This is a genomic window from Pseudomonas sp. GW822-FHT03F08, from assembly GCF_058801265.1.
The window spans coordinates 115,344-162,281 of record NZ_JBXANC010000014.1 but is presented as its reverse complement, the minus strand read 5'-3'; the positions used below and the strand labels follow the sequence as shown (position 1 = coordinate 162,281).

Below are 46,938 nucleotides of genomic sequence, written 5' to 3'. Positions count from 1 at the left end.
GGGAGCGCAGCGACCGTTTGGCGAAGCCAAACACATCGAGAGGAGGTGCAGCGAAGCAAACCGTAGGCGATGCCCCCCGGATGAATCCCGGAGCGAAGGAACCCCGAGCCTTAGCGAGCGGGCCGAACGTAGGAGCAAGCGTTTTTGGTTACTTTTTAGGCGTTTGTAAAAAGTGACCCGCCGTAAGGGCGGAACCCTAAGTGGCCGTTACCGCAACAACGGATATGTACCCAACCACCCCAGATATACCGAACTAGACACCTCACCTAGAAAAACGATATTTCCGCGCCTCCCACCACCCAGCTAACCTCCCCCGCCACAATCACCTCCAACCCCCGGGGCAGACATGCAAAGACTCACCCTAAAACCACTACTGATAACCCTCGCCCTGGCAACTACCGCCCCCTTCGCCAACGCAGCAACGACCTTGGTCTACTGCTCCGAAGCCAGCCCCGCCGGCTTCGACCCCAGCCAGTACACTAGCGGCACCGACTTCGACGCCTCCGCCGAAACCGTCTTCAACCGCCTCACCCAGTTCAAACGCGGCGGCACCGAAGTCGAACCAGGTCTGGCGACCAACTGGGACGTAAGCCCGGACGGCCTCCAATACACCTTCCACCTGCGCCAAAACGTAAAATTCCACACCACCGACTACTTCACCCCGACCCGCACCTTCAACGCCGACGACGTCCTGTTCACCTTCCAACGCCTGCTCGACCCGGACAACGCCTTTCGCAAGGCCTACCCCGCCGAGTCCCCGTATTTCACAGACATGGATCTGAACACCACGATCAAATCCGTGGAAAAAATCGACGAAAACACCGTGCGGTTCAACCTGAACAACGTCGACGCCGCGTTCGTGCAAAACCTCGCCATGAGCTTCGCCTCGGTGCAATCGGCCGAATACGCCGCCCAACTGCTGAAGGAAGGCCACGCCGCCGACCTCAACCAGAAACCGGTCGGCACCGGCCCGTTTGTGTTCAAGCGTTATCAGAAGGACTCGCAGATCCGCTACGCGGCGAACAAGGACTACTGGAAACCCGAGGACGTGAAAATCGACAACCTGGTGTTCTCGATCACCCCGGACGCCGCCGTGCGCCTGCAAAAGCTCAAGACCGGCGAATGCCAGGTCAGCGGCTACCCGCGCCCGGCCGATATCGAAGTGATGGAAAAAGACCCGAACCTGCGCGTGTTGAAGCAGGCCGGTTTCAACCTCGGTTTCCTTGCCTACAACACCACTCACCCGCCGTTGGACCAATTAAAGGTGCGTCAGGCCCTGGACATGGCCATCGACAAACCGGCGATCATCAAGGCGGTTTACCAGAGTGCCGGGCAGCTCGCACAAAACGCCTTGCCGCCCGCGCAATGGTCCTATGACCCGAATATCAAGGACGCGCCGTACGATCCCGTGAAAGCAAAGGCGCTACTCAAGGAAGCCGGGGTTGCGCCGGGTACAACCATCAACCTCTGGGCGATGACAGTGCAGCGCGCGTCCAACCCGAATGCGCGGATGTCGGCACAGATGATCCAGCAGGATTGGGAGAAGATCGGCATCAAGGCCAACATCGTCAGCTATGAATGGGGCGAGTACATCAAGCGCGCCAAGAATGGCGAACACGACGCGATGATCTATGGTTGGACAGGTGACAACGGCGACCCGGACAACTGGCTGGGCGTGCTTTACAGCTGCGCGGCAGTGAAAGGCAGCAACTACGCCAAGTGGTGCGATCCGGCCTACGACAAACTGGTGCAGCAGGCCAAGGTGTCCACCGATAAATCGCAACGGGTAAAACTGTATCAACAGGCGCAACTGATCCTTAAACAGCAGGTGCCGATCACGCCGATCGCCAACTCCACGGTGTTCCAGCCGCTGCGCAAGGAAGTCACCGACTTCAAGATCAGCCCGTTCGGTCTAACCCCCTTCTATGGCGTGGGTATAAATAAGTAACACCGAGCCCCAAGGCGGCGCGCAAATCGTGACCAATGCACCGTTTTGGGGCTTCGTTTGCACCGTAAAAACCGACCGCAAACGGTCAAATGCGTCAGAAGTTATACAGATGCGACATTAAGGTACGTTCGTGCCACCGTTTGATGCCGCCGGGCGCTCTGGATCTTGCATTGGGTATGGGCCCTGCATAAGTATCCGCAGGCACGACTCACGAGGTCGTACCTCAATATTAAAAAATGACAACAAATCATGAGGCCAACATGCTTAAACACGCGGTCATTCCGTTTTTAGTCGGCGCAGGCTTGTTAGCCTCCGCACCTTTCGCTTCCGCTGCGACTAACCTGGTGTTCTGCTCCGAAGGCAGCCCGGCCGGTTTCGACCCAGGCCAATACACCACCGGAACCGACTTCGACGCCTCAGCCGAAACCATGTTCAACCGTCTGACCCAGTTCGAGCGTGGCGGCACCGCCGTGATTCCTGGGCTGGCGACCAGCTGGGACATTTCGACCGATGGCCTGACTTACACCTTCCACCTGCGTGAAGGCGTCAAGTTCCACACCACCTCGTATTTCAAGCCGACTCGTGAGTTCAACGCCGACGACGTACTGTTCACCTTCAATCGCATGATTAACAAGGATGACCCGTTCCGTAAGGCGTACCCGACCGAATTCCCGTACTTCACCGACATGGGGATGGATACCAACATCACCAAGATCGATAAAGTCGACGACCACACCGTCAAGTTCACTCTGAAAGAAGTCGACGCCGCGTTCATCCAGAACATGGCCATGAGCTTCGCGTCGGTTCAGTCCGCCGAGTACGCAGCCCAGCTGCTGAAAGAAGGCAAGGCTGCCGACATCAACCAGAAGCCGATCGGCACTGGTCCGTTCGTGTTCAAGAGCTACCAGAAAGATTCCAACATCCGTTACACCGGCAACAAGGACTACTGGAAGCCTGATGACGTGAAGATCGACAACCTGATCTTCGCCATCACCACCGACCCGTCGGTACGTATCCAGAAGCTGAAGAAGAACGAGTGCCAGGTCACCCTGTTCCCTCGTCCGGCTGACCTCAAGGCACTGAAAGAAGACCCGGCGCTGAAGATGCCTGACCAGGCTGGTTTCAACCTGGGCTACATCGCCTACAACGTGATGGACAAGGTCAAGGGCAGCAACGAAGCCAACCCGCTGGCCGACCTGCGCGTTCGCCAGGCGCTGGACATGGCCGTCAACAAGCCACAGATCATCGACTCGGTTTACCAGGGCGCGGGCCAACTGGCCGTCAACGCCATGCCACCGACCCAGTGGTCCTACGACACCACCATCAAGGACGCCAAGTACGATCCTGAGAAAGCCAAGCAGCTGCTCAAGGAAGCCGGCGTCAAGGAAGGTACCGAGATCGTCCTGTGGGCGATGCCGGTTCAGCGTCCGTACAACCCGAACGCCAAACTGATGGCCGAAATGCTCCAGTCCGACTGGAAGAAGATCGGTCTGAACGTGAAGATCACCAGCTACGAGTGGGGCGAGTACATCAAGCGCTCCAAAGGTGGCGAGAACCAGGCCATGATCATTGGCTGGAGCGGTGACAATGGTGATCCGGACAACTGGCTCAACGTGTTGTTTGGTTGCGACTCCCTGAGTGGCAACAACTTCTCCAAATGGTGCGACAAGAAATTCGACGGCCTCGTGAAAGAAGCCAAGCGCACCACTGACCAGGCCAAGCGCACCGAACTCTACAAAGAGGCGCAACACGTCCTCAAAGATGCAGTCCCTATGACACCTATCGCTCACTCGACGGTGTATCAACCCATGCGCGCCAACGTGCAGGACTTCAAGATCAGCCCATTCGGCTTGAACTCCTTCTACGGCGTCAGCGTCAAGTAAAAAACCGGCGGCGACGTTTTCAGCGTCGCCGCTGTTTTTTTCTGCCGAATAGTCAGGAATTTGCCTACATCCATTTCCACCTGGTCTTACCAGGTTGGTCTAGGACGTGTCGCCTTTTCCTACGAGTCTTTAGGACTCAGCGCATTTACTGCCAGACCTGCGGCCCCTACCGTCAGGTTCTGACCAGTGACTGCGTGGGCTATCGGTTTGCTGTGGGTTTGAGCTCAATGCCGCCACAACTTCCCTGGAAGGGATCGCGGCGCATTGAAAAACACTGAGAAAAGAGGGAGCGTCATGCGCCACACCTTGGTTTTTTCCGCATTGCTGGGCGCCGGTCTGCTGGCCGCCACGTCCGCGAGTTTTGCCGCCAGCGACAGTCTGGTGTTCTGCTCCGAAGGCAGCCCGGCCGGTTTCGATACCGCGCAGTACACGACCGCGACCGATAACGACGCCGCCGAACCGCTGTACAACCGCCTGGCCGAGTTCGAAAAGGGCGCGACCAATGTCGTACCGGGCCTGGCAACGAGCTGGGATATTTCCGAGGATGGCCTCAAGTACACCTTTCACCTGCGTGAAGGGGTGAAATTTCATACAACGGCGTACTTCAAACCTACCCGTGATTTCAACGCCGACGACGTGCTGTTCACGTTTAACCGCATGCTCGATCCGCAACAGCCATTCCGTAAGGCTTATCCGACCGAGTTCCCGTATTTCAACGGGATGAGCCTGAACAAGAACATCGCCAAGGTCGAGAAGACCGGGCCGCTGACCGTGCAGTTCACGCTCAACAGCGTCGACGCCGCGTTCATCCAGAACATCGCCATGAGCTTCGCCGCCATTCTGTCTGCCGAATACGCCGACAAACTGTTGGCCGAAGGCAAGCCGAGCGACATCAACCAGAAGCCGATCGGCACTGGCCCGTTCGTGTTCAAGAGCTATCAGAAAGACTCGAACATCCGCTACACCGGCAACCCGCATTACTGGGATCAGAGCCGGGTGAAGCTGAAGAACCTGATTTTCGCGATCAACACCGACGCTTCGGTCCGCGTGCAGAAGCTCAAGGCTGGCGAGTGCCAGGTCACTCTGCATCCGCGCCCGGCCGATGTGCCGGCACTGAAGAACGACCCGAAACTGCAACTGATCGAAAAGCCGGGCTTCAACCTTGGCTACATCGCCTACAACGTGCGCCACAAACCGTTCGACCAGCTCGAAGTGCGTCAGGCGCTGGACATGGCGGTGAATAAACAAGGGATTCTCAACGCTGTTTACCAGGGTGCCGGTCAACTGGCGGTCAACGCCATGCCGCCGACCCAATGGTCCTACGACACCACGATCAAGGACGCCGCCTATAACCCGGAAAAAGCCAAGGAGTTGCTCAAGGCTGCCGGCGTCAAGGAAGGCACCGAGATCACCCTGTGGGCCATGCCGGTGCAACGTCCATACAACCCGAACGCCAAACTGATGGCCGAAATGCTCCAGGCTGACTGGGCCAAAATCGGTCTGAAAGTGAAGATCGTCAGCTACGAATGGGGCGAGTACATCAAGCGCACCAAGAATGGCGAACACGACATCAGCCTGATCGGCTGGACCGGTGACAACGGGGACCCGGACAACTGGCTCGGCACGCTGTACAGCTGCGACGCCATTGGCGGCAACAACTATTCCATGTGGTGCGATCCGGCTTACGACAAGCTGATCAAAGAAGCCAAGGTCGTCACCGACCGCGACCAGCGCACCGTGCTTTACAAACAGGCCCAGCAGTTGCTCAAGCAGCAAGTGCCGATCACGCCTGTCGCCCACTCGACGGTCAACCAGCCGTTAAGCGCCAGGATCGAAGGATTCAAGGTCAGCCCCTTCGGTCGCAACGTGTTTTCGGGTGTCAGCATCGATTAAACAAAAAACCGACTAGCCGCAACGCTGAGGAGGCCGTCTACCTCCTCACGCAAGCGCTTTGCCGAAATTCGCCAATCAGGCCTTTTGCAAACGTTTGCGATGTGTGAATGAGTTCTAAAACCAAAAACCGGCCAACCCAAAAAAGCCGGCATAAAAAGAAAGTAAAGGAGCTTCACCCATGAAACTGAGCAGCACCGCGATACTGGCCCTGGCCATCAGCAGCATCACCGCCACGGCTTATGCCGAGGAACAGAGCCAGGCGTACACCCCGGTTACCGTCAACGAGCAGAGCGCCCAGGCTGAAGCCACCGGTTTCCTCGAAGGCTCCAAGATCAGCGGCACGACCCGTAACTGGTACGCCAACGAGCAACTGAAACGTGGCGGCAAGTTCACCTACCGCAAAGACGGTGTCGCGACCCCGACCGATCGTCGTATCAACTGGGTGCAGGGCACCATCGTCAACTACACCTCCGGCTTCACTCAGGGCACCGTCGGTGTCAGCACTGAAGTGGCCGCGTACAACGCCGTTGCCCTGGAGCGCGATCGCAAGGATCTGGCCTCCAACAATGGTGGCGCACCGGGTTCGCGTCCAGGCGCAGGCAACAACCGTACGCTGACCAAAGAAGGCGGCGACGCTGAAGGTCAGTGGAGCAAACTGGGCCTGGCCAACGTCAAGTTCCGCGTTTCCAACACCACGCTGACCGCCGGTCGCCAGAACTTCAGCACGCCAATCGTCGACACCATCGGCAACCGTGCGCTGCCTTCGAGCTTTGAAGGTGTCAGCCTGCACAGCGAAGAGCTGAACAACCTGTCGTTCGACGCCGGCAGCTTCGACCGCGTATCGCCGCGTACCGAAGAGAGCCTGTCGAAATTCCGTTCCGAGTACACCAACAACAGCGCCGAGACCGATCGCGTGAGCATCGTCGGCCTGAACTACCAGCCGCTGAAAAGCCTGAAGACCAGCCTGTACGCTTCCAAGGTTGAAGACTTCTGGAACCAGTACTACTTCGGCGCCACCCACGAACTGGGTGACAGCAACGTCGTAAGCCTGACCACCGGCCTGAACTACTACAAAACTGTCGATACCGGCAAAAAAGAGATGGGCAACATCGACAACGACACCTACTCCCTGTCGTTCGGTCTGACCCACCAGGCCCACAGCCTGACCTTCTCGTACCAGGAAATTAACGGTAACGAGTACTTCGACTACCTGCACGAAACCAACGGCATCTACCTGGCCAACTCCCTGCTGTCCGACTTCAACGGCCCGAACGAGAAATCCTTCCAGGTCGCCTACGGTCTGAACATGGCCGAATACGGCGTGCCAGGCCTGAAGTTCAACATCTACCAGGCTCGCGGCTGGGGCATCGACGGTACTCACTACACCGGCACTGCATATGACGTGAAAAACATGGACGGCGAGCACCACTACGAATACGGCATCGGTGCAACCTACGCCGTACAGAGCGGCCCACTCAAGGCCACCACCATCCGTGGCACCTACACCGCTCACCGCGCCAGCGAAAACCAGGCTGACGGCAGCATCAACGAGTTCCGTCTCGTGACCACCGTACCATTCAACATCCTGTAAAAACGCACGCCGACGGCTGACTCAGTGACGAGTCGGCCGTTCGGCTTTTTGTCTTCAACCGATTGCAGAGGGTTCTTGATGAAAATGCTTCCCCTACGTGCGGCCATCGCTGCCGCGTTGCTGAGTGTCGCTGTCGGCGTCTCGGCCAAACCCTTGGTGGTCTGCACCGAAGCCAGCCCGGAAGGCTTCGATATGGTCCAGTACACGACTGCAGTCACTGCCGACGCGGTGGCCGAAACCATCTTCAACCGTCTGGCCGACTTCAAGCCAGGCACCACTGAAGTGATCCCGGCGCTTGCCGAGTCCTGGGACATCAGCGACGACGGCCTGACCTACACGTTCCACCTGCGCAAAGGCGTCAAGTTCCACACCACCGAATACTTCAAGCCGACTCGCGACATGAACGCCGACGACGTGGTCTGGAGCTTCCAGCGTCAGCTGGACCCGAATCACCCGTGGCACAAGCTGTCGAGCGTGGGCTTCCCGTACTTTGAAAGCATGGGCTTCAAGGAACTGCTGAAGAGCGTCGAGAAAGTCGACGACAACACGGTCAAGTTCACCCTGACCCGCCGCGAAGCGCCGTTCCTGGCCGACATCGCCATGGCGTTCTCCTCGATCTACCCGGCCGAATACGCCGACCAGTTGCTCAAGGCCAACAAGACCGGCGACCTGAACAACAAGCCGGTCGGCACTGGCCCGTTCGTCTTCCAGCGCTACAACAAGGACGCCCAGGTTCGCTTCAAGGCCAACCCGGACTATTTCCGTGGCAAGCCGCCGGCTGATGCCCTGATTCTGGCCATCGCCACCGACAACAACGTTCGCCTGCAGAAACTCAAGGCCAACGAGTGCCAGGTCGCGCTGTATCCGAAGCCGGACGACATCCCGAGCATCAAGAAAGACGACAAGCTGAAAGTCGATGAAATGGACGCGATGACCGTCTCCTACATCGCCATGAACACCCAGCACAAATACATCAGCGACGTGCGGGTGCGTAAAGCGATCGACATCGCCTTCGACAAGGCCGCCTACGTCAACGCACTGTTCGGCAAGGGCAACGCGTCGGTCGCGGTCAACCCGTACCCGCCGACCCTGCTGGGCTACAACCACGACCTGAAGAACCCGCCACGTGACCTCGACAAGGCCCGCGCCCTGCTCAAGGAAGCCGGTGTACCGGAAGGCACCACGTTCACCCTGTTCACCCGCAACGGCGGCGGCCCGACCAACCCGAACCCGATGCTGGGCGCGCAAATGATGCAGGCTGACCTGGCGAAAGTCGGGATCAAGATCGACATCCGCGTGATGGAATGGGGCGAAATGCTCAAACGCGCCAAGGCCGGCGAACACGATATGGTTTCGGCCGGATGGGCGGGCGACAACGGCGACCCGGATAACTTCCTGACGCCTATGCTCAGTTGCGAAGCCGCCAAGAACGGCGAAAACTACGCTCGCTGGTGCAACGAGAAATTCCAGACCCTGCTCGACGAAGCACGGGCTAAAGTAGATCCGGCCGAACGCGCCAAACTGTACGAAGAAGCCCAGGCCATCTTCAATCAGGACCAGCCGTGGATCAGCATGGCCCACACCCGGATGTTCACTGCAATGCGCAACAACGTTGAGGGTTATCACATCAGCCCTCTGACAACCAATAACTTCGCCACCACCCAGGTGAAGTAGATAAGAAACTCCCGGCCTCCCTGACCCCAGGGTCGCCGGGCACGCCTAACCGGCCGATGAGGTACCACACAAGATGTTAAGTTTTATTGCCCGCCGACTGGGGTTGTTGATCCCCACGTTTTTCGGCATCACCTTGCTGACTTTCGCGTTGATTCGCATGATCCCCGGCGATCCCGTGGAAGTGATGATGGGCGAACGTCGGGTCGATCCCGAAATGCACGCTCAGGCAATGGAACGCCTCGGTCTGAACAAGCCGCTGTATGCCCAATACCTGGATTACATCGGCAAGCTTGCCCACGGCGACCTCGGCGAATCCCTGCGTACCCGTGAAAGCGTCTGGACCGAGTTCACGCAACTGTTCCCGGCCACCTTTGAACTGTCGATGGCTGCCCTGCTGTTCGCCGGTGTCTTCGGGCTGCTGGCCGGCGTCATTGCCGCCCTCAAGCGAGGGTCCCTGTTCGATCATGGAGTAATGGGCATATCCCTCACGGGATACTCGATGCCCATCTTCTGGTGGGGCCTGATTCTCATCATGTTTTTCTCGGTCAGCCTGGGCTGGACGCCGGTTTCCGGGCAGAACGACCTGTTGATCGACGTTGAGCGCAAAACGCACTTCATGCTGATCGATACCTGGCTCAGCGATGAACCGGGCGCCCTGCTCGACTACCTGCATCACCTGATCCTGCCCGCCATTGTGCTGGGCACCATTCCGCTGGCGGTGATCGCCCGGATGACCCGTTCCTCGATGCTCGAAGTGCTGCGCGAAGACTACATCCGTACCGCCCGTGCCAAAGGCCTGTCGCCAGCACGCGTGGTGTTCGTCCACGGCCTGCGCAACGCGTTGATCCCGGTGCTGACCGTGGTCGGCCTGCAAGTCGGCACCCTGCTGGCCGGCGCCGTCCTGACCGAAACCATCTTCTCCTGGCCCGGCATCGGCAAATGGCTGATCGAAGCCATTGGCGCCCGGGACTATCCGGTCGTGCAAAACGGCATCTTGCTGATTGCCTGCATTGTGATTCTGGTCAACTTCGTGGTGGACATCCTCTACGGCTTTGCCAACCCACGCATTCGTCACCAGCGCTGAGGTCAATACCCATGAGCACTCCAACATCCTCAGTAGCCACCGCCACCTCGAACGTGGATCAAAGCCTGCTGTATCCGTCGCCGTACAAGGAGTTCTGGCAAGCATTCGCCAAGAACAAGGGCGCCGTCGCCGGTCTGGCGTTCTTCACCCTGATCGTGTTCTGCGCGATCTTTGCCCCCTGGGTCGCGCCGCACAATCCGAGCGAGCAATACCGTGACTTCCTGCTCACCCCGCCGGTGTGGCTGGAAGGCGGGCAATGGCAGTTCATCCTCGGCACCGACGAACTGGGACGCGACTTGCTGTCCCGCCTGATCCAGGGTTCGCGCCTGTCGTTGCTGATCGGTCTGTCCTCGGTGGTGATGTCGCTGATCCCGGGTATCTTCATGGGCCTGCTGGCCGGTTTCTTCCCGAAGATCCTCGGTCCGACCATCATGCGTCTGATGGACATCATGCTGGCCCTGCCGTCGCTGCTGCTGGCCGTGGCGATCGTCGCCATCCTCGGCCCTGGCCTGATCAACACCGTGATCGCCATCGCCGTGGTTTCGCTGCCGTCCTACGTGCGCCTGACCCGTGCTGCGGTGATGGGCGAACTGAACCGCGACTACGTGACCGCCGCACGCCTGGCCGGTGCCAGCCTGCCACGCCTGATGTTCATCACCGTGCTGCCGAACTGCATGGCACCGCTGATCGTTCAGGCAACCCTGAGCTTCTCCTCGGCGATCCTCGACGCCGCCGCCCTGGGCTTCCTCGGCCTCGGCGTACAGCCGCCAACCCCTGAGTGGGGCACCATGCTGGCTTCGGCCCGCGACTACATCGAACGCGCCTGGTGGGTCGTGAGTCTGCCTGGTTTGACCATTTTGCTCAGCGTGCTGGCAATCAACTTGATGGGCGACGGCCTGCGCGATGCGCTGGACCCGAAACTCAAGAACGCCGCCTGAGGAGATTCCCATGTCACTGTTAGAAATCAAGAATCTCAACGTACGCTTCGGCGACAAGAACGCCACACCGGTGGTCGACGGCCTCGACCTCAAAGTGGACAAGGGCGAAGTCCTGGCCATCGTGGGCGAATCGGGTTCCGGCAAGTCCGTGACCATGATGGCGCTGATGGGCCTGATCGAGCACCCGGGGATCGTGACTGCCGACTCCCTGAGTTTCGACGGCAAAGACATGCTCAAGCTGAGCAATCGCCAGCGTCGGCAGATCGTCGGCAAAGACCTGTCCATGGTGTTCCAGGACCCGATGACCGCGCTCAACCCGAGCTACACCGTCGGTTTCCAGATCGAAGAAGTGCTGCGCCTGCACCTGAAAATGTCCGGCAAGCAAGCGCGTAAACGTGCGATCGAACTGCTGGAAAAAGTGGAAATCCCGGGCGCCGCGAGCCGCATGGACGCCTATCCGCACCAACTGTCCGGCGGCATGAGCCAGCGTGTGGCAATTGCCATGGCGATTGCCGGCGAGCCGAAACTGCTGATCGCGGACGAACCGACCACCGCACTCGACGTGACGATTCAGGCGCAGATCATGGACCTGCTGCTGGCGTTGCAGAAAGAGCAGAACATGGGCCTGGTGCTGATCACCCACGACCTCGCCGTCGTGGCTGAAACCGCCCAGCGCGTGTGCGTGATGTACGCCGGTCAAGCCGTTGAAGTCGGTCAGGTGCCGCAACTGTTCGACATCCCGGCCCACCCGTACAGCGAAGCGCTGCTCAAGGCGATTCCGGAACACAGCCAGGGTGCCGAGCGTCTGGCCACCCTGCCGGGCATCGTTCCCGGCCGTTACGACCGTCCGCAAGGCTGCCTGCTGTCGCCGCGCTGCCCGTACGTGCAGGACAGCTGCCGCGCGCAGCGTCCGACCCTTGACCCGAAAAGCCACAGCCTCGCCCGCTGCTTCTACCCGTTGAACCAGGAGGTGGCGTAATGGCCGTCGTACTTACCGCCCGCGACCTGACCCGTCACTACGAAGTCTCCCGTGGCCTGTTCAAGGGCCACGCGACCGTACGCGCCCTCAACGGTGTGTCGTTCGAACTGGAAGCCGGCAAGACCCTCGCCGTTGTGGGCGAATCGGGCTGCGGCAAATCCACCCTGGCCCGTGCCCTGACCCTGATCGAGGAGCCGTCGTCCGGTTCCCTGAAAATCGCCGGCCAGGAAGTGGCCGGGGCCGACAAGGCCCAGCGCAAGCAACTGCGCAAAGACGTGCAGATGGTGTTCCAGAGCCCGTACGCCTCGTTGAACCCACGGCAGAAGATCGGTGATCAACTGGCCGAGCCGCTGCTGATCAACACCAACCTGTCGGCCGCCGAACGTCGCGAGAAAGTCCAGGCGATGATGAAGCAGGTCGGCTTGCGTCCCGAGCACTATCAGCGCTATCCGCACATGTTCTCCGGCGGTCAGCGTCAGCGTATCGCGCTGGCCCGAGCGATGATGCTGCAACCGAAAGTGCTGGTGGCGGACGAACCGACTTCGGCGCTGGACGTATCGATCCAGGCGCAGGTGCTGAACCTGTTCATGGACATGCAGCAGGAGTTCAACACCGGTTACGTGTTCATTTCGCACAACCTGGCGGTGGTGCAGCACGTGGCCGATGACGTGATGGTGATGTACCTCGGCCGCCCGGTGGAAATCGGTCCGAAGGATGACATCTACGCCCGTCCTCTGCATCCGTACACCCAGGCGCTGCTATCGGCGACTCCGACCATCCATCCGGATCCGGACAAGCCGAAAATCAAAATCGTCGGCGAGTTGCCAAACCCGCTGAACCCGCCACCGGGTTGCGCGTTCCACAAGCGCTGCCCGTACGCGACCGAACGTTGCAGCGCAGAAGAGCCGGCCCTGCGCCAGCTCGACACCCGTCAGGTAGCGTGCCACTACGCCGAGCAGTTCCTCGACGGCGCGGCATAAAAACCCGCCCTGTTGCCGGGGCGGGTCGTTCAAGCGTTGACCAAACCTCTTCTTCTTCGATTGCGCATCAGTCGGGGAAGAAGGGGTTTTCTTTTGTCTGCAATCTACGTCTGGCTGTCGCCATCATCCGGATCATCGGTATCCGGCTCGTCGGTGGTCGAGTCGTCATCGTCCTTGCTGCCGCCCTGATCCTGATCACCCGGTTCGGACTCGGACTTGGCGAGCATGATCACCGCTGCGTGGCCATGGGTAGCGTTAAAACCTTGCGGTGGGCCGCCAGTACTCGCCCATGCCGCCGTGGTGCCGAGCGTCAGCATCACCAAAACCTTAAGCAACAACACTATGCGTTGAAAAATGCTCATGAGCGTTTCCATCCTTTCGTGATTGAAGCCAGAGTGCCGATCCGGCGCTGAATAAAATCTAGTTCCGATCAGCCGGGTTCACCAGATAGGACGCTAACCAATGCCCATAATTGCCGCGGGTGGACAGACCGCTTTCGAATAACCTCCATAACCGGATCAGCTAAGCGAGGCGGCCTTGCGGGTTTGCAAGGGCTGCTTGCCCGTCACCCGCAAACGGGTCGCCAGATACACCAACGGGACGGACATCAGCGCCAGCGCCGCACTGGCCACCCAGACGCTGTGACCACCGAACTGCCCGTAAAGCTGACCGCTCAGCACCGGTGACAGCAGCGCGCTCGCACTCCAGGCCATGAAAAACAGACCAAAGTACTGACCGCTTTTTCCGCGTTGCGCATGCTGCATGACCAGCACATTCAGCGGCGGCATGAACAGCGCTTCACCGAGGGTCCAGACCACCGTCGACAGGCAGGCATAAAACAAACCGGAACCCAGCGGCAACATGCCGAGCCCGACCGCCATCAGTATGCAGCCGGCAATCAATGGCCGACACGAGCCCCAGCGTTCGCCCCAATGCGAGATTGGAACCTGCAACGCCACGACAAGGACTGCGTTGATCGCGAACTGCCAGCCGATGGCTTCGGTGCTCAAGCGATAGTAATCGCGCAGGTAGTTGCCGAGCGTGCTGTAGACCGTGTCGAACGCCATGCCGAGCAGGACGGTCGCCGCCAGCAGCCAGAGGAATGGCTTGTCGCGATACGGCAGGCCGGAGCCGGTCTGCGCCTCAGGTGTTTCTTGCGGGACAAGAATCGGTCGTCGCCAGGTCGTGCGGACAAACCAGAGCAACGCCACCAGCGTCAGCGCCGCACTGATGAAGAACACCCAGCGAAAATCCGTCTGCGCCAGCACACCGCCCGCGATACCGGCGGCGGCCATCCCGAGGTTTCGCGCGATACGGCTCAAGGCCTGCGCCCGTGGGCGCTGCGCAACCTCGCAATACTCCATGATCAATCGTTGATGCAGCGTACGGATCGCGCCGTCGATCGTACCGCTGAGCAACAGCAGCCCGGCCAGCAACGGCACCTGCGTGACCAGCCCGAGCCCGAGCAGCACCCACGCTGAAACGAAGAACAGCGCCGCCGTCAGCCGAGCGGTGCGGACATGGTCACTGAGCAAGCCGCCCAACATCGAACCGATCAACAGCCCGCCGCCGTACGCCGCCAACAGCCAGCCAACGGTCTCGATGGCGAAGCCCAGTTCCTGACGCAGATACAGCGCCATGAACAGCTTGACCATGCTGCTCAGGCGATTGATGAACAACAGCGCTGCCAGCACCCAGGCCATGGTGCTGAAGTAACCGTCGAGTCGCAGCAGATGAATCAACCGACCGGTCATTACCTTGATCCCTCCTTGATCATTCTTCGCCGCAGGTTCGCACCCGGATCAAATGGACCCGCCCATACTCAATCAACAGGCAAAAAAAAGCCCACTGTTTTATCAGTGGGCTTTCGGGTGTCGCCAATCAGCGCTTAGTGATGCTCACGCGTCGCACGGAATTTCACGTCCGGCCAGCGCTCTTCCATCAGGGCCAGGTTGACGCGGGTCGGAGCGAGGTAGGTCAGGTGACCGCCGCCGTCCAGTGCCAGGTTTTCCACAGCCTTGTTGGAGAATTCCTCCAGCTTCTTCTTGTCGCCGCATTCGATCCAGCGCGCGGAGTACACGGTGATCGGCTCGTAGGAGCACTCGACCTTGTATTCCTCTTTCAGGCGGCTGGCGACCACATCGAACTGCAGCACACCGACGGCGCCGAGGATGATGTCGTTGCTGCGTTCCGGGAAGAACACCTGGGTCGCGCCTTCTTCGGCCAGCTGTTGCAGGCCCTGGCGCAGTTGCTTGGATTTCAGCGGATCGCGCAGGCGTACGCGGCGGAACAGTTCCGGGGCGAAGTGCGGGATACCGGTGAAGCCCAGGCTTTCGCCTTCGCTGAAGGTGTCGCCAATCTGGATCGTGCCGTGGTTGTGCAGACCGATGATGTCGCCGGCGTACGCCTCTTCCAGTTGCTCACGCTCGGAGGAGAAGAACGTCAGGGCGTCGCCGATGCGCACGTCCTTGCCGGTGCGCACGTGGCGCATCTTCATGCCTTTCTCGTACTTGCCGGAGCAGATACGCATGAAGGCGATGCGGTCGCGGTGTTTCGGGTCCATGTTCGCCTGGATCTTGAAGATGAAGCCCGAGAACTTCTCTTCCACCGGCTCCACGGTGCGCTCGTTGGCCACACGGGCCAGCGGACGCGGTGCCCAGTCGACCACGGCGTCGAGAACATGGTCGACACCGAAGTTGCCCAGCGCCGTACCGAAGAACACCGGGGTCAGCTGACCGTCGAGGAACTCCTGCTGGTTGAACTCGTGGCAGGCGCCCTGCACCAGTTCCAGCTGTTCGAGGAAACGATCGTACTCGTCGCCCAGGTGTGCGCGGGCTTCGTCGGAGTCAAGCTTCTCGATGATCTTGGTTTCGGTGCGTTCGTGACCGTGACCGGCGGTGTAGACAATGATGTAGTCGTCGGCGAGGTGGTACACGCCCTTGAAGTCGCGGTAGCAACCGATCGGCCAGGTGATCGGCGCAGCCTTGATCTTCAGGACGGCTTCGATCTCGTCGAGCAGTTCGATCGGGTCGCGGATATCACGGTCGAGTTTGTTGATGAAGCTGACGATCGGCGTATCACGCAGACGGCAGACGTCCATCAGCGCGATGGTACGTGGCTCTACACCTTTACCGCCGTCGAGGACCATCAAGGCCGAGTCCACTGCCGTCAGGGTGCGGTAGGTATCTTCGGAGAAGTCTTCGTGGCCCGGGGTGTCGAGCAGGTTGATCATGTGTTCGCGATACGGGAACTGCATGACCGACGTGGTAATCGAGATACCCCGCTGCTTTTCCATCTCCATCCAGTCGGATGTCGCGTGGCGGTCGGATTTACGGGATTTCACCGTACCGGCCACCGCAATCGCCTTGCCCATCAGCAAGAGCTTTTCGGTGATGGTGGTTTTACCGGCATCGGGGTGGGAAATAATGGCGAAAGTGCGGCGTTTCGCGACTTCGGCGGCCTGGTTGGTCATGGGAAATCGCCTGGCGGTGATTCAAAAAAGGGCCGCGATTATAGCCCAAGTCAACGCAATAACCGAACCGTTGAGCACATTAAGGGTGGCCAAATGCTGCCGTGGATGGGAACCTTTTAAAGCACGGAGACGTCCATCCCCTGTTACGACTTTTCGTCAGGGGCTGAAAAATCAGCAAGTTAGCCTGACGAGGCTGCGCTCATGGCTCGCTTTCAGACCGCTGTTGCCGGTGCTGGGGGAGCTGCTTCTCGCGAACGTTATTTTCCCGGCAGCCAGGCATGGCATGCCACTCGGGACGGCGTTCGCCGACTATAAAAAAGGAGTCCGCCTGTGGCTATCCGCTATGGCAAAGGGCTGATGGGAGGTGCGGTGGTGATCGCGCTCCTGGCCCTGCTGGTCCACTGGATCGGCATCAACACGATCGAACACTACCGCGACGATTTGTTGTTTTACCTGCAAGCTCATCTGATTCTCGTCCTCGCTTCAATGCTGGCCGCCCTTGTCGTGGGCATCCCCGCCGGTATCTTCCTGAGCCGCCCGACCATGGTCGGCCGCGCCGAACGCTTCATGCAGATCTTCAACATCGGCAACACCGTGCCACCGTTGGCCGTGCTCGCGATTGCCCTGGGGGTTCTCGGTATTGGCAGTGGCCCGGCAATCTTCGCCCTGTTCCTCGCCTCGCTTTTGCCGATTGTGCGCAACACCTACGAAGGCCTGAAAAACGTCCAGGGCTCGCTGAAAGAAGCCGCAACCGGCATCGGCATGACCCCGCAGCAGGTGCTGTGGCAGGTCGAATTGCCCAACGCCGTGCCGATCATCGTCGGCGGTGTGCGCGTGGCGCTGGCGATCAACGTCGGTACTGCGCCGCTGGCCTTCCTGATCGGCGCCAACAGCCTCGGCAGCCTGATTTTCCCCGGCATCGCCCTGAACAATCAGCCGCAACTGCTGCTCGGCGCCGCGTGCACCGCGCTGCTGGCCCTGCTGCTCGATGGCGTGGTCACCCTCGCCAGCCGTCTCTGGCTGGAACGCGGTTTGCGCCCGTCTTAAGGCTTCGGCAAAGGAATATTCATGAAACGACTTAGCTTGATTCTAGGCTGCGCCCTGCTGTTCGCAGGATTTGCCCAGGCGGCGGAAAAGCCGCTCATTCGCCTCGGTGCCCGAGTGTTTACCGAACAAACCCTGCTCGCGGAAATCACCGCCCAATACCTGCGCAGCAAAGGCTACGACGCGCAGATCACCGGTGGTCTGGGCAGTAACCTGGCCCGCAGCGCCCACGAAAGCGGGCAACTGGACATGCTCTGGGAATACACCGGCGTGTCGCTGGTGGCCTACAACCATGTCACCGAAAAACTCGACAGCGAACAGTCTTACGCCCGGGTCAAAGAACTCGACGCGAAAAAAGGCCTGGTCTGGCTGACCCCGTCGAAATTCAGCAACACCTACGCCCTCGCCCTGCCGAAAAAAGTGGCCGAGGAATACCCGCAGATCAGCAATATCAGTCAGCTGAACGATGTGCTGCGCAGCGAAGCCAAGCGCAATCATCTGGTGGCGCTGGACACCGAGTTCGCCAACCGCTCGGACGGTCTGGACGGCATGGTCAAGCTGTACGACATGAACCTGACCCGCCAGAACATCCGGCAGATGGACGCGGGGCTGGTCTACACCGCACTGCGCAACGGGCAAGTGTTTGCCGGTCTGGTCTACACCACTGACGGTCGCCTCAACGCGTTCGGGCTGAAGCTGCTGGAAGACGACAAGCATTATTTCCCGGACTACACCGCCGCCCCGGTGGTGCGTCAGGCCTACCTCGACGCCCACCCGCAACTGGTGGAACAACTCAAGCCGCTGGCCGAATTGTTCGACGACGAAACCATGCGTCAGCTCAATGCGCGGGTCGATGTCGATCACGAGAGCCCGTCGAAAGTCGCCGCCGATTTCCTGCGCCAGCACCCATTGAACTAAAGGAGGAAAAGTCATGGAATTCCTGAACGCCTTTTCCCACCTCGACTGGCAGCAGGTGATGCACCTGACCTGGCAACACATCACGCTGGTCGGCATCGCCGTCAGCCTGGCGATTCTCATCGGCGTGCCGCTGGGCATCCTGATGACGCGTTTCCCGAGCCTCGCCGGCCCGTTACAGGCCAGCGCCACGGTATTGCTGACCGTGCCGTCGATTGCGTTGTTCGGCCTGCTGCTGCCGTTCTACTCCAAATTCGGCCAGGGCCTCGGACCGATGCCGGCGATCACCGCCGTGTTCCTTTATTCACTGCTGCCGATCATGCGCAACACCTACCTCGCCCTGACCGGTGTCGAGCCGGGCATCCGCGAAGCTGCACGCGGCATCGGCATGACCTTCGGCCAGCGCCTGCGCATGGTCGAGTTGCCGATTGCAGTGCCGGTGATCCTCGCCGGCGTGCGCACCGCCGTGGTGATGAACATCGGCGTGATGACCATCGCCGCGACCATCGGCGCCGGCGGCCTCGGCGTGCTGATCCTCGCCTCCATCAGCCGCAGTGACATGTCGATGCTGATCGTCGGCGCACTGCTGGTCAGTCTTCTGGCGATCTTCGCCGACCTGTTTTTGCAGTGGCTGCAACGCTCTTTGACTCCAAAAGGATTACTCAAATGATCGAACTTCAAAACCTCAGCAAGACCTTCCAAAGCAACGGCAAAGATGTGAAAGCCGTGGACTCGGTGAGCCTGACCGTCAATGAAGGCGAAATCTGCGTATTCCTCGGGCCATCGGGCTGTGGCAAAAGCACCACGCTGAAAATGATCAACCGCCTGATCAAGCCGACCTCCGGCAAGATCCTGATCAACGGCGAAGACACCACCGACCTCGACGAAGTGACCCTGCGTCGCAACATCGGCTACGTGATCCAGCAGATCGGTCTGTTCCCGAACATGACCATCGAAGAGAACATCGTGGTGGTGCCGAAACTGCTCGGCTGGGACAAACAGAAATGCCACGACCGCGCCCGCGAACTGATGAGCATGATCAAGCTTGAGCCCAAGCAGTATCTACATCGTTATCCACGCGAATTGTCCGGCGGTCAGCAGCAACGAATTGGCGTGATCCGCGCACTGGCGGCGGATGCGCCGCTGTTGCTGATGGACGAGCCGTTCGGTGCGGTGGACCCGATCAACCGCGAGATGATCCAGAACGAGTTCTTCGAAATGCAGCGCGCGCTGAACAAGACCGTGATCATGGTCAGCCACGACATCGATGAAGCGATCAAGCTCGGCGACAAGATCGCAATCTTCCGCGCCGGCAAGCTGTTGCAGATCGACCACCCAGACACACTGCTCGCTCATCCGGCCGACGACTTTGTCAGCAACTTCGTCGGCCAGGACAGCACGCTCAAACGCCTGCTGCTGGTGAAGGCCGAAGATGCGGCAGACAACGCGCCGTCGGTCAGCCCGGAAACCCCGGTGGCCGATGCGCTGGAATTGATGGACGAACATGACCGTCGCTATGTGGTGGTCACCTGTGCCGAGAACAAGGCACTGGGGTATGTACGACGTCGAGACCTGCACCGTCAGACCGGCACCTGCGCGCAGTTCCTGCGGGAGTTCAACGCCACCGCGGCGTACGACGAGCATTTGCGCATCCTTCTGTCGCGGATGTACGAGTTCAATCGGGCATGGTTGCCGGTGATGGATGCCGAGCGAGTGTTCCTCGGCGAGGTGACCCAGGAGTCGATTGCGGCTTACCTGAGTTCGGGCCGATCACGCGGGATGAAGACCAATATCGTCTCGCCAGCCGAGGCGGTGGCCTGATCAAAAACAAAAGGGCTGTTCAACAGCCCTTTTTTTCGACCACCGGATCCTCAAAGCCAGGATTTTTTTGCCGGCGATGAGCCGGCAAGAAATATCAACACATCAGAGGGCCAAACCCGGCCGATTTTATCAGTCTCAACCAGCAACTTCCCCCTCACCTGCCCTTCTCGCCGCCAACGTCGCCGATGTTGAAGTGATCGTACTTATCCGTGACTTGGCGCGCATCGGCATCGAACGTGCAGGTATTTTTAACACCTGAAAATTATTGCGGAACATCTGACCGTCATCTCGGTCGGCTACAAAGAGTGATATCCGCGACGCACGTCAGAAGCGTGCAAAAACGCGACATTTTTAGTTGATCTCAGGCCCCTCACGCCCTAAAGTTCGCGCCGAACGTCCATGCTGGAAACGATCCATCCGGCTCAAGTACTGACGACGAGACAGCAAGGCCAAGGGAAAGAAAGCTACATTTCCCATGGCCTTTTTGCTTTCGGCGACATGCCTTGGGAAGTAGGCGAACCAAAGTGGGGATACGGAGGGCGTTCATTTGCACCCATTGTTTTTACGAGTTTGCCCATAGGAGCTCCCAGCATGTCGATCCAGGTCGAAGACTATTTCGCGCGCGCCACTTTTGACAAAATGAAGGCGTTCGCCGACAAACAGGAAACCCCGTTCGTGGTGATCGACACCGCGATGATCGCCCAGGCCTACGATGACCTGCGTGCCGGTTTCGAATTTGCCAAGGTCTACTACGCGGTCAAGGCCAACCCGGCCGTCGAGATCATCGACCTGCTCAAAGAGAAGGGCTCGAGCTTCGACATCGCCTCGATCTATGAGCTGGACAAAGTGCTGGGCCGTGGTGTCAGCGCCGATCGCATCAGCTACGGCAACACCATCAAGAAATCCAAGGACATCCGCTACTTCTACGAGAAGGGCGTGCGTCTGTTCTCCACCGACTCCGAAGCCGACCTGCGCAACATCGCCAAGGCTGCGCCGGGCTCGAAAATCTACGTGCGCATCCTGACCGAAGGCTCGACCACGGCTGACTGGCCACTGTCGCGCAAATTCGGCTGCCAGACCGACATGGCCATGGACCTGCTGATCCTCGCCCGTGACCTGGGCCTGGTGCCTTACGGCATCTCGTTCCACGTCGGTTCGCAACAGCGTGACATCAGCGTCTGGGACGCCGCGATCGCCAAGGTCAAAGTGATCTTCGAGCGCCTGAAAGAAGAAGACGGCATCCACCTGAAGCTGATCAACATGGGCGGTGGCTTCCCGGCCAACTACATCACCCGCACCAACAGCCTGGAAACCTACGCCGAAGAGATCATCCGCTTCCTGAAGGAAGACTTCGGTGATGACCTGCCGGAAATCATTCTGGAGCCGGGCCGTTCGCTGATCGCCAACGCCGGTATCCTGGTCAGCGAAGTGGTACTGGTTGCACGTAAGTCCCGTACCGCCGTCGAGCGCTGGGTTTATACCGATGTGGGCAAGTTCTCCGGCTTGATCGAAACCATGGACGAAGCGATCAAGTTCCCGATCTGGACCGAGAAAAAAGGCGAGATGGAAGAAGTGGTCATCGCCGGCCCGACCTGCGACAGCGCCGACATCATGTACGAAAACTACAAGTACGGCCTGCCGCTGAACCTGGCGATCGGTGATCGTCTGTACTGGCTGTCGACCGGTGCGTACACCACCAGTTACAGCGCCGTAGAGTTCAATGGCTTCCCGCCGCTGAAATCGTTCTACGTGTAAGCGACGCTTCAACTGAAAAGGCCCATGCATGCATGGGCCTTTTTTATTTGCGCAGCCAAGTCTCAAGGTGATTGATCATCGCCATGAACTCTTCAGCGCCCTCCTTCAAGGCGGCGAGCTGGAAATTCAACTCCCCGAGTTTCGATACACGTTCAGCTCTCAACAACTCATAGAACACAGTATCGATGCGCAAGCCGGTCTCTTCGAGAAACATGCTGAGTTGCAAACTCACGGAAGCCAGTCCGTTAAACAACGCGGCGATATCGGTTTTGTACTCTGCGGCTTTTACGAGCGGATCAGCTGACGACCAAGCGAAGTCCCAGACTGGTGCTGTACGCGCTTCGCGAAACAACTCCTCGACCACTGTTGGTTGGGTATGACACTGGCACGAGCGATGATCCATCGCCCTGATGAACACCGACTTAAGCCCGAACGACTCGTCATGCACCTCAGCGATGGTGTATTTCAGTTGGCGTATCGCCGCCCTCAGCGAGGAAAACCGAAGTGCCAGTTCGTGAACAAGGTCCGGCACATCGGTGGGGGGAAACAACTTCCAGGTTGGCGACCTGGATAAACTGTACAACTTGAAATCCACCTGACTGAGGGGCTCGTTCCTTGAGGTGTTTTTGATGATTTCCTGAGTTTCAACGGTGAACAGGGCGAGATCCGCAACATAAGTGCTGCACAGGCGTCGAGCGTCTTCAGTACGCTCCCAGAACTCCTGCAAGTAGCGCGCATTGAACCTGGCGTTGTTCAAACGCGAATCGTTGGCCAGTACCGCCATTTGATGACCGATGGCTCTGCGGCGCTCGAACACCAAAGGAATGTTATTGAAGGTTGGGTTCAGAGAGCCCAGGAAATTCGTGTATCGATCCAGTACGCGTCGTTGTGCTGCGGAAAACTCATAGGCAAGTGTATTCATGACTGATCGGGAAGCGGTGGGCTGAACGCCCACCGCCTCGACTCCTTACTGCTGAACCGTTTTCAGATACTGCCGGACGTCGGCAATACGGGCGATGGCAGAAGCCGTTCGCTGCTCGACAGGCTGCGACTTGTCCTGTTTGAAGTCTCGGGCGAAGGACTCGAATACGGCCACCAGATTCGAGAATTCATTCACGTAACTCCAGCGCTCCTCGTCCAGTTGGTCGAGGACTTGCACCAGGTGAATCTTTCCATCGATCTGCGCAATATCGTTGATGTGTTTCTTCAACTGCGCCTTCAGATCAGCCGCTTTTTCCTTGAGTTGGTTGTAAGCCGCCAGCATGTTCAGATAAGAGATCGCCTCACCAATACCCGAGATCATTTTTTTCAAGGTATCAATGGCGAACAACGCGACTTGAACCTGCGGTGGCGCCAGCCCCAGTGCTTTCAGGTTATCCAGCGTCAGCTGGGCTTCCTTACCGATTTTCTCCACCCCGGCGTTCGCAATCAGCTCGAGCGCTTCAGACACCGATTTCATCTGCTTTTCGAAATCGGCGACTTTTTCTTCCGACTTGACCTTCAGGGCTTCCGTGAAGGCCCGGTCCTGCTGCAGCGTCACGATCCATTGCGCCGAAGCCGATCGGTCATAGGCGGTACTCAAGCTGCTGTGCGTCATCTTCAAGTCACCTGTGTGCTCGGAGATTTTCATCGATACATTCTTGAGTTCGCTTTCCATTTCCTCGCGGATTTCATCCGCGTCTTCCGGATATTCGAGAAGTTCGGCCTGAGATATTTCCAGCTTGTTCTGCGCACGCTCCAGATTGATCCCCGTAGTCTGGGCCTGATTACGAAGTTCGAATGTGGCTTTCTGGATAGCCACCGTCAGCCCATTCATTGTGCGGACGGTACCCGGCAGATAATTGAATTGCTCACCCAGCATTTGTGCAGTGACATTGCTTGTTTGAACAGCTGCAGCGCAGGAACGCAAAGCAACGATGTCAAAATCCGAAACGGCTGGATGATTATTTGGCGACAACATAGTTGTTTTACTCCCGAATACTGTAAAGCTGTTTCCATATTCTTTATCTGCCGCAGCGAAGACGTCCAACAGCTGATCGGAACTCACCTTGATCTGCTCCCACGGATCAATAATGCCGAGAATCTGATTTTTGAATTTCCTCAGGGAAGTGGCTTCCTCAAGCAGATCAACTTCTTTGACAGATGCAGTGATATAAGTACTCAGTGCATTCCAGACCAGCATCAGGTTTTGCGTGGCGACTTCAGCTTCAATCGCTACATAACTCAGGTTCTGTAAATCATCGCGCACTTTGTTCAGGGAACTCAGCGTCTGGTTTTTGCTGGCCATTACCTGGTTGGAAGCCTGTTGCTCTGCCTTCAACCTGTTTCGCTCCTTGCGGATTTTTTCAGCCTTGACGCCCTGATAGATGCCGAGAATCAAACCACCGATATTCAGTGTCGCTGCTGACCTGATCGCTTCCTGAACCAACTGATCATATTGTTTGTTCAGCTCATCGATTTCTTTCGAGCGCTGGTCGATTTCGTCCTGCAGGGCCTGGATGTCTGCCTGATAGGTATTGCGCGACACGAACTCCAGTCGCAGCCTGATCTCCGGCAGCACGATCTCGCGCATGTCAGCGCCAAAACTGTCGAGCTCTGATCTGACATACTCGGCCTTCGCGTGGCATTGCATGACTTTGGCCAGCATGTCATTGAGGTAGACCTTGATTTCTGGCACATCACCGGACGGCAAACCCAGGTCTGGAAGACCCGGAATCGTGCGTTTCAACTCCAGATACTCTTCCGGCGTATTGATATCGTATTCCTCCAGATACCTGGAGGCTTTCAGGTCTTCGTAGATCTCTACGATTCCTTCACCCGTACGAATAATGCTGCCGGCAAAAATCTTGAGATCGGTCCCTGTCAGCATGATTTTTTCACGCAACGGTGACCAGCGCTTGGCATGGTCGTAGGTGTAGGTGAATGTCCGCAAAAAATCCGTGGCCTTGAGACCAACGCCCCCTGCATCCCCGGCGCCATAGTTTAGATAGGCAACGACATCCGCCAGCCGAACGGGAAGCGACAACCCCAGCACTTCATACTTGCGCAGGCTGACAATCTGTTCTTTGGTTAATTGAATACCGGTTTCCCGATTGTATTCTTCACTCTCGCCGAGCGAAGCACTTACAAACACCCGAGGCGCCTTTGCGGCGACCTCGGCAATCTTGCTGTCCATCTTGAACTCCATAAGAGACTCCTTGTCTTCTTCGGATACTTAATAAAAGTCGTTTTAGATATACGACATCACCGAGCGACTCATTCCAACTTGAGCGTCGACATCGCAAAACAACCTTAGGACAGCAAGACAATAATCAACAAGCACTTAAATATTAGCAATCAAGACAAACAAACCACTCACCCGCGCAAGCACCGAACAACAATCCGATCAACTTGATTAAATCAATCAACCGCAAAATAAATAACTACAAAGCAACTAGTTCTGCCAGCCGCAACTTATAAGCGTCGGACATTGCGCGTATTTGCGAGTACTGAGCATTCATCAAAGACTCACTGGCGACTCGCAGGAAATTCACATTGCCCGCGTCCAGCGCCTTGCGCAGCCAGCCGAGTGCGTCATCGATGCGCCCCTCGTCGGCAAGCATTGCCGCATGACTGAACTGCCCACGAAAGTCGCCACCCTCGGCCGCACGCCGATACCAGTCGCGCGCCGTTGGCAGGTCTTGCGGACAGTGGCGTCCCTCTTCCAGATACCGGCCCAGCAGGTTCATCGACTTGGCATGCCCCGACTCGGCAGCACGGCGGTACAGGACGAGGGCCAGCGCCTGGTCTTCGGGTATTCCACGTCCGGTGGCGTGCAGGTTTGCCAGGTTGTACATCGCCCAATCCAGCCCCGCGTCGGCGGCTGTTTGGTAATGGCGCGCAGCGCGCTCGGCGTCGGCCACACAACCCCACCCGTGTTCATGACAGCGACCGAGCATGTTGCGCGCCATCAAATGACCTTGCCCTGCGGCGATTTCAAACCAGCGCAATGCCAGCGGTTGATCCTGAGCAATCCCATGACCATCGAGCAGAATCTGCCCGAGCAGCGCCTGCGCTTCGAGCACGCCCTCGCCCGCCGCCAACAGAATGGCCTGAGCCGCGCGAGCCGGGCTTTCTTCGAGCATGGCGGTGAGGCGTTCACCGTCGAGGACTTCTTCGCGACGTAACCGAAAGTCCGCCACTCAGACCTCGACCCAACGGCGCAACAGGTTGTGATAGGTGCCGGTGAGGCGGATCAGCGAAGGGTGATCGGGCATGTCTTGCGTGAGTTGCTGGATCGCACCGTCCATCTCGAACAGCAAGGCGCGCTGGCTGTCCTCGCGCACCAGGCTTTGGGTCCAGAAGAACGAGGCATACCGAGCGCCACGAGTCACCGCGTTGACTTTATGCAGGCTGGTGCCGGGGTAAAGCACCATGTCGCCGGCGGGCAGTTTCACGCGCTGGGTGCCGAAGGTGTCCTGGATTTCCAGCTCACCGCCGTCGTAGTCCTCGGGTTCGCTGAAAAACAGCGTGGCCGACAGATCGGTGCGTACCCGCTCGATGCTGCCCTTGGGCTGGCGCACGGCGTTGTCGATGTGGAAATCGAAACTGCCACCCGCCGTGTAGCAGTTGAGTAACGGCGGAAATACCTTGTGCGGCAGCGCGGCGGACATGAACAGCGGATTTTTCCACAGGCGCTCAAGCATCGCGGCGCCGATTTCCTTGGCCAGCGGATGGCCTTCGGGCAGTTGCAGATTGTGCTTGGCCTTGGCCGATTGATAGCCGGCGGTGATCTTGCCATCGGCCCAGTCGGCCTGCTCCAGAGCCTCGCGGATGCGCCGCACTTCGTCTTTCTCGAACAGAGCGGGGATGTGCAGCAGCATGTCGAAGTCACCTGATGGCAAAGAGGCGGCAATGGTATTGATTCTTATTGGCTGTGTAAAACCCGCTAGACGAATGAACTGGCAAAAACCGTAAGGTTAAATTGTAAAGAATGTAAATTCAGTGCGGATAGCAATATTTCGCAATTGATACGAATACCTGTTTACCCTATATTCCGCCGCCTCAAATCCTTGGGGAGGGGAATAAAAATGGCACGTCAACAAGCACAATTACCGGTCAGTTCACCACGTCTGCTCGCTTCCGCCATCGGCGTGGCAATCACCGCCGGCTCCGCTGGCCACATGGTGTTCGCCGCTGAAAAGACCGACAGCAAAGCCTCCGGCAATGCCATCGCCCTGGACGCCACCGCCATCACCGGCGAAGCCCAGGACTCGACGTCCTACCAGGTCGAGAAAGCCTCCTCGCCCAAGTACACCGCGCCGCTGGTCGATACGCCGCGCTCGGTCACCGTTATTCCGCAACAAGTCCTGAAGGACACCGGCGCCCTGAACATGCAGGACGCGCTGCGCACCGTACCGGGCATCACTTTCGGTGCCGGTGAAGGTGGCAACCCGCAGGGCGACCGTCCGTTCATCCGTGGTTTCGACGCCCAGGGCGACACCTACCTCGACGGCGTGCGCGACACCGGCTCGCAGAGCCGCGAGATCTTCGCCGTGGAAAACATCGAAGTCAGCAAGGGCCCGAACTCCGCCATCGGCGGTCGCGGCGCGGCGGGCGGCAGCATCAACCTGGTGAGCAAGAAAGCGCACCTGGGCAACTCGTTCGACGGTGGTTTCACCTGGGGTTCCGACCAGACCCAGCGCTACACCCTGGACGGCAACTACCAGTTCAGCGACACCGCAGCCGGCCGTCTGAACCTGATGAGCCACGAGAGCAACGTCGCCGGTCGCGACAGCGTCGACTACGACCGCTGGGGCATCGCACCATCCCTGGCCTTCGGCCTGGGCACCGATACTCGCGTCAACCTCGACTACTACCATCTCGAAAGCAACGACACGCCGGACTCGGGCATCCCGTACACCATTCCGGCTGCCGGCTCGGCGGCACGTACCAAGTCCAATCCGGACAAGCCGTACTCGGGCGGCGATCACAGCAACTTCTACGGTCTGGACGGTCGCGACTTCCGCAAGGGTCGTACCGACACCGCGACGTTCGCCATCGAGCATGACCTGAATGACTCGCTGACCATCAAGAACACTCTGCGTCACGGCACCAGCATGCAGGATTACATCCTGACCCAGCCGGACGACAGCAAGGGCAACGTCAACAACGGCAGCGTCTGGCGTCGTGCGAACACTCGCGTGAGCAACACCGAGACCACCACCAACCAGACTGACCTGTTCGGTAACTTCTACGTTGCAGGCTTCAAGAACAGCTTCTCCACCGGTGTCGAATACACCCGTGAGGAAAGCCGCAAGTCCTCTTACAACGTCAACACCGATACCACGCCGCGCACCACCAACGTGCCGTCCAGCACCAACTGCACCCCGTCGATGATCGGCGCGTCGAGCGGCTACAACTGCACCTCGCTGTCGAACCCGAACCCGAACGATCCGTGGAACGGCGCCATTTCGCGCAACTACGCCGGCACTGACACCCAGTCCGATACTTACGCGCTGTATGTGTTCGACACCCTGGAACTGTCCCAGCAATGGCTGGTGAACATGGGCCTGCGTTACGACCACTTCGAAACCGGCTACCACACCTACAACAACTCTGGCACCACCACCGCCAAAGGTGCAGACACCAGCGAGTTCGTCACCGGTCAGTTCGGCATCGTCTACAAACCGGCAGAGAACGGCAGCATCTACGCCTCCTACGCCACCTCCGCCACGCCGCCGGGCAACACCCTGGGCGAAGGCATGGACGGCAACCCGCTGGGCGGCACCACCGATCGCAACGGCAACCTGCTCAAGAGCGACATGGAGCCGGAAACCACCAAGAACTACGAAATCGGCACCAAGTGGGATCTGTTGAACGATCGCCTGTCGCTGACCGCCGACATCTTCCGCACCGAGAAAGAAAACGCGCGTGTCCAGGTTGATACCACGTCGTACGAAAACGCCGGCAAGACTCGTGTACAAGGTATCGAGCTGTCGGCCAGCGGCAAGATCACCGACAAGTGGCAAGTGTTCGCCGGTTACGCCTACATGGACAGCGAGCAAGTGGATGGCGGCCCGCTGAACCGTGCCACCGACGGCAACGAACTGCCTAACACGCCGAAAAACAGCGCCAGCCTGTGGACCACTTACCAGGTCACGCCGAAGCTGACCATCGGTGGCGGTGCGTTCTACGTGGATGACGTGTTCGGCAGCGTGGCCAACACCACCATGGTCGATTCCTACGTTCGCTACGACGCGATGGCTGCGTACAAGCTGACCAAGAACGTCGACCTGCAACTGAACGTGCAGAACCTGACCAACGAAACCTACTACGACAAAGCCTTCTCGACTCACTTCGCCAACCAGGCGGCGGGCCGTACGGCATTGCTGAGCACCAACTTCCACTTCTGATAGAAGCCGGAAGCCTCGGGCCCCGTTCATTCACTTGAACGGGGCTTTTGTGCGTAATAAAGAACGTTTCTCGATAAGCCACGGCATAATGCACGCCGTGAACACAATTTCCGAACGGACAAGGCAAGCGACGTGTTGAAGAAAACCCTGTTCCAGTTGCACTGGTTTTTTGGCATCACTGCCGGGCTGGTGCTGGCCCTGATGGGCATCACCGGCGCTGCCTATTCGTTTCAGGACGAGATCCTGAAAGCCCTCAACCCATCCGTGTTGCAGGTGGAGAAGCAGGTGGCCGGCGTCCTGCCGCCCGCCGACCTGGTGGCGCACATCGAAGCGGCCTCGGGCAAGAAAGTCTCGATGCTCTCGGTCGAAACCGAAAGCGGCAGCGCCGGACGCGTCTGGTTCACCCCGCCGAAAGGTGAGCGTCGTGGCGAGATGCGCTACTTCGATCCCTACACCGCCGAGTTCAAGGGCGAGGCCACCGGCCAGGACTTCTTCGGCCTGATGCTGCAACTGCACCGGTTCCTCGCCATGGGCGACACCGGCCGCAACATTACCGGCGCCTGCACCCTGATGCTGCTGTTCTTCTGCCTGTCCGGCCTGTACCTGCGCTGGCCACGCCAGTGGAACAGCTGGCGCGTGTGGCTGACCCTGGACTGGAAGAAAAAGGGCCGCAGCTTCAACTGGGACCTGCACTCGGTGTTCGGCACCTGGTGCATGCTGGTTTACCTGTTGCTGGCGCTGACCGGTCTGTCCTGGTCCTACGAGTGGTACAACAAAGGCCTGACCAGACTGCTTTCCGATGCGCCGCAAAACGAACGCGTGCGCGGCGGACGCGGCCCGGCACCTGAAGGCCCGGCGCCGACCGCAGATTACGCCGCAATGTGGGTCAGCATCTACAGCTCCGCAGGTCCAGGCCTCGCCTCCTACAACATCCGAATGCCGCCTGTGGCCGGCCAACCGGCGACCGTGTTCTATCTGCTAGACAGCTCGCCCCACGAGCGCGCGCTGAACCAGATCACCCTCGACCCGGCCACCGGCGTCGTCAAACGCGTCGACCGCTACGCAGACAAGAGCTTCAAGGCGCAATTGCTGACCAGCATTTACGCGCTGCACGTCGGCAGCTATTTCGGTCTGGTCGGGCGGATCATCGTGACGGTCGCAGCGGTGCTGATGCCGCTGTTCTTTATCACCGGATGGCTGTTGTACCTCGATCGCCGCCGCAAGAAAAAGCAGATCAAGGATGCCCGCCAAGGCCTCGATCAACCGACCGGTGACACCCCGGCATGGTTGATCGGTTTCGCCAGCCAAAGCGGTTTTGCCGAGCAACTGGCGTGGCAGACTGCCGGACAACTGCAGGCTGCCGGCCTGCCGGTGAAGGTGCAGCCGCTGGCGAATGTCAGCGAGCAGGATCTACAGGAATCCAACAACGCGCTGTTCGTGGTCAGCACCTTCGGCGACGGCGAAGCACCGGACAGCGCTCGCGGTTTCGAACGCAAAGTGCTGAACAACGCCTCGACCCTCGACAGCCTCAATTACGCCGTACTCGGTCTCGGCGACCGTCAGTATCAGCACTTCTGCGGTTTCGCCCGACGCCTGCACCAATCGCTGGGCGAGCATGGCGGCAAGACGCTGTTCGCTCCGGTGGAGGTCGACAATGGTGATCCTTACGCACTGCGTCACTGGCAGACCCAGCTCGGCCTGATCACCGGGCAAGCACCGGTCGACACCTGGCAGGCACCAAGCTACAGCAACTGGACGCTGGAACGCCGCGAACTGATGAACCCTGACAGCAGCGGTTCACCGGTTTTCCTGCTGGGTCTCTCGGCGCCTGACACCAGCAGCTGGCTCGCTGGCGATCTGGTGGAAGTGTTGCCACGCAATTGCCCGTGGGCCATCGAACATTTCCTCGACGGCCTCGGCATTCGTGGCGAAACCAGCGTGAAGGTCAACGGCCTGGAAGAGTCGCTGGAAGTGGCCCTCGCCACCCGCCAGTTGCCCGAACACCGCGCCCATCTTGTAGGCCTGCATGCCCAGGCACTGGTCGATGCGATGGTGCCGCTGGCGATGCGCGAATACTCGATCGCCTCGATTGCTGCCGACGGCGTGCTGGAATTGATCGTGCGTCAGGAACAGCATTCTGACGGCACCCTCGGCATCGGTTCCGGTTGGCTGACCGAACATGCGCAGGTAGGCGGCAGTATCAGTCTGCGGGTACGCCGCAACAGCGGCTTCCATCTGCCGAACCAGCCGGTGCCGATGATCTTGCTGGGCAACGGCACCGGCTTTGCCGGCCTGCGCAGCCTGCTCAAGGCGCGGATTGCCGACGGGCAGCAACGCCACTGGCTGCTTTTCGGTGAGCGCAACCGGGAACACGATTTCCTGTGTCGCGCAGAACTCGAAGAGTGGCTGATCAACGGCGATCTGGCCCGACTGGATCTGGCGTTCTCGCGGGATCAGGCGCAGAAAATCTATGTGCAGGATCGCTTGCGCGAATCGGCCGGTGAATTGAAGAAGTGGCTGGCGGACGGTGCAGTGATCTACATCTGCGGCAGCTTGCAAGGCATGGCGTCAGGGGTGGATCAGGTGCTCAATGAAGTGCTTGGCGCCGCCGAAGTCGAACGCCTGATCGAACAGGGTCGTTATCGCCGCGACGTTTACTGATTCACCTGTATTCCTGTGGGAGCAAGCCTGCTCCCACAGGTTCACTGCATTTAGACTGGCTGCAGCTTCTGCTCAAACACCGCCACCCCATCCAGATCCCGCAACACCACACTCAACTCCCCGCTCTGCCCTTCAATGTTCACCTCGCCAAAAAATTGAAACCCGGCAAACGGTGAAGCGTTTTGCGTTGGCGGTGCTTTCTGAAACACCACTTCCGGGCCGAAGGTCTTGTCCAGCGGATTGGGCCCGAAACTCCCGGCGTTCAGAGGCCCTGCGACAAACTCCCAGAACGGTTCGAAATCCTGGAACGCAGCGCGATCCGGGTGATAGTGATGCGCCGCGCAGTAATGCACGTCCGCCGTCAGGAACACGAAATTGCGCACCTGTTGCGCCCGCAGAAACCCCAGCAATTCGGCGATTTCCAGTTCACGTCCCTGAGCCGGGCCGGGGTCGCCGTTGGCCACGGCTTCCCAACGCGGCACACCGGGGCTGACTTCGCCGTCCGGCACGCCGAGACCGATCGGCATGTCCGCAGCGATGACTTTCCACTGGGCTTTCGATGCCTTCAATCCGCGTTTGAGCCAGTTCAGTTGTTCACGCCCGAGGAACGGTTTTTCCGCCCCGAGATTGTCGTCGTTGGCGCCGCGATAACTGCGCATGTCGAGCACGAACACATCGAGCATCGGCCCGTAGCTCAGCTTGCGATAGATCCGCCCGCCACCGTCCGCTGCCTGACGGCGCATCGGCGAATATTCGAGCCAGGCCTGACGCGCACGGCCGACCAGGGTGTGGATATCTTTTTCCTGATAGCGCTCGTCGAGCTGTTTGCCCGGCGACCAGTTGTTGACCACTTCATGGTCATCCCATTGCCAGATCTGCGGCACTTCGGCGTTGAAGCGGCGGATGTTTTCATCCATCAGGTTGTAGCGGTAATTGCCGCGATAGTCGTCGAGGGTCTGGGCGACCTTGCTCTTGGCTTCGGTGGTGAGGTTGCGCCACACGCGGCCACCCTCGGTGGTCAGATGCGCCGGCACCGGGCCGTCGGCGTAGATCGTGTCGCCGCTGTGGATAAAGAAGTCCGGCAGGCGCATGCGCATGGATTCGTAGATGCGCATGCCGCCGATATCGGGGTTGATGCCGAAGCCCTGGCCGACGGTGTCGCCGCTCCACACGAAGCGGATATTGCGCCGTGCGGTCGGTGCACTGCGCAGGTGGCCGAGCCACGGTTCGCTGGCAACACCCGTCTGGGCGTCCTTGAAATACACGCGGTAGAAAATCGCCTGATCGGCGGGCAATCCGGTGAGTTCGACGCGGGCGGTGAAATCGCTGCGCGCGTCGGCCAACGCGGAGATGACGCGTCGCGGATGGCGGAACTGACTGCGGGTGTCCCACTCCACCACCATCCGCGCCGGGCGATCGCTGCGGCTCCAGATCATCGCCCGATCGCCCTGCAAGTCGCCGGACTGCACGCCGTCGGTGAGTTGCGGTCGATCCTTGACCGAGGCGATCACGGCCGGTGCCAGCCCTGGCATCAGCAAACCGGCGCCGACCACTTGCATCACGCGCCGGCGACCGAGGTTGAAATCGCTCATGCTGTTCTCCCTGAAAAAAGGAAAACTTAACCATCACCAGATGAAGCGGGTATGACACCTCAGGCGTTGGCGGGCTCCAGCGCCAGCTCGACGGCTTCCGGCCGCTTGACCAACGCATACACCACCGCCGTCAGCAGGCTGCCCGCAACGATTGCCAGCAGATACAACAACGCATGGTTGATCGCATTCGGGATCGCCAGCACAAACAGGCCACCGTGCGGCGCCATCAGCTTGCAGCCGAAGTACATCGACAGCGCACCGGTCAGCGCACCGCCGGCAATGCTCGCCGGGATCACCCGCAACGGGTCTTTCGCGGCAAACGGAATTGCCCCTTCGGAGATGAAGCACAACCCGAGCACCAGTGCCGCTTTACCGGCTTCGCGCTCGGTCTGGGCGAACTTGCGTCGGGCGATGAACGTGGCGATGCCCAGACCGATCGGCGGCACCATGCCGGCGGCCATGGTCGCGGCCATCGGTGCATAACTCTGCGAGGCCAGCAGCCCCACCGAGAACGCATAGGCGGCCTTGTTGATCGGGCCGCCGAGGTCGACGCACATCATGCCGCCCAGCAGCACACCGAGCAGGATCGCGTTGGTGGTGCCCATGCTGTCGAGGAAATGCGTCAGCGCCGCGAGCATCCCGGCCACCGGTTTGCCGACCACGTAAATCATCACCAGCCCGGTGATCAGACTGGCGAACAGCGGGATGATCAGAATCGGTTTCAGCGCTTCCAGACTCTGCGGCAACGCCACATAACGACTGATCAGCTTCGCCGCATAACCAGCGATGAAACCGGCGACGATCCCGCCGATGAATCCGGCGCCCAGGGTGCTCGCCAGCAAACCGCCGATCATTCCCGGCGCCAGACCCGGACGGTCAGCAATCGAGTAGGCGATGTAACCGGCCAGCAACGGCACCATCAATTTGAACGCGGTCTCGCCACCGATCTGCATCAGCGCCGCCGCCAGCGTGCCTTCTTCCTTGAACGCGGTGATGCCGAACACGAACGACAAGGCGATCATCAAGCCGCCCGCCACCACCATCGGCAGCATGAACGACACACCGGTCAGCAGGTGTTTGTAGACGCCGGTTTTCTCTTGTTTGGCCGGGGCCTTGCCGTCGCTCGCGGCACTTTCCTGCTTGCCTTCGGCCAGGGCCTTTTTCAGTGTGGCTTCGGATTGCTTCAACGCGATTCCGGTGCCACAGCGGTAGATTTTCTTGCCGGCGAAACGCTCGGTGGCGACTTCGATATCCGCCGCCAGCAGCACCACCTCGGCCTCGGCAATTGCCGTCGCGCTCAGTGGATTTCGCGCGCCGACCGAGCCCTGGGTTTCCACTAGAAACTCATAGCCCAGGCGCTTGGCCGCTTGCTGCAAGGCTTCAGCCGCCATGAAGGTATGGGCGACGCCGGTCGGGCACGCGGTGACAGCGACGATGCGAGGTGCGCGTTGCTCAGCGGCCGTCGGTGCAACTTCGCTGGCAACATGAATTTCGGCTTCTTCGGCACCGCGACGCAGCACCGCTTCGACATCCTGCAACGCTTGCGCCGGGGCAATCCTGTAGACCCGTTTGCCGACGAATCGGGTCATGTCGACCGATCCGGTGGTCACCAGCAACACCCACTCCGCCGCCTCGATCGTGGCCGCCGACAATTCGCGTTCCGGGTGCGCCGCATCCACCACTTCGACGCTGGTGCTCCAGCCCTGACGCTGGGCCGCAGCATCCAGCAGCCGGGCGCACAGCACACTGGTGACCATGCCGTTCGGGCAGGCCGTGACAATGGCTAACTTCATGACAAACCCTCTTATTGTTCTGTCAGGGGGCGCACGCGCACGCCCTGTTCGAGCTGCGTCAGTTGCGCAGCATCGTGAATACCGAATCCGATCTGGGTCACCGCCTGCGCCGCAATCGCCGTGGCCGTGCGCAGGGTTTGCTCCGGCGTATCGGCGCTAAGCAGACCGTGCAGCATGCCAGCCAGCAACGAATCGCCGGCACCGACCGTACTGGCGACGCTGACCTTCGGCGGCGTCGCGTGCAACGCCGAGCCGACACTGAACCAGTTCACCCCCTCGGCACCGTGGGAAATCACCACATGCTCGATGCCTTGAGCGTGCAGCCGATTGGCGGCTTCGGCCTGAGACGCGTGCGACACCACTTCACAGCCCAGCGCATCCGCCAGCTCTTCGGTATTCGGTTTGATCAGCCACGGGCCAGCCTTGAGTGCCGTGCGCAACGCTTCGCCGCTGGTGTCCAGCGCGACTTTCAGGCCCAGGCCCTTCAGGCGCTCGATCAACTCACGCAACCACTTCGCACTGACCCCGCGCGGCAGACTGCCGGCGACCACCACCGCGTCATGCCCCGGTGCAATCTGCACCAGACGCTCCAGCAACGCCTGTTGCGCCACCACGCCGACCACCGGGCCCGGGCCGTTGATGTCGGTGATGCGTCCGTCCTGTTCCGCGACCTTGATGTTGCTGCGGGTCTCGCCCGGCACGCGGATGAAGGCGTCGACAAAACCACGCTTGGCGAACAGGGTTTCGAACGCCTGCAGATTGTCTTCGCCGAGAAAGCCGCTGACCGTCAGTTGATGACCGAGGTCGGCCAGCACTTGCGCGACGTTGACGCCCTTGCCGGCGGCGTGAGTGTGCATTTCGTCGCTGCGATTGACCTGACCGGCTTCCAGACGCGGCAACTGCACCGTGAGGTCCAGCGCCGGGTTGAGGGTCAGGGTGAGAATCTTGGCCATTACAGGGCCTCCACTAATGCGCGCACTTCGTTGGCGCTGCCCACGGCCAGGGCTTGTTGAGCAAGGGTTTGAGTCTGGGTCAGGCTGAGTTCGCGGATGCGCGCCTTGACCTCGGCGATGCTGCGTCCGGACACGCTCAGCTCATCCACACCGAGGCCGACCAGCACCGGCACCGCCAGCGGGTCCGCCGCCAGTTCGCCACAGACGCCGACCCATTTGCCGTGGGCATGGGCCGCGCGCACGGTGATGTCGATCAGTTGCAGCACCGCCGGGTGCAGGCCGTCAGCCTGGGCGGACAGGGTCGGATGACCACGGTCGATGGCCAGGGTGTATTGCGTCAGGTCGTTGGTGCCGACGCTGAAGAAATCGACTTCTTTGGCCAGCACTGGCGCCAGCAACGCGGCGGACGGCACTTCGATCATGATCCCCAGTTGCAGGTCGGCGACCGGGATTTCCAGGCGCAGGCGTTCGGTCATGTCGCGGGCCTGACGCCATTCGTCGACGCTGCCGACCATCGGGAACATGATCCGCAGCGGGCGGTTGTCCGCCGAGCGCAGCAAGGCGCGCAACTGCGCTTCCATGATCTGCGGACGCTGCAAGGTCAGGCGAATCCCGCGTACGCCGAGGAACGGGTTTTCTTCCTTGGCAATCGGCCAATACGGCAGCGGTTTATCGCCGCCGACGTCGAGGGTGCGCACCACCAGCGGCCGACCGGCGAGGCCGTCGAGGACGCGGCGGTATTCGGCTTCCTGAGTCGCCTCGTCCGGCGCCTGCGGGTGGGCCATGAAAATCAGCTCGGTGCGCAACAGACCGATGCCTTCGGCGCCCTGCTCCACCGCGCTGGTGACACCGGCGCTTTCGCCGATGTTGGCGAACACTTCCACGGCGTGGCCGTCGGTGGTGTGCGCCGGTTGATGGCGTTGTTCGGCGGCCGCTTTCAGACGTTGTTCGCGGGTGTCGCGTTCTTCGCTGGCGCGTTGCAGGGTCGCGGCATCGGCATCGACATGCAGGCGACCGCGCTGGCCATCGAGCAGCAACGGCGTGCCCGGTTTCAGCAGTAACACTGCTGCGCCAGCACCGACCAGCGCCGGAATCCCCAGCGCGCGCGCCACGATGGCGCTGTGAGCGGTGGCGCCACCACGGGCGGTAAGAATCCCCGCGACCCGCGCCGGATCCAGACGCGCCACGTCGGACGGGCCGACCTCATCCATCACCAGAATGTACGGCTGCTCAGGCTCGGCGGGCGTCTGCACGCCGCACAGTTGCGCCAGCACTCGACGCCCGATGTCGCGCAGATCGGCAGCACGTTCGGCGAGCAAGGCGTCCTGCAACGCTTCCTGTTGTTTCGCGGCGGCCTCGATCACGGCCATCCACGCTGCCTCGGCGCTTTCGCCCTGCTTGAGACGGGTGTCGACTTCGTCGGTGAGCTCCGGGTCGTCGAGCATTTCCTGGTGGGTGATGAAAATCTCGCGGATTGCCTTGGCCTTGCTGCGCTCGATCAGGCCCTGGATGTCCTGACGCACGTCGGCCAGGGCATTTTTCAGACGCTCGCGCTCGATGGCGGCAGACTCACCGCGCAACGGGTAATCGATGGTTTGCTGGACCTGAATGTGCGCCGGGCCGATGGCAATGCCGGGGGCGGCAGGAATCGCTTGCAGCAGGCTGCCGGAGGTCGGGGCGCTCAAGACTTCGGCGATGTCGGCGATCACTTCACGTTGTTGGCTCACGGCCGGCAACGGTTCGACTTCTTCGCCGAGGCCTTCTTCGATGGCCGCCAACAAGGCCGGCAAGGCATCGGCGGCGATACTCGGTTCGGCGATGATTTCCAGCACCTGGCCGCGACGGGCGCCGAGGCTCAGCAGTTTGCTCAGGCTCTTCACCGACACGGCGCTGTCCTGGCCGTCGACGATGCGGATGCGAATCTCACCGTCAAAACGCTTCGCCAGTTGGGCGAGGATCTTCGCCGGCCGCGCATGCAAACCATGGGCGTTGGCCAGTGCGATACGCGCACTCGGCCAGTCCGCAGGCAACTCGCCGCCGAGCACTTCGAGGACTTTGCGGCTGCTGGTGGCGCGGCCCAGTTCATGGCCACGACCTTCGATCAGCAACGCGCACAAACGCTCCAGCAACGCCTGATGCGCTTCGCCGAGGCTGGCCAGGCAAAACAGACCGCTGAGTGGCTGACCGAGGTAACGCATCGGCTTGTCCGGAGTGACGAAGGCCAGGCCCGGACGCTTCACGGTCTGCTCGCTGTGCAGCCACCACAGGCCATCGCCCAGCGGCAGCGCTTCGACTTGCTGCAACACACCGGCAAAACCGTTGCTCACGCAATCGGCCTGACGCAGCAGACGTGCACCACGCCAGACCAGTTCTTCGAAATCGTCGGCGGAGACCCCGAGGCCGATCATCTGCGCATCCAGCGCCAGTTCCTGTGGCGCGCCTTGCAGCAGCTTCAGCAGCGCTTCGGGCGAACTGGCGCGGCGCAGGGCCTGGCCCAGATCGGTTTCGCCGAGGGCGCGGGTCAGCAATTGCAGCAGGCGCAGGTGTTCGTCGGATTTGGCGGCGATACCGATGGCCAGATAGACGATCTGGCCGTCGCCCCAATCCACGCCGTCGGGAAACTGCATCAGCCGCACGCCGGTGGCAAACACCTGATCGCGGGTTTCGGGCGTGCCATGCGGGATCGCAATGCCTTGGCCGAGAAAGGTCGAGCCCTGGGCTTCCCGCGCCTGCAAACCGGCAAGGTAACCGTCGGCGACCAGACCATCGGCCACCAGATGATCGGCCAGCGATTGCAGGGCAGCGGGTTTATCCACAGCCGATTGGCCCATGGATATCTGCTCTATAGTGAGCTCGAGCATGCGTTCTCCTTTTTGGCGTCACGGGGCGCCAGGTATTGTTTTGAATGGTTCCAGCTTAGGCGCTTGTGCGCTTCCCTTTCAGGAGGCAGTTTTGGCGGTTTCACGGCAGCACCGGCCAAAGGCGTCTAAAACGTAGAAAATACGCTTGCTGAAACGTTTAATCTAGATTGATCGGCACGTTACTCGATAATGTCTCATCCTTGAAGTCCAACTTGTCGGATGCGCTGCGACAATGGTCGCCTGCCTGAATCGGGTAGGATTGGCGAAAATGTGGCGGCAAGCTCGAAAAAACAAGGAAATCCCGGGTTGAAACTCAGTGATATCGCGCGGTTGGCCGGAGTGTCCGTGACCACCGCCAGCTACGTCATCAACGGCAAGGCCGAACAGCAACGCATCAGCACCGCGACCGTCGAGCGGGTGCGGGCGGTGGTCGATCAGCACGGCTTTACCCCCAATCCCCAGGCGGCCGGGCTGCGCAGTCGGCACACCCGAACCCTGGGTTTCATCCTGCCGGACCTGGAAAACCCCAGTTACGCGCGGATCGCCAAGCTGCTGGAACAAGGCGCCCGGGCGCGGGGCTATCAGTTGCTGATCGCCAGTTCCGACGATGCGCCGGACAGCGAACGGCAACTGCTGCAACTGTTCCGCGCCCGGCGCTGCGATGCACTGATCGTCGCCAGTTGCCTGCCGGCCGGTGACGACAGCTACCGCCAGTTGCAGGCCAAGGGCTTGCCGGTCATCGCCATCGACCGGGTGATGGATCCCGAGCATTTCTGCTCGGTGGTCAGCGACGACCGCGAAGCCAGCCTGCACCTCACCGAAAGCCTGCTCGACCCGCAGCCGAAACAGATCGTGCTGCTGGGTGCCCGCCCGGAACTGAGCATCAGCCAGGAACGCGCCGCCGGTTTCAAACAGGCTCTCACCGGCTTCAAAGGCGAAGTGCTGATCGAGCACGCCGAGTCCTTCAGCCGCGAGTGCGGCAAGCAATTGATGGAAGAACTCCTGCAACGCCTCGGGCATTTGCCGGATGCGCTGGTGACCACGTCCTACGTGCTGTTGCAGGGTGTGTTCGACGCGCTGCATGACTTCCCGCTGAAAAACCGCCCGCTGCGTCTCGGCACATTTGGCGACACCCAGTTACTGGACTTCCTGCCGCTGCCGGTCAACGCCATGGCCCAGCAGCACCAGTTGATCGCCGACAAGGCGCTGGCATTGGCGCTGGCGGCGGTCGAGCAATCTGATTACCAGCCTGGCGTGCAGGCCATCGCCCGTACCTTCAAGCAGCGTATTCACCGGGACTGAGCCGTGGAGCTGATCGACAGCCACACCCACCTGGACTTTCCCGACTTCGACGCCGACCGTGCGGCGTTGCTGGCGGAAAGCCGTGCCCTCGGGGTGCGGCGGATGGTGGTGCTGGGGGTATATGAGGGCAACTGGCAGCGGGTGTGGGATCTGGTGCAAAGCGATCCCGAACTGTACGCCGCTTTCGGCTTGCACCCGGTGTATCTCGATCAGCATCGGCCAGAAGATTTGCTTGCATTGGGCGATTGGCTGACACGGCTGCGCGGTCATCGGCAACTGTGCGCTGTCGGCGAAATCGGACTGGATTACTTCATCGAAACCCTCGACCGCGAACGCCAGCAGGCGCTGTTCGACGCGCAACTGCAACTGGCAGCGGAGTTCGGGTTACCGGCGTTGATTCATGTACGGCGCAGCCACGCGGCGGTGATTGCCACGCTCAAGCGTTTCAGGCTCAAGCGCGGGGGCATCATCCATGCCTTTGCCGGCAGCCGTGAAGAGGCGCGGGAATACATCAAGCTCGGCTTCAAACTCGGCCTCGGTGGCGCACCCACCTGGCCCCAGGCCTTGCGCATGCATCGGGTGCTGGCCGACTTGCCACTGGGTTCGGTGGTGCTGGAAACCGACTCACCGGACATGGCGCCCGCCATGTACCCCGGCGTGCGCAATACACCGGCGCATTTGCCGGCCATCTGCACGGCACTTGCCGGGTTGATGAACGTCACTGCAGAACAACTCGCCGAGGCCAGCACTGCCAACGGCTGCGAAGTGTTCGGCTGGTAGTCAGTCGTCGAGGGACCTGACGGCGTCGAGCGTCAGGGTCATGTGTTGGCGGTGGTGAACCAGGCGCATCAGTGCGAAGTACACGAAAATCACGATCAAAGAGGCATTCAACTGTTCCGTCACGTTGAGCAGCCCGATCCATTCCATCACCAGCGCCACCAGCAACGCGGTGCACACCGTCAACGATGCACTGAAGCGCAACCAGCCCAGCGAATCGAGGGATCTGAAGCGTCTGATCTGTTTCGGGCAGCGCAGCTCCAAGCTTTTCTGGCAGTGGGCACAGGTGAACGGTTCATTGATCGCGATGGCATTCAGTTGCCAGGGTTTGAGCAGCAGCGTGGTCTGACAATGGGCACAGCGGCCCTGGACTCCCAGGGTTGCAACAGACATGCGTGGCCTCCTCCAAACGGTCAGTTGATGTGATCTTGATCCATTGAAGACGAAAAATCAGAGCACGGAGGAAATCAGGAAATTGCTTACAAACGTAAGCAAAGAAGTACTACAAATTATTCCGACAAACCTGCCTCCTGAGAGGCAGACTCGTTCAGACCCGGAAGGCGCTGATCAACTGCTTCAACTCAACCACCTGCGCCGACAGGGCCCGACTCGCGTTTTCGGTCTGATAGGCACCTTCGGCCGTGCGCTCACCGGCGCGGTTGATCTCGACGATGTTCTGGTCGATGTCATGGGCGACAGCAGTCTGCTGCTCCACGGCAGCCGCGATCTGCTGGTTCTGATCGACGATCATGCCTACCGCACCGAGGATGTTTTCCAGCGCTTGCTGGACCTTTTCCGACTGCCCAACCGTGCCGTTGGCCATCGAATGACTGACACCCATGGCCTTCACCGCTGCGCCGACCCCGCCGTGAATCCTGGCGATCATCTGCTCGATTTCTTCGGTCGATTGTTGAGTGCGCTTAGCCAGGGTTCGTACCTCGTCCGCCACCACGGCAAAGCCCCGCCCCTGTTCCCCGGCCCGCGCCGCCTCGATCGCCGCGTTGAGGGCCAGCAGATTGGTCTGCTCGGCGATGCTCTTGATCACCTCCAGCACCCGGCTGATCGACTGGCTGTCGCTGGCCAACTGGTTGATCACCAGCACCGACTGATCAATCTCGCTGGCCAGTGCCGCGATGCTGCCCTGTTGCGACTCCACCAGGCCACGTCCGCTGATGGTTTCGTCGTTGACGCTGTGGGCGCTGCTCACCGCAGCCGCCGCACTGCGGGCGACTTCCTGCGAGGTGGCCGACATCTGGTTCATGGCCGTAGCCACTTGTTCGATCTGGGTGCGCTGTCCGGCCACGGCCTGATTGCTTTGCGCCGAGACGTTTTCCACTTGCCCGGCCTGACGCTCGACTTCGCCGACGGTATGCCCGACCCGCTCGATCAGGTCATGGATCTTGCGCACCGTGCCATTGAACACCTCACCCAGTTCGCCCAGCTCATCGCGACTATGGGCTACGAAGTTGACCGTCATGTCCCCGGCCGCGACTTTGTCCATCATCGCGCCAAGGCGTTTGAGCGTGGTGCGGGTCGAGGCGTAGAAGCCGCCATAGAGATAGAAAATCAACACGAACACCACCGACAGCGCCACGGCCTGCAACACCATGTGCGTGCGGTTCTGCGCCAGACGCTGCTGCAATTGGGTATCGAGGAATTTCAGGGTGGCTTCATTGAGCTGGTAAGTCCGGTCCATCAGGCCCGTGACCTGATCATAAAACGCCTGCCACGGCGCATCGAGGGTCTCGGCGACCACCACTTGCTCTTCGAAAATTTCGCTGGCCTGCTTCAGCGAGGCCTTGCTGGCGTCGGCCACGGTACTCAGCGAGTCCCGTGCGGCCTTGCTTGAGCCCAGTGCGTCCTGCAGTTTCAGCCCGTACTCGCCCTGAAGTTTTTCGATCTGTGCCAGCAGCTCATCGAACCGGGTACTGGAGGAACTGTTGAGAAACCCCTGCCCCAATGAATAAGAACCCATGGCCCGGCCTTCACCAAGGGTCTGGGTAATGGCAGGCGTGATCGCGGTGACCAGTTCGCTGAGTTGGCGGATATCGCTCTGGGTGTCGCGGCTCAGACCGGCCTGGCTGGCGATGATCTGGCTGAAAATCTGTGCGCTACCGAGCAGCTTGCCGATCAGCGCACTTTTGCTTTGCAGGGAGTTTTCCGCTTGCTGGGCCTTGAACGCGGTAATCATCTCATCGCGCTTGGCATCGAAGACCTTGATCTGCTCCGGGTCCTCGGTCATGGCCGTCAGCCCTTGCAGGCGCGCCAGTACGTTTTGCTCAAGGCCAGTGATTTGCGCTTCGACATTGCCGGCCTTGCCCGACTGGCCGAGGGTGACGTTGATCTGCACCAGGTTGTTGAGGGTTTCCAGATCCCGACGCAGGGTCAGGCTGCTGCCCAGCAGGTCGAGGCTTTGCAACTCCACCCGGGTGCCCTGGAATTCGCGATAGGAATCGCGCACCAGATAGAAGTTGGTCACCAGCATCGGTACCAGGAACAGCACGCTGATCAGGCTGAACTTCATGCCGAAGCTCAAGCGGTTCATCAGCGAGACGGCGGGATAGAGCAAGCTCTTCACTGGAAGTCTCCCTTGGTTTTTTCTTGTTTTTATTGGCAGGCGCGGGGCGACAGCAGATAGCCACTATCGGACGCTATCTCTGTATAGCTCAAATCGAAGGGAGGTTTTGTAACTTAAGGTTAACGAGGGGGATTGCCCCCCTCGCTACACGCATGGACTACAACAGGACGACAGAAGTGCTAGTGCAGCACGGTCCACAGCGCAAATCCGGCATACCACAACACGGCGGCACGCAGCAGCAATTCCCACAGGCAATCGAGGGTGTTGATGCCTTCCGGGCCGACCGCGGCGGGCGGGATTTCCCCGGCAGCCAGACCGACCTTGTTGATCAATTGCGCGGCGCTGATGTTCCAGTTCAACAGTTCATGCAGCATGACCCGGCTGACCGCAACAAAGTTGCCGACCAGGGCGAAACTCGCCGCCAGCAGGCGCACCGGCACCCAGTCGAACGCGTGCCGCAGTTGCCCTGCCCGCTCGGCCAGTGCCGGGTTCTGCGCGTTTTCTTCAGCCAGCGCCAGCAGGCGATAGCTCAGCGCGGCAACCGGACCGAGCAGGAAGTACCAGAAAATCACTGCAAAGAAGCTCTGGTAGGCCTGCCACAACAGATGGCGCTGCACTTGCTCCAGCAATTGCTCGCCACTTTCGGCACAGATATCCAGATCGCGTTTGGCCACATGGGCGGCGGCCTGCAAGTCTTCCCGGCGCCAGGCATCGCGGAACGGGCCCAGACCGCCGAGCAGATCGCCGCGACCCAGGCTGTAAATCACCACCAGCAGATGCACCGGCAGGGCCAGCAAGCCGTAGGCGACCGGATCCAGCACCACCAGCAGTAACCCCAGCAACGCCACCGGCAGGAGCACCAGAATGACCAACACCAGCCACGGCCGCTTTGCCAATTGGCCACTTTCAAGCTTGTGCAGTTCGCGGATCCATCCGCCATCGCGTTGAACCCGATGGCGCAGGGCCGAGAACTTCTCGATCCAGACCGCCAGCAGTAACACCAGAAAACTCATTGTCCTTCCTCTTGTGCCAGGGCGGCGCGGTAGCGTGCCCAGTCGAATGCGGGTCCAGGGTCGGTCTTGCGTCCGGGTGCGATATCGCTGTGCCCGCAGATACGTTCGACAGTGATCGCCGGAAACGCTTTTTGCAAATGGCGGGTCAGCACGATCAACGCCTGATACTGCGCATCGGTGAACGGCAGATCATCGGTACCTTCGAGTTCGATGCCCACAGAAAAATCGTTACAGGTTTCCCGCCCTTCGAACACCGAAACGCCGGCATGCCAGGCACGCTCAAGACAGGAGACAAACTGGGTGACCTTGCCGTCACGTTCGATCAGGAAATGCGCGGAGACGCGCAGGTCGGCGATCCCTGCAAAATAGGGATGCTCCGTGACATCCAGACGATTCTGGAAAAATTCCTGCACCTTGCCGGTGGCGAACTGCGCCGGCGGCAGGCTGATGTTGTGGATGACCAACAGGGACACTTCGCCCGCCGGGCGTTCATTGAAGTTGGGCGACGGGCAGACCTGCACCCCGTGACACCACCCGCTTGCGGGATCCAACTGCATACCGATTCCTTCAACGCCGACTGTGTTGGCGCCCAGTATGCCGTGATCGGCCCCTGGCGCGCGATCACTTGCCGCGATTGAGCCGCCGCAAGTTACCGAGCACCGACTCCAGCGCGCGGTCGAACAACAAGGTGTCATCCAGCGCCCGCACCGTCCCGCGACGGAACTCCATGGCCAGGGCGATGCGATTGCGCTCCTGCACTTTCATCCCGGTGCGGTCGACAAACACATACTTGCCGGTCGCCTCGATAATTGCCGCCAGTTTGCAGCGCAACGTGTGTTCTTCATCCTCTTCGAACGCCACCCAACTGCCCAGACGCAATTGATCGACCTGGCGCAGGCTCGCCTCATCGGCCGGCAAACGCCCCGCGCCCAAGGTCAGATTGCCTTCGTCGGCGGTCTGCAGAACGATGGCTTGCGACACCTGGATCATCGGCGGCGATTCAACCTGATCCGGCTCGACGGAGGGCTGCAGCAAACGAACGTGCAATGCTTCCAGCGCACTGAAAAACTCGCTGGTGGCGAACGGGTCGAAGGCGGAACTGCTCAGCCCGTCACGCAGCGACTTGAGCAAGCCCGGCACCAGCGACAGCAAGCGCAAGCCTGACTCGGCATCCTCGTGACGCTGCACACTCCAGATCAACTGCTCCATGGTCTGCACGTCGGCTTGCCATTCGGCGGACTGATCGCCGTGCTTGAGGCACGTCAGCAGCAACACCTTGCCCCAGGCCGTCTGGACGAAGGTCACCACCGACGGCGGCAGGACTTTGCCCAGCATCGCCTGGTTCAACGCCTGTTCGACTCGCAGACGGGCCAGTTCGGTTTTCGCGCGGCCCTCTTCGGCATCGCGCAGACGCTGTTCAAGCAATTCACTGCGGCGGCGCTCGTCGCTGGTGAAGGTGAGAAAATCCGCCAGCAGCTCGGAGAAAATCGCCGGGTCATCGACGAAGTCCGTCAGCAGACGCTGCACCACTTGTTCGATGCGCAGATAAAGGCTGTCGCGCGCGTCGCCGTCGCACTCGCCCCAGCCCATGGCCGCTTCGGCGATTTCGTTGAGCAGGCGTCGCGCCGGGTGGCTGCTGCGGCTGAAAAAGCTCTTGTCGATCACCGCGACTTTCAACATCGGAATCTGCAACCGGGCGATCAACGCCTTGAGCGAATCCGGCAGGTTGCGGTCATCCAGAATGCAGTCGAAAACCATGGCAACCAGGTTGATCACGTCCTCGTCGGCGCCACCGACGATCCGTGATTTACCGCTTTTCACGCTGACCCGGGTCAGCAATTGCTCTAGCTGATTGCGCAGATCGAAGTCTTCCTGCCCCGCCAGCGCCGGCACGTACTGCTGTAAATGCGAGAGCAGGCGCAACAGGTCGCGGGTGGAAATCGGCTGAGTCACCGCGCTTGGCTCAAGGGTCGGCGCGACGCTGCCGCGCACGTGCATCAACAGCTCCTGGAGTGCGGCGAAAACCTCCTGCACACC

34 protein-coding genes (1 of these 34 cut by a window edge) are annotated in these 46,938 nt (G+C 60.2%); 18 read left to right on the top strand and 16 right to left on the bottom strand.

Annotation, left to right across the window (positions count from 1 at the left end):
- Positions 1-346 precede the first annotated feature (346 nt).
- The 9 genes from AC1RME_RS28085 to AC1RME_RS28045 all read left to right on the top strand — a co-directional run bounded on the left by AC1RME_RS28085 (position 347) and on the right by AC1RME_RS28045 (position 12,970).
- Positions 347-1,948: an ABC transporter substrate-binding protein gene (locus tag AC1RME_RS28085; protein WP_096818905.1), complete on the top strand. Its 1,602-nt coding sequence runs from the start codon at positions 347-349 to the stop codon at positions 1,946-1,948.
- Positions 1,949-2,208: 260 nt separating this feature from the next.
- Positions 2,209-3,831 (top strand): ABC transporter substrate-binding protein, encoded by a 1,623-nt coding sequence (locus AC1RME_RS28080; RefSeq protein WP_096818903.1) that lies wholly within the window; start codon positions 2,209-2,211, stop codon positions 3,829-3,831.
- Between the two features lie 294 nt (positions 3,832-4,125).
- A complete protein-coding gene (locus AC1RME_RS28075; RefSeq protein WP_096818901.1) occupies positions 4,126-5,724 on the top strand; it encodes an ABC transporter substrate-binding protein in 1,599 nt (532 codons plus the stop codon).
- A gap of 178 nt (positions 5,725-5,902) precedes the next feature.
- Positions 5,903-7,315 (top strand): OprD family porin, encoded by a 1,413-nt coding sequence (locus AC1RME_RS28070; protein ID WP_096818899.1) that lies wholly within the window; start codon positions 5,903-5,905, stop codon positions 7,313-7,315.
- A gap of 78 nt (positions 7,316-7,393) precedes the next feature.
- Positions 7,394-8,989, top strand: coding sequence for an ABC transporter substrate-binding protein (locus AC1RME_RS28065; RefSeq protein WP_096818898.1), 1,596 nt, complete (start codon positions 7,394-7,396; stop codon positions 8,987-8,989).
- Between the two features lie 73 nt (positions 8,990-9,062).
- The gene (locus tag AC1RME_RS28060) at positions 9,063-10,073 is read left to right on the top strand and encodes an ABC transporter permease subunit (protein ID WP_096818896.1); all 1,011 of its coding nucleotides are present in this window, start codon (positions 9,063-9,065) and stop codon (positions 10,071-10,073) included.
- A gap of 11 nt (positions 10,074-10,084) precedes the next feature.
- On the top strand, positions 10,085-11,011 hold the full coding sequence (locus AC1RME_RS28055) for an ABC transporter permease subunit (protein ID WP_096818895.1): 927 nt from the start codon (positions 10,085-10,087) through the stop codon (positions 11,009-11,011).
- A gap of 10 nt (positions 11,012-11,021) precedes the next feature.
- Positions 11,022-11,990, top strand: coding sequence for an ABC transporter ATP-binding protein (locus AC1RME_RS28050; protein WP_096818893.1), 969 nt, complete (start codon positions 11,022-11,024; stop codon positions 11,988-11,990).
- Positions 11,990-12,970, top strand: a complete 981-nt coding sequence (locus AC1RME_RS28045) for a peptide ABC transporter ATP-binding protein (protein ID WP_096818892.1) — start codon at positions 11,990-11,992, stop codon at positions 12,968-12,970. Before AC1RME_RS28050 ends, AC1RME_RS28045 begins: the two co-directional genes overlap by 1 nt.
- 104 nt (positions 12,971-13,074) lie before the next feature.
- Here the strand turns inward: AC1RME_RS28045 and AC1RME_RS28040 are convergent, their stop codons facing one another.
- The 3 genes from AC1RME_RS28040 to AC1RME_RS28030 form a co-directional block, all read right to left on the bottom strand.
- Positions 13,075-13,332, bottom strand: coding sequence for a hypothetical protein (locus AC1RME_RS28040; protein ID WP_096818890.1), 258 nt, complete (start codon positions 13,330-13,332; stop codon positions 13,075-13,077).
- 156 nt (positions 13,333-13,488) lie between these two features.
- Positions 13,489-14,724, bottom strand: coding sequence for an MFS transporter (locus AC1RME_RS28035; protein ID WP_096818888.1), 1,236 nt, complete (start codon positions 14,722-14,724; stop codon positions 13,489-13,491).
- Between the two features lie 134 nt (positions 14,725-14,858).
- Complete coding sequence (locus AC1RME_RS28030; RefSeq protein ID WP_096818886.1) at positions 14,859-16,442, bottom strand: peptide chain release factor 3; 1,584 nt, start codon at positions 16,440-16,442, stop codon at positions 14,859-14,861.
- 357 nt (positions 16,443-16,799) lie between these two features.
- Between AC1RME_RS28030 and AC1RME_RS28025 the strand changes: the two genes are divergently transcribed.
- The 5 genes from AC1RME_RS28025 (at position 16,800) to AC1RME_RS28005 (ending at position 21,977) form a co-directional block, all read left to right on the top strand.
- On the top strand, positions 16,800-17,489 hold the full coding sequence (locus AC1RME_RS28025) for an ABC transporter permease (RefSeq protein ID WP_176504822.1): 690 nt from the start codon (positions 16,800-16,802) through the stop codon (positions 17,487-17,489).
- Between the two features lie 21 nt (positions 17,490-17,510).
- Positions 17,511-18,404 (top strand): glycine betaine ABC transporter substrate-binding protein, encoded by an 894-nt coding sequence (locus AC1RME_RS28020; protein ID WP_096818883.1) that lies wholly within the window; start codon positions 17,511-17,513, stop codon positions 18,402-18,404.
- A 13-nt stretch (positions 18,405-18,417) separates the two neighbouring features.
- A complete protein-coding gene (locus AC1RME_RS28015; RefSeq protein ID WP_085729571.1) occupies positions 18,418-19,071 on the top strand; it encodes an ABC transporter permease in 654 nt (217 codons plus the stop codon).
- Entirely contained in the window at positions 19,068-20,222 is a 1,155-nt protein-coding gene (locus AC1RME_RS28010; protein ID WP_085685646.1) for an osmoprotectant ABC transporter ATP-binding protein OsmV, read from the top strand. Before AC1RME_RS28015 ends, AC1RME_RS28010 begins: the two co-directional genes overlap by 4 nt.
- Before the next feature lie 591 nt (positions 20,223-20,813).
- The gene (locus AC1RME_RS28005; RefSeq protein WP_096818882.1) at positions 20,814-21,977 is read left to right on the top strand and encodes a type III PLP-dependent enzyme; all 1,164 of its coding nucleotides are present in this window, start codon (positions 20,814-20,816) and stop codon (positions 21,975-21,977) included.
- Between the two features lie 43 nt (positions 21,978-22,020).
- Here AC1RME_RS28005 and AC1RME_RS28000 read toward each other — a convergent pair whose 3' ends face one another.
- The 4 genes from AC1RME_RS28000 to AC1RME_RS27985 all read right to left on the bottom strand — a co-directional run bounded on the left by AC1RME_RS28000 (position 22,021) and on the right by AC1RME_RS27985 (position 26,839).
- Positions 22,021-22,899: a hypothetical protein gene (locus AC1RME_RS28000; RefSeq protein ID WP_255261900.1), complete on the bottom strand. Its 879-nt coding sequence runs from the start codon at positions 22,897-22,899 to the stop codon at positions 22,021-22,023.
- A gap of 45 nt (positions 22,900-22,944) precedes the next feature.
- On the bottom strand, positions 22,945-25,164 hold the full coding sequence (locus tag AC1RME_RS27995) for an alpha-xenorhabdolysin family binary toxin subunit A (RefSeq protein ID WP_096818878.1): 2,220 nt from the start codon (positions 25,162-25,164) through the stop codon (positions 22,945-22,947).
- A gap of 235 nt (positions 25,165-25,399) precedes the next feature.
- Complete coding sequence (locus AC1RME_RS27990) at positions 25,400-26,158, bottom strand: tetratricopeptide repeat protein (protein ID WP_096818876.1); 759 nt, start codon at positions 26,156-26,158, stop codon at positions 25,400-25,402.
- On the bottom strand, positions 26,159-26,839 hold the full coding sequence (locus AC1RME_RS27985; protein ID WP_085698411.1) for a Fe2+-dependent dioxygenase: 681 nt from the start codon (positions 26,837-26,839) through the stop codon (positions 26,159-26,161). It lies immediately after the preceding gene.
- Positions 26,840-27,046: 207 nt separating this feature from the next.
- On the opposite strand from AC1RME_RS27985, the gene AC1RME_RS27980 reads away from it, so the two are divergent.
- The gene (locus AC1RME_RS27980) at positions 27,047-29,371 is read left to right on the top strand and encodes a TonB-dependent receptor (protein WP_096818873.1); all 2,325 of its coding nucleotides are present in this window, start codon (positions 27,047-27,049) and stop codon (positions 29,369-29,371) included.
- 132 nt (positions 29,372-29,503) lie between these two features.
- Positions 29,504-32,032: a PepSY domain-containing protein gene (locus AC1RME_RS27975; protein WP_493092018.1), complete on the top strand. Its 2,529-nt coding sequence runs from the start codon at positions 29,504-29,506 to the stop codon at positions 32,030-32,032.
- Between the two features lie 50 nt (positions 32,033-32,082).
- Here AC1RME_RS27975 and AC1RME_RS27970 read toward each other — a convergent pair whose 3' ends face one another.
- The 4 genes from AC1RME_RS27970 to ptsP are packed head-to-tail and all read right to left on the bottom strand — an operon-like array spanning position 32,083 to position 39,231.
- Positions 32,083-33,624 carry an alkaline phosphatase D family protein gene (locus tag AC1RME_RS27970; RefSeq protein ID WP_096818869.1) on the bottom strand — a complete coding sequence of 514 codons (1,542 nt, stop codon included), beginning with the start codon at positions 33,622-33,624 and terminating at the stop codon, positions 32,083-32,085.
- 59 nt (positions 33,625-33,683) lie between these two features.
- A complete protein-coding gene (locus tag AC1RME_RS27965) occupies positions 33,684-35,417 on the bottom strand; it encodes a PTS fructose-like transporter subunit IIB (RefSeq protein ID WP_096818867.1) in 1,734 nt (577 codons plus the stop codon).
- Between the two features lie 11 nt (positions 35,418-35,428).
- Entirely contained in the window at positions 35,429-36,370 is a 942-nt protein-coding gene (gene pfkB, locus AC1RME_RS27960) for a 1-phosphofructokinase (protein ID WP_096818865.1), read from the bottom strand.
- Positions 36,370-39,231, bottom strand: a complete 2,862-nt coding sequence (gene ptsP / locus AC1RME_RS27955; protein ID WP_096818863.1) for a phosphoenolpyruvate--protein phosphotransferase — start codon at positions 39,229-39,231, stop codon at positions 36,370-36,372. The genes pfkB and ptsP overlap by 1 nt, the downstream gene beginning before the upstream one ends.
- A 306-nt stretch (positions 39,232-39,537) precedes the next feature.
- Here ptsP and cra point away from each other — a divergent pair, with 306 nt between their 5' ends.
- Both cra and AC1RME_RS27945 read left to right on the top strand, forming a co-directional pair.
- Entirely contained in the window at positions 39,538-40,533 is a 996-nt protein-coding gene (gene cra / locus AC1RME_RS27950; RefSeq protein ID WP_096818861.1) for a catabolite repressor/activator, read from the top strand.
- A gap of 3 nt (positions 40,534-40,536) precedes the next feature.
- Positions 40,537-41,313, top strand: a complete 777-nt coding sequence (locus AC1RME_RS27945; RefSeq protein ID WP_096818859.1) for a TatD family hydrolase — start codon at positions 40,537-40,539, stop codon at positions 41,311-41,313.
- Here the strand turns inward: AC1RME_RS27945 and AC1RME_RS27940 are convergent, their stop codons facing one another.
- From AC1RME_RS27940 to AC1RME_RS27920, 5 genes are all read right to left on the bottom strand, one after another.
- On the bottom strand, positions 41,314-41,703 hold the full coding sequence (locus AC1RME_RS27940; protein WP_096818857.1) for a hypothetical protein: 390 nt from the start codon (positions 41,701-41,703) through the stop codon (positions 41,314-41,316).
- A 154-nt stretch (positions 41,704-41,857) separates the two neighbouring features.
- Complete coding sequence (locus tag AC1RME_RS27935; RefSeq protein ID WP_493092014.1) at positions 41,858-43,888, bottom strand: methyl-accepting chemotaxis protein; 2,031 nt, start codon at positions 43,886-43,888, stop codon at positions 41,858-41,860.
- A 179-nt stretch (positions 43,889-44,067) separates the two neighbouring features.
- The gene (gene ampE, locus AC1RME_RS27930) at positions 44,068-44,901 is read right to left on the bottom strand and encodes a regulatory signaling modulator protein AmpE (protein ID WP_096818853.1); all 834 of its coding nucleotides are present in this window, start codon (positions 44,899-44,901) and stop codon (positions 44,068-44,070) included.
- Positions 44,898-45,458 (bottom strand): 1,6-anhydro-N-acetylmuramyl-L-alanine amidase AmpD, encoded by a 561-nt coding sequence (ampD, locus tag AC1RME_RS27925; RefSeq protein WP_096818851.1) that lies wholly within the window; start codon positions 45,456-45,458, stop codon positions 44,898-44,900. Before ampD ends, ampE begins: the two co-directional genes overlap by 4 nt.
- A 64-nt stretch (positions 45,459-45,522) precedes the next feature.
- Positions 45,523-46,938, bottom strand: the 3' portion of a protein-coding gene (locus AC1RME_RS27920; protein WP_096818849.1) for a DUF1631 domain-containing protein. 774 nt of this gene lie beyond the right edge of the window; only the last 1,416 of its 2,190 coding nucleotides appear in the window; the start codon falls outside the window, past its right edge; it ends in the stop codon at positions 45,523-45,525.

Coding starts and splice junctions, on each gene's coding strand:
- AC1RME_RS27940 (WP_096818857.1), bottom strand. CDS start 41,703: ATGTCTGTTGCAACCCTGGGAGTCCAGGGCCGCTGTGCCCATTGTCAG.
- AC1RME_RS28060 (WP_096818896.1), top strand. CDS start 9,063: ATGTTAAGTTTTATTGCCCGCCGACTGGGGTTGTTGATCCCCACGTTT.
- AC1RME_RS28035 (WP_096818888.1), bottom strand. CDS start 14,724: ATGACCGGTCGGTTGATTCATCTGCTGCGACTCGACGGTTACTTCAGC.
- ampE (WP_096818853.1), bottom strand. CDS start 44,901: ATGAGTTTTCTGGTGTTACTGCTGGCGGTCTGGATCGAGAAGTTCTCG.
- AC1RME_RS28020 (WP_096818883.1), top strand. CDS start 17,511: ATGAAACGACTTAGCTTGATTCTAGGCTGCGCCCTGCTGTTCGCAGGA.
- AC1RME_RS28025 (WP_176504822.1), top strand. CDS start 16,800: ATGGGAGGTGCGGTGGTGATCGCGCTCCTGGCCCTGCTGGTCCACTGG.
- AC1RME_RS28015 (WP_085729571.1), top strand. CDS start 18,418: ATGGAATTCCTGAACGCCTTTTCCCACCTCGACTGGCAGCAGGTGATG.
- AC1RME_RS27985 (WP_085698411.1), bottom strand. CDS start 26,839: ATGCTGCTGCACATCCCCGCTCTGTTCGAGAAAGACGAAGTGCGGCGC.
- AC1RME_RS28045 (WP_096818892.1), top strand. CDS start 11,990: ATGGCCGTCGTACTTACCGCCCGCGACCTGACCCGTCACTACGAAGTC.
- AC1RME_RS28010 (WP_085685646.1), top strand. CDS start 19,068: ATGATCGAACTTCAAAACCTCAGCAAGACCTTCCAAAGCAACGGCAAA.
- AC1RME_RS28000 (WP_255261900.1), bottom strand. CDS start 22,899: ATGAATACACTTGCCTATGAGTTTTCCGCAGCACAACGACGCGTACTG.
- AC1RME_RS28055 (WP_096818895.1), top strand. CDS start 10,085: ATGAGCACTCCAACATCCTCAGTAGCCACCGCCACCTCGAACGTGGAT.
- AC1RME_RS27995 (WP_096818878.1), bottom strand. CDS start 25,164: ATGGAGTTCAAGATGGACAGCAAGATTGCCGAGGTCGCCGCAAAGGCG.
- AC1RME_RS27980 (WP_096818873.1), top strand. CDS start 27,047: ATGGCACGTCAACAAGCACAATTACCGGTCAGTTCACCACGTCTGCTC.
- AC1RME_RS28005 (WP_096818882.1), top strand. CDS start 20,814: ATGTCGATCCAGGTCGAAGACTATTTCGCGCGCGCCACTTTTGACAAA.
- AC1RME_RS28065 (WP_096818898.1), top strand. CDS start 7,394: ATGAAAATGCTTCCCCTACGTGCGGCCATCGCTGCCGCGTTGCTGAGT.
- AC1RME_RS28080 (WP_096818903.1), top strand. CDS start 2,209: ATGCTTAAACACGCGGTCATTCCGTTTTTAGTCGGCGCAGGCTTGTTA.
- AC1RME_RS28050 (WP_096818893.1), top strand. CDS start 11,022: ATGTCACTGTTAGAAATCAAGAATCTCAACGTACGCTTCGGCGACAAG.
- AC1RME_RS28040 (WP_096818890.1), bottom strand. CDS start 13,332: ATGAGCATTTTTCAACGCATAGTGTTGTTGCTTAAGGTTTTGGTGATG.
- AC1RME_RS28075 (WP_096818901.1), top strand. CDS start 4,126: ATGCGCCACACCTTGGTTTTTTCCGCATTGCTGGGCGCCGGTCTGCTG.
- ptsP (WP_096818863.1), bottom strand. CDS start 39,231: ATGCTCGAGCTCACTATAGAGCAGATATCCATGGGCCAATCGGCTGTG.
- pfkB (WP_096818865.1), bottom strand. CDS start 36,370: ATGGCCAAGATTCTCACCCTGACCCTCAACCCGGCGCTGGACCTCACG.
- AC1RME_RS28070 (WP_096818899.1), top strand. CDS start 5,903: ATGAAACTGAGCAGCACCGCGATACTGGCCCTGGCCATCAGCAGCATC.
- AC1RME_RS28030 (WP_096818886.1), bottom strand. CDS start 16,442: ATGACCAACCAGGCCGCCGAAGTCGCGAAACGCCGCACTTTCGCCATT.
- AC1RME_RS27970 (WP_096818869.1), bottom strand. CDS start 33,624: ATGAGCGATTTCAACCTCGGTCGCCGGCGCGTGATGCAAGTGGTCGGC.
- AC1RME_RS27965 (WP_096818867.1), bottom strand. CDS start 35,417: ATGAAGTTAGCCATTGTCACGGCCTGCCCGAACGGCATGGTCACCAGT.
- ampD (WP_096818851.1), bottom strand. CDS start 45,458: ATGCAGTTGGATCCCGCAAGCGGGTGGTGTCACGGGGTGCAGGTCTGC.
- AC1RME_RS28085 (WP_096818905.1), top strand. CDS start 347: ATGCAAAGACTCACCCTAAAACCACTACTGATAACCCTCGCCCTGGCA.